We start from the raw sequence: 57,671 nt of genomic DNA on the forward strand, positions 1-57,671 counted from the left end.
AAGACAAACAAGCCCTCGATCAAGTAGACATGGACGAGGTCAGGACCTGGGGAATTACGTGACGCCAGGGCCGGGGAATTACGTGATCGTTCACAGAGACCTATGTGGTGGAGACCGGCCTGTCCTCGGACGGGATCCTCGGCGTTGAGGAAATGAGCCAACTGTCGGGTCGCCCGGTGCACGAGGTGGTCCGGCTGGAGACCGTGTTCGAAGAGCTGCTTCGCCAAACCGGCTCGGCCGAGAAGGCGGTACGCAGTTTTCCCCAGGTCCTGCACGAGCGCACCGCCAACGCCGTTGGCGTCAAGAGCATCGTCGCCTACCGGTTCGGGTTCGACTTCGATCCCTCCTTTCCCTCCGTCGCGGAGGCAGTCCGCGCCGCGGGCGACCTCCTGCGCAGCGGCGAGGACAGCTCGGTACGCGTCGTTGATCCGGTACTGCTGCGATTCCTGCTGTGGTCGGCGGTGGAAAGGGGCCTGCCCATTCAGTTGCACTCCGGGTACGGCGATCCCGACCTCGAACTGCACCGCTGCGATCCACTGTTGCTGACCCGCTTCATCAAGCTGGTCGAACCGCATGCCGTAGACCTGCTGTTGCTGCACTGCTACCCCTACCACCGCAACGCCGGCTACCTCGCCCAGTCTTTCCCTCACGTCTATTTCGATGTGGGCCTTGGTACCAACTACACCGGTCTGCGGTCGCATGCGGTCATTGCTGAATCCCTGGAACTGGCGCCGTTCGCCAAGATCCTCTTCTCCTCGGATGCCGTGGGCCCGGCCGAACTGCACCATCTCGGAGCGGCTTTGTGGCGGCGGGGCATGATCCGGGCCATGAAGCCCTGGGTCGCTGACAGGGAGATGTCGGTCCAGGACGCGCATCGCATCGCAACCATGATCGGTCGGGAAAACGCCGCACGCCTCTACGGCATCGAGGGAACGCAGTGACGACTTCTCGCACACAGCCGGCCACCGGCTACCTCGCCCGGGTCACGGCCGCCATTGAAGCAGAACTTCCCGCAGCGGTACGACTCAGGCAGCGCATCCATGCGGATCCGCGTATTTCCGGCGCGGAAGAGGTCACACGTGACCTTGTTGTCGCCGCGGTCACCGACGACTCCCCTCGCGGCCAGGTGTCTGCCGTGGCGGATACCGGAGCCATCGTGCACCTGCCGATTCCCGGCGCCTCGGGCAGCCCGGTGGCGGTTCGCGCGGAACTGGACGCGCTCGAGGTCACTGAGACAACCGGCGTCGGCTGGGCTTCCACACGCCCTGGGGTGATGCATGCCTGCGGCCACGACGTGCACCTGGCGGCTTTGACCTGCCTGCTGCGCGCGCTGGCTGTGACCGGCGGTCCTGCCCCGGTCACAGCGATCTTGCAGCCCCGGGAGGAGACCGCGCCCTCCGGCGCCAGGGACGTGCTGCTGAGCGGCTCGCTGCCGACCGGCTGCGCCGCGGTCATCGCCGCACACGTGCAACCGCAGCTGTCTGCAGGTGTGACCGCCTGCACTCCCGGGACAGTCAACGCTTCGAGTGACGAGTTCTCTGTCACCGTCACCGGCCAAGGTGGCCATGCCGCCTATCCCCATACGACAAAGGATCCCATCGCAGCGCTGGCCCACATCGTGACAGCAGTGCAGAGCCTGCGCAGTCGCCACATCGATCCCACCGCTACTGCAGTTGTGGCAGTGACACGCCTTGAGGGCGGAACCACAACGAACGTCATTCCGGACCGTGCCACAGCGTATGGAACGATCAGGGCCGACTCAGCTGCCGACCGTGCCACTCTGGCAAAGGAGCTGACCCAGCTATGCGTCGCAATGGCCGGCGCTTACGGATGCGCGACCCAGGTAACGATCACCGAGGGCGAGCCGCCCCTGCACAACGATCCCGCGCTTGCCAACCGCACTGCACGGCAACTGGAGAGCCTGGGCTCTACGGTCGTACGTGACATGCGCTCCGCCGGGTCTGACGACTTCGCCTTCTACAGTGGACAGATGCCCAGCCTGATGATGTTCGTGGGCGTCGACAACGGGAGCGCCTGCCGCAACCCGGAGGACAGCCGCTTGCACTCCGGCGGGTTCTTGCCCACCGACAGAGCGGTTCGTGACGTCACCTATGCACTTCTCGCCGGCTATCTCGCCGCTGCGGCGGGTCGGACCCGCCATGATGCATCGGTGACATCATGGGGCAACGGCCAAGGCGGGGCAGCCTGATGAGACACCCATAAACTCCTGCCCATCACCACAGGCCCGCTGTACGGGGCGAGCAGCAACGGTCAAGGGAGGCTTTGCCGCAGCATGACAGACGATTCCGACCAAGAGCATCGGGTATCCAGCCGGATCCGCAGCCGGATGAGCAAGCTGAGTGCCAGCGAACGCAAGGTTGCCCGGGCGCTGCTCGCCAGTTACCCAGCAGCAGGTCTCGACACGGTCGCTGTACTTGCCGAGAAGGCGGCCGTCAGTCCGCCCACTGTGGTCCGCTTCGCCATAAAACTAGGGTTCAGCGGCTTTCCCGACCTGCAGAAGAGTCTCCTGCGTGAGGTGGATGAGCCGTTGGGCTCGCCTCTGCAACAGTACCCGCATGGGACTGCGGTACCCCACGCGGCTGCCGACGCCGCCCGGCTGGTCACCGAGACGCTGAACGACCTCTCCGTCGAAGATCTTCAGCGAGCCTCAGCGCTGCTGGCCGATCCGCGGAAGTCAGTGCATGTTCTCGGCGGCCGATTCAGCCGCGCCCTGGCCGACTACCTCTACTTTCACCTGCTGCTTCTGCGTCGCGATGTGGTGTGGCTGGGCAGCGATGACTTGACGACCAGAAACCTGGTGGAGTCCAGCGGCAAGTCCGACGTGCTCATCGCGTTCGACTACCGACGCTACGACGACGCGACCGTCCGAGCGGTGAAGGAAATGAGGCGACGAGGCGCGACCATCGTGCTCTTCACCGACCGGTGGCTCTCCCCGGCCAGCGAAGACGCGCAGGTGGTCCTGCTGGCGAGAGTCGAGTGCCAGGGCCGGTTCGACTCGCTGGTCGGCGCCATGGCTGTCGCGGACACCCTCATCTCCGCCGTGGCCGAGGCACTCGGGGAAACGGGCCTCCGCCACATCAAGGCCTTGGACGAGACCCGACTGCCTGGTGGCCACCCAGATCACTGAGGCCCCGGACAGTTCCCCACAGACGACGCACGCACAATAACCTGCATTTCATTCTTGCAGCCAAATACGCATTGCAGTAACGTCCGTTACAAAGCGAGTGCCCTCTTCGTCAGAGTAGAAGGGGATCGCTCGATCAATGATCACCCGAAACAGTTCGCACCGCACGGGCTTCGCAGAACGCGCCCCCCGTCGTTCACCACGCAGCCCTGTCGTCCACGTTCGGTAGATGCAGCGGCAGCGCTGCCGGCCGACAGTTCCACCGAGACACACGAGTTGCCGAGAGGTTCGGCGACAGACGAGGAACCTGAGGTCACGCAGGTGCGGAAGCGGTGCGGCCCGATCGTCGGTGGGAGCGGAGCTTGCAAGCCCTCTGTGCTCGGTGAACCGCAGCGAACCACCAGCGGGCCGAGTCTCGAGATGGAGTTGTCCATGACTGACGTGCCTACCCTGGCCGAACGCGACGCCCGCGTCATTGCGGGCGTCGAAAAGCTGCGCTTCTTCCCCCTCGAAGTCGAAGCAGGAGAAGGGTGCTGGCTCATCGAACCCGGAGGCCGACGTCTGCTCGACCTCAGCGCGACATGGACGGCCTCCGGACTCGGGCATGGCCATCCCGCGCTCACCGATGCCATCGCCCGGGCAGCCCGCCGTCCCGGTGGCGCCGGGATCCTGTCCGCGGTGCACCCCGAATCGGTAGGGCTCGCCGAGGACCTCCTTGCCCTCGTCCCCGGTTCCGGCGATCGCCGCGTCTATCTTGGGCACGCCGGCTCGGACGCCTGCGACGTGGTACTCCGAGCCTGCCGGCACGCCACCGGCCGTTCCCGCATCGTCGCCTTCGAACACGGCTACCACGGCGGTGTAGGCGTAGCGATGGGCGTCTCCGGCGTCCACGTCGACGCCGGTGCCCAGCCGGACGCGGCCGCAGTGTTTGCTTCCTACCCCGACCCCTACCGACCGCACACCGCCGACCCGGCCACCGTGGCCCGCTCATCGCTGGCAGCAGTGGAACAACAACTCGCCGCAGACGATGTCGCCTGCGTGATCGTCGAAGCCATCCAGTCGGACGGCGGTCTGGTCGTCCCTCCAGACGGTTTCCTCTCGGAACTGCAAGCCCTGTGCCGGCGCTACGGTGTGCTGCTGATCTGCGACGAAGTGAAGGTCGGTCTCGGGCGGACGGGTCTGCTGCACGCTTTCGATCACGAAGGCATCACTCCGGACATTGTGACGTTCGGTAAGACCCTCGGCGGCGGGCTGCCTCTGTCGGCAGCGGTGGGACCCGCGGAGATACTCGACGGGCCAAGCGCGTCGGCCCTCCTCACCACAGCCGGCAATCCTGTCTGCGTCGCCGCCGGGCGCGCCATGCTGCGCACACTCGTTGAGGAACGGATTCCCGACACAGCGGCAGACCGGGGAGCGCAACTCGCAGCCTTGATGCGCACATACGCCGACAGTGGTCGCCCGGGCGCCGCCTTTATTGGGCAGGTACGCGGCCGCGGTCTGTCGATCGGCATCGACCTTGTGACCGACCAGACCAAGCGGACACGCGCAGCCGACTTGGCCCGCAAGGTCGTCTACCGCGCCTGGCAGCTCGGAGCGGTGGTCTATTACGTAGGCGAGAACGTGATGGAGGTAACCCCGCCGATGGTGATCTCGCCTAGTGAGGTGGAACTCGCCGCGGATCTGTTGACCAAGGCCATCGACGACGCCGTCGACGGCGTGGTGACTGACGAGATGGTGGCTCCGTACAGCGGGTGGTGACCACGGCTCTTTACGGGTCTTGTTGACCTCGCTCGTCTCGTCTGTGTTTTGCGGACAGGGCTTGCTTCAAGTAGTCCTTCAGCCAGAGGCTTCGGGGTCCAGCAACAACAGCATCCTTGCTGCATTTGTCGTGATGTCCAGCGATGCTGACCTCCCTCGCTCCCTGAGGGAGGCTGCCCCGCATCCAGATCATCGAACGCACCCGCCCCCGCTACGAGAACATCCATCGCCTGCTGGAGAAACGCTGGACGTTCAGCGCCATCGCCCGCCGTCCGAACCTCGGCCGCAAGAGCGTGCGCGGCTTCCGCGACACCGACGTCGACCAGTTGCCGGCCTCCGCCCGCGACCGGCGCCCAGACGGCGTCCTGGAACCGTTCAAGCCATGCCTCAACACCCGCACCGAAACCCAAGGCCAGGTCAGTGGCACCCAGCTGTTCCTGGAGATCCAGGCCCGCGGCTACCGCGGCAGCCGGCAGGTCGTCCGCAAACACCTCGCCGCCCTCCGCGCGGGCACCGCCGGACCGGTCCGGGCCGACATTCCCAGCCCCGGGAAGACCACATCGTGGATCATGCGGCCCCCGCGTCAGGCCAGAAGCATGATCCCCCACGGGGAGGACCACCCCAAGATCAACGGCTCCGCGGAAAGCGCCGAAGAGCCGGCTGAAGAAGACCGTTGACACAGGTGCACCGCCTGGCAACGGGCGACACCCGCACCATGTCACCACGTGACCCACACTCCTGGCACGACCCTGGCCAGGCAGCCTGCCGTCGTGCTGTGGATGTTCGTACCCGCCCTCAACCTGTTGTCTCATTGGTGAACAATGGGCTAGGGTCGGCTCATGTCCGCCCCCATCGCCGAGCGCCCGCGCCGCGACGTCGTCCGGCACACTGTCATCGACTCTGTCGTGGAACTCATCCGCAACGACATCCTCGACGGCGTGCTGGCGCCGGGCACCGAACTCCCGGAGATCCCGCTCGCCGAGCGGTACGGGGTCTCCCGCCGCACGGTCCGCCAGGCGATCGACGTCCTGGACCGCGTCGGACTGGTCCGGCACGAACAGCACAAGCGCACCACCGTCACTGAGCTGACCCCGGGTACGGTCCGCGACCTCTACCAGGTGCGCCGCACACTCGAATCGGCCGGCGCGGATGCCTGTACGAGCTGCTCGGATGTGGCCCTCGCCAATCTGCGTAGGGACTTCCAGGCGCTCGAGCATGCGACCACCCTGGGGGATGCCCGGGCGCTGATCGAGGCCGACCTGCGGTTCCATCAAGGCGTAGTGCGACTGATCGGCAGTCAGCGCATGGACCGGTTCTTCGACGACATCGCCGGGGAGATGCTCTTCGCCATCGCCGTGCTGGAGTCGGTGCACCACGAGGCCGCGGTCAGACCTGCTGACGCGCTGGCCGAACACGAGGCCATCCTCACCGCCCTCCTTGAACGCGACGCCGAACGGGCTCGCTCCCTCGTGGTCGAGCACGCCAACATCAATGAGCGGCTGCTGCTGGATATCGTGCTGCCCTGACCGGCCCGTCCGAGGAGCCCGGGACCCTTCCCACAGCCCCTGCGGAACAGCTACTCCCTCAGCAACTCGATTGTTCACCAATAGACCAATAAACCAACGGAGGCCATTCGTGAATCCCACCGAACTGGCGAACGTCATCGACGGTGAACCGAGGGCATCCCGGGCCGGCCGCACCATCGGGGTGATCGCCCCGGCGACCGAAAGAGCAGGGCGCCGACCTCCGGCCCCGCGGAGTCCTGAACGAGGTTACCCGCGGCCGCGACACCGGACGCTCGCTGATCTCCCACCCACACACCGACCGTGGTCGCCATCGCCGGTTCCATAGACGCCGGAGCGGAGGTGGTCCTGAACGCCGCCGTCGGCATGAAGCGCTTCCCCCTTGAACTCGGCGGCAAAGCACCCGCGATCCTCCACCGCCACGCACGCCTGGAAGCGGTCGTCGCCGGGATCAGCGAGGACGCCTTCTTCAACGTCGGCCAGGACGTCCACGACGACTTCCTCGACCGGCTCACCGGCCAGGTCACCACCGATGTCCTCCAACAGCGACGCCACCTACCTGGAGCGGCAAGCAAAGACCTCTCCCGGTTCGGCAGCGAGGAGTACACCCGCACCAAGTACGTCATGAGCAACATCAGCCGATGAGCTTTCCTGCCACCCGCACCTACCGCCACGGAGCCCGTTCGATGACCACCACCCGGTCTGATTCCGCCCCCGTTCCCCCACGCGTACGTGTCCCCGAGGGCACCGTCATCAAGATTCTGCGCGACCACTACGGCCTCGACGTCGCCAACCTGGAAACCTTGGCAGGCGAGACCGACCATAACCTGCGTGCCCGCCTGGCCGACGACAGCTCCGTCATGGTCAAAGTAGGCCGCAGAGGCACCGACGGGGCCGCACAGGCATGGCACTGGCAACACACGCTGATCGACGCGATCGCCCGCAAGGCACCTGACATCCCCGTCTCCGAGCCGCTCCACACCACCGACGGGCACAAGAGCGTCTCCTTCAGCGCCGACAACACGGGCTACGCCCTTCAGGCAGGCCGCTGGCTCGAAGGCCGCATCCTGGCCGACCTGCCCAGCCACTCCCCGCACCTGCTCCAGGAACTGGGCAGGACCGCCGCCCGGCTGGTCACCGCCATCAGTGAACTGCCTGCCCCAAACCCCCAGGCCACGCACAACTGGGACCTGCTCACCGCGCCGGACACCATCCGCGCCCAGCTCACTTCCGTCACCGACCCCGAACATCGCGCCCTCGCTGAGACTGTCCTCACCTGGTTCGAGAACGAGGTGACTCCTCGGCTCGATGCACTCCCGCGCGCGAACGTCCACCACGACCTCAACGACTTCAATGTCCTTGCCATCGCCCCGGCCTTCGGCGAGCAACGCATCAGCGGCATCGTCGACTTCGGCGACGCCTTGCGCACGGCCAGGATCAGCGAACTCGCTGTCGCCGGCGCCTACGCCATGCTCCGCAAAGAGGACCCGATCAGGTCCCTGGCCGACGTCGTGGCGGGCTGGGCGCAGGCCACCGATTCCGAGCCGGTCGAGATCGACGTGGTCTACCCGCTAGCGGCCATCCGCCTCGTCCTCAACGCGGTCACTTGGACCCATCGCTCACCCGGCCACGCTGACCCCTACGCGCGCTCGCGCTCGCGGCACACCTGGCCCGCCCTGCGCCGACTGGTGCAGATTCCCCCGGCGCGCGCCCGGATCCTGCTGCATGCCGCGGCCAGGCTACCCGCCCCGAAGACAACAGCAGATCTCACGGATAGGCTCGCGCGCACACCGGCCAGCCCGGTGACAGACCGTAAAGCCCTCGCCGTCGACCTCTCCGTCACCTCTACCGTCTTCGACGGAATCCAGATCGGCGACGCGAAGGGCGCCCACCGCGCTATACACGACACAGCGGGCGGCTGTGTGCCCGTCGGGCCGCACCTGAAGTCCCGTTTCACACATGTGGCCAGGCGGCGCACCACCACCGCCCCCGAACCCGCCACCTTGCACCTCGGATGCGACCTGCACCTCGAGAGCGGTGAAGCCGTACAACTGCCGCACGAAGGTACCGCGCAGGACCCGGCCGGACCTGACCTGGTCATCCGTCACGAACTGCCGGATGCCCCCGTGTTCTGGGCGCGCTGGCGCGGACTGGTGCACACACCCGCTCCGGGCACGGCTCTCGCCGCAGGCGACGACATCGGACACGCTGTCGGGCCCGTGACCGTCGCCCTGTTCACCGACCGCGCCATCGCATATGGCGCCGACGACACGTACATCCCGCGCTGGCAGGCGCCCAGCTGGCAGAGGATCAGCCCCGACCCCAGCCCCTATCTCGGTATCGCCGCCGACGACCAGACCGCCGCGTGGGACATCACCCGGGTGCAGACCAGCCGCGAGGCGCACTTCGGCCGTTCCCAGCGCAGCTACTACCGGCGTCCCATGAATCTCGTACGCGGGCGGGACACCTGGCTGTACGACGAGGACGGCCTCGGCTACCTCGACCCCATCAACAACGTCACCCACGTCGGTCACGGCAACCCCCGTGTGGCCCGTGCCGCCACTCGTCAGCTGCACCGTCTGAACACCAACAGCCGCTTCGTCTACGACGGCATCGCCCGCTATGCCGAACGCCTGGCCGCGACCCTGCCCGACCCACTGGAAGTCGTCTTCCTCGTGTGCAGCGGCAGCGAGGCCAACGACCTGGCACTGCGCATCTCCCGCCAGGTCACCGGCCGCCAGGACATCATGGTGATCGACGGCGCTTACCATGGCAACACCAGCGCCGTTACCGCCATCAGCCCCAACCGGTACAAGGGCCCTGGCGGGAGCGGCACCCCGGCTACCACACACGAGGTTCCCCTGCCCGACCGCTACCGCGGCCGGTACGGCTACGACGACCACCAGGCCGGCGCCCGCTACGCGCAGCACGTGGACGACGTCGCCACCTCCCTCACAGTCCAAGGGCGCCCGCCGGCCGCATTCTTCGCGGAATCGCTCATGGGTACAGCCGGCAACATCCCCCACCCCGACGGCTACCTGCGCGAAGCCTTCGCCGCAGTACGCCGCCAAGGCGGATTCGCCGTCTCCGACGAAGTGCAGGTCGGCTTCGGCCGCACCGGCGACACCTTCTGGTGCTTCGAATCACAGAATGTCGTGCCCGACATCGTCACCATGGGCAAGCCCATCGGCAACGGGCACCCCATGGCAGCACTCGTCACCACCCGGGAGATCGCTGACGCCTTCGACACCGGCATGAAGTACTTCAACACCTTCGGCGGCAATCCTGTCTCCTGCGAGATCGGCCTCGCCGTCCTCGACGAGATCGAGGAACGCAGTCTGCAACAGAACGCCGCCGCCGTGGGGGGCCGTTTCCTTCACCGGCTGCGCGAACTCGCCGAACAGCACGAGATCATCGGCGACGTCCGCGGGCGCGGACTCTACCTCGGAATCGAACTCGTCCGCGATCGCACCACCCGCGAACCGGCCGCCGCCGAGGCCATGGAGATCAGCGAACGTCTCAAGGACGAAGGTGTCATCAGCTACCCCACCGGCGTCCACGACAACGTACTCAAACTCAAGCCCCCCATGACCATCACGGACGAGGACGTCGACGTCTTCGTCACCACCTTGGACGGAGTCTTGCACCATGGCTGACACCCCCACCCCGCCGACACCGACCACGGGGTCGGTTACGGGTGTCCCCCGCTCAACACCGGAGGAAAGGTCGGCCAGGTCGACACCTCCCGCATCCCCCGCTTCGCCGGCGGAGCCACTTTCGCCCGCCTGCCCGCACCACCGACGTCGGCGACATCGCCGTGACCGGAGCCCCCTTCGACACCTGCGGCGCGTTCCGCCCCAGCGCCCGCTGGAGAAAGACACGTACCACCCCGCGCCCGTGCAACCCCGCGCAGCCGCAGCGTCACGCGACGGCTCACCCCCGACCGGCAGGGGACATTACGGGCGAACCGCCGGCCCTCTCAGCGATCAGACCCCGCTGACGGATCGAGGCTGAGAAATCGCCGACGTATGCGCGTCGTGATCTACGCGCGAACCGGCGAGCGATCACAATCAGCCCGCTGATCAGCCACATCGGTAAGGATGCCCTTCTCCGACATGTCGGCAGCGAGTTGCGCGGCGGTAGGGCGTCGTCGATCCAGGAGAGCTGGAGCCGTGTCGGCGTTGCGGACGTTCGCCGTCGCGTGCGCCGAGGCCGCCCCCTGGTGGCCTCATCAAAGAAAACTTTGATGACAGTAAGGACTGTTGTTCCAACGTCAAAGTCCTGTTAAGTTCCGTGCATGTCGAACGAGCAAACCGCTGTGGATGCGGGCATCGGCGCCCGGCTGCGCCGCCGCCGGCGCGCCCTGCATCTGACCCTTAGTGACGTGGCCGCGCAAAGTGGTCTTACTGAGGGCTACCTCTCCCAGGTCGAACGTGACCAGGCCAACGCGAGTGTGAGGACTCTCCAGCGGCTGTGTGAGGTCCTCAAACTCACCGTGGGTGACCTCTTCGACCAGAGCGAGAGCGCCGTCAGCCCGGTGCTTCGATTCCGCGACACCCATGGCATGTCGTTCGGCGAGGGTGCCACGAAGATCAAGATCACCCCGGGGTCCTTCGATCACCTCGAGGTGCTCCTTGGTCATTTCATCGCGGGCGGCTCCACCGGGGTGGAGCCCTACACTCACGGCAGCTCGGAAGAACTGCTCCTGGTCCTGTCCGGCGAGGTGGAGGTATGGGTCCAGGAACAGCACCACAGGCTCTCGGCCCTGGATTCGATCCATTACCACAGCAGTGACCCGCACCGGATCGTCGAGGCCACCGGTACGCAAGAGGCACGCGTTCTGTGGGCCATGGCGCCTCCCACCTACTGACACTCTCCCCACCCTTCGCAACCCCGCACGTCCCGCTGGAGAAACTAGTGACCGCGTATCGCAACGGCGAGATATCCCATTGGATGACTGCCCGGCATGAAAAGAATGGGCCGGCCGGACCTCCCCAGAGGCGGACCGGGAACCTTCCTGACGAGCCGCAAGACCTCGTCATCGTCGGTGGCGGCCTGACGGGACTCTGGGCCGCCTATCACGCCATTCTGGACCGCCCCACAGCTAAGATCACGGTCCTGGAGGCCAAGGAAGTCGGTTACGGCGCTTCCGGTCGCAACGGCGGCTGGCTCTCCCCGCTCATTCCCGGCAACCGCGCTGTCTATGCGAAGGCCGCTCGCAAGCGAGGGCAGGACGGTGCCGCAGCAGTCGCCTCGTTCCAGCGAGAGATGGACAAAGCCATCGGCGACACGCTCCGGGTCCTGCGGGAGGAGGGCATCGAAGCGGACCAGCGCCAGGGCGGACATCTGCGCGTGGCCACGACACCGGCCGCGATGAAGCGGCTCGAACTGACCTACGCCGCAGACCTTGCAGGCGGCTATCGCGCCGAAGATCTAGAAATCCTCGACGCCGGAGCCGTCAAGAAGCGGATCGCCATCGGCCCGGCCCTGGGTGGCCTGTTGACCCGTACCACCGCGCGCGTCGACCCTGCCAAACTCGTCCAGGGCCTCGCCGCGGTCGTAGAGGCAAAGGGAGTGCGCATCCTGGAGCGCACACCTGCCACCCGCATCGCAGCCGGAGTGGTTACCACTTCCCGTGGCGCCGTGCACGCCACAACCATTCTCACGTGCCTGGAGGCCTACTCGGGACAGGTCGAAAGCGACACCCGCGGCCTGGGCAAGCGGGACATCATCCCTGTCAACTCCTCCATGATCGTCACCAATCAGCTGTCCGAAGCCGTGTGGGAACGGATCGGCTGGCAGGGCCACGAGTGTCTCGGCGATGCCGCCCACACCTTCGTCTACGCACAGCGCACCGCCGACGACCGTATCGCCATCGGCGGACGAGGCACACCCTACGCTTTCAACTCCGGCACGCCCGGACGCGGTCAGGTGGACGCCCGCACCGTGCGTACCCTGACGGAGCGCCTTGAACTGTTCTTCCCTGAGGTTCGGTTCAGTGTTGAGCACGCCTGGCGCGGCGCCATCGGTGTGACACGTGACTGGTGCGCCGGGATCACCTTCGATTCGCACACCAAGATCGGCGTAGCCCGCGGTTACGCCGGACACGGCGTGACGGCCACATACCTCGCAGCCAGAACTCTCCTGGACCGAGCCGCCGGACAGGACACCGCACTGACCCGGCTTCCGTGGAACGATCATGATTCGGGCCGCTGGGAGCCGGAGCCGCTGCGCTGGCTCGGTGTACACGGCATGTACCGGCTCTTCGGCGTCGCCGACCGGTGGGAAGAGAGCAGGCATTCCCAGAACACTTCCCTCATCGCTCGTTTCGGCTCACGATTGGCAGGACTCAGCGAATGAGCACGACACCGCACAAGACCACGACGGTAGCCGACCGTGGCACCGGCGGGACTGCGGCGGGAACGTCTGAAGGCGTCCTCCGGCGCGGCCTGTGGAGCATGGCCTTCACCGAACTGTGGGAGCGCTACTCCTTCTACGGGCTTCAAGGAATCCTGTCGTTCTATCTGCTTTACAAGGTGGCCGATGGCGGGCTGGCCGTGGATCCGGCTGTCGCGGCGGGCATCGTCGGGGCTTACGGCGGCGCCGTGTATCTGTCTCAGATCCTGGGTGCCTGGCTCGGCGACCGGCTCGTCAGCCCGCAGCGCATGGTGTTGTACGGTGCCCTCGTCATCACATCCGGGCACGTGGTGCTCGCCTTTGCGCCCGGTATCGGCGGCCTGGGTGCGGGATTGCTGTGCATCATCCTCGGCACAGGTGCTCTGAAGACGAACATCACCTCGATCGTCGGTTTCGTCCTGGACCAGAACCCGGATGAGCGCTACAGGGATGCCGGTTTCTCCTACTTCTACATGGCCATCAACATTGGTGCCGTGGTCGGCCCGCTCACCACGGGGCTTGCGCAGAACGAACTCGGATTCCACTACGGATTCGGTCTGGCGGCGATCGGTATGGGCGCCGCACTTGTCCAGTACATCACCTCGATGAAACACCTGCCCGGACGGGCCCAGATCATCAACAACCCTTTGCCCCCACGGCGCCGCCCCCTCGTTGTGGTCGTGGCTCTCCTCTTTCCGGCGGCTGTGGGAGCAGCCGTCGCCGCCGGCCTGCTGCGGGCGCAAAACTTGTCCACGGTGGTGACCGTCGCTGCTCTGCTGACCGCGGCCGCCTACTTCCTCACGATGACCACCTCATCGGTCGTCAGCAGTCACGAGCGCCGCCGAATTCTGGGCTACCTTCCTCTCTTCCTGGCCTCCGGCGTGTATTTCGGCTTCCTGTTCCAGAAATTCACCGCGATATCGATCCTCATCACCGAACGCATCGACCTTCACATTGGTGGATGGACCTTCCCTGTCGCCTGGATCACTACCGTCAGCCCCCTGGCAGCCGTTCTCATCACTCCACTCATCGCCCGGCTATGGAACAGGCTGGGCCACCGCCAAGCGGGGCCGGTCACCAAGATCGCCATCGGGCTGACCCAGATCGGCTGCGCGTATCTGTTCCTGCTCATCATCTCCGAAGCGACCGGACACGCCGAGATCCCGCTGCTGCTTATCCTGGTGTTCATGATGGCAGCCGGTTCCTCCGAAGTCTTTGTCGGGCCGATAGGCCTGTCCCTGGCGACCAGGATCGGTCCGGAGAAATTCCGGTCCCAGATGGTCGGTCTGAACTTCCTCACCCTTGCTCTGGGCTCCTCTCTTGCAGGCCAGCTCGGACAGCTGTTCACCGTGATCGACAATGCCTCCTACCTCGCCCTCACTGCCGTGTGCGGCATCGGGATGGGCATGGCGCTATTCGCCGCTCGTGGGCCGGTGGGACGTCTCCTCAAGGCAGGCCTCGAGGACTGACAGCGATGATTGCTGTGGCTCCGACGAGTGTCTAATCAACGGCCCTGTCTCACATTCGGTGGTGACGAAGCGTGCTGTTATCCGCGGAGGATGCGGTGGCGAAGAAGGGCGAAGCCTGCTCGTCCGTGTATCTGGCGCGCGATCCGCTTGGTCTTGGTGTTGACGCCCTCGGCGGGGCCGTTGCTGTACGGAAGTGTGAGTGCGTGAATTCCCGATGAGGGTGGCCAGTTGGGTCATCTCGGGGCAGGCAGCGGTGATGTTGGCCAGGAGCTCGTGATGCTCGGCCTTGAGGTTGTCGGGCCTGGTCAGCAATATCCGGGCCAGCCTACGCGGGAAAATGTGGCTGCGGTCGGCGTCCGCGCGGCCCTGGTTGATGTACTTGTGCGGGAGATTCAGGCAGCCGGTGAACCCGAGGGCCTTGATCTCTGCGAAGATGCGCTTGACGGGGACCGCGGGATGCTCCGCCCGTCGTTTGCGCAGGTGCTCACGGGCGGTCGACGAGGCCGGCCCTGTATGTGGGGACGCGGAGCATCCGCTCGGGCCGGTCGGCTCGCGCATAGCGTTTGACGGTGTTCAGGGCCAGTTGCAGTCGGCGGGCGCATTCGAGCAGACCCACGCCCTGGTCGAGTAGGCCGTGGACCTGGCGCCGGCGTTCCAGGGTGGTCTGTGCGCGGGGCCCGTCGCACAGGGGCGCGTCCAGCACGGCGGCCCAGCAGGTTCCTGGTGCGCCGATTCACCCGAAGCCTCGTAAAACCCCGTAGCCAGTCGTGCAGCAGGACTTCGGCACCGTCGTGCAACGTGGCCCGCCTCAGCCGTGTCCGCGCGGTACGAGGCTGAGGTGGGCCGGTGGGCTGGGTGGGCGAGCGCTCACTCGCCTGGATCATGCACGCCCGCCGTCACGCCCGGGACTGCGAACGGCTCATCCAGCACTCGGAATCGCTGCCCAGCTGGGCGGCGGTCACCATCATGACCAGGCGCATCACCCGCCGGACCTCTCGCCCGATCGGCCAGAAGCCGCACGGGACCGATCGTCGGAGGTCGCACGGCGTCTGCGGGTGAGCCTGAAGTCGGCCTATCGCTGGCATCAGTTGTGGCGGGATGGTGGCGTTGAGGCATTGGCCTCCTGCGGCCCGAGCGGATCGCTCTGTCGTCTGTCCCCACGCAGTCTGGAGAAACTGGCCGCGTATCTGGAGCAGGGTCCGGCCGCGCACGGCTGGGTTGAGGACCAGGTGTGGACCGCCGCTCGGGTGGCCACGCTGATCCGCAGGAAGTTCCATGTCTCCTACAGCGTCTGGGGTGCGACGCGGCTGATGCACCGGCTGGGCTTCAGCCCGCTGGTCCCCACGCGGCGGGTTGCCGAGCGCGACGAGCAGGCCGTCACCGCGTGGAAGGAGGCGACCTGGGCCGAGGCAAAAGAGCCCGGGCGGCCTGCGGGGGTTACATCTGCTTCGAGGACGAAGCCGGATTCACCCGGAAGCCGCCCCGAGGACGAACCTGGGGCCGGCGCGGGCGCACGCCGGTCGTGACTGTCAGCGGGCGACGCTCGGGACGCCTGTCGGTGGCCGGGTTGATCGCGATGCGGCCACGCTCACGGACCCGGCTGTGTCACCGACTGCGCGCCCACCGAACGGGCAAAGCCGCGCGCCGTAGCATGGGCGAGCGGGACTTCATCGCGCTCGTCGACGGCGACCACCAGCGCCTCAAGGCACCGATCGTGCTGGTATGGGACCGCCTGAACACTCACGTCTCGCACGCCATGCGTGAGTTGATCGCCGAACGGGAGTGGCTGACGGTGTTCCTGCTGCCTGCCTACTCACCCGACCTCAACCCGGTCGAGTGGGTATGGGCCCATGTCAAGCGCAGCCTGGCCAACCTCGCCGTGGTCAGTCTCGACCGGCTCGAAGCCCTCGTACGCAATCGGCTCAAGCGCCTTCAGTACCGGCCCGACGCCCTTGACGGCTTCGTAGCGGGCACCGGCCTGAAACTCGACAAACCCACTTCACCTTGACGAGCCGAAGTCAGTAAGGACTCCTCGTCCGGGGATTCCCGTTCAGCTGACGAGATTTCCCGGGGCGTTTGATGGGCGCGCAGGTCCGCGCGAATGCGCTGAGCGAGCCTTTGGGTGTCGTAGCGGTTCAGTGAGGCGCCGATGGCCGCGCCGACCATGAAGGGCGTCAGCATGGGGATCCGGCGGATGGTGAGGCTCAAGAGCCGTCGGCGCAGTTCCCTTCGCACCCGGATGCTGAGCATGAGACCGACGGCGGAGGCCGGTTTTGTGATGTTCAGGCCGCGTCCCTCGGTCCATTCCGCGAGATACAGCGCGGCACGCTGTCGTGCGGTGCCGGGGGCCCGCAGGCCGTACACCTCGTGCAGTTCGGCGATGAGCTTGATTTCGATGGCCGCCGTTCCGAGGATGCCCGCGGCCAGTTCGGCGGGCATGGCCGGAGGTGTGGGCAACGCCGCGGCAGACCCGACGCCCGCTCCGACGGCCTCGGTGGCCCACATCGCACCGGTGACCAGGTGGTCGGCGATCTCCTCGGGGCCGAGACCGGGGAAGTGCCGATGCAACGTGCTCAGATCGCGGACCGGGATCCGCGGGACCGCCTCGATCAGCCGCTCAGCGAGAGAGAAGGGGGCCGGCGACCATTCGTGGACCTTCACCTCGGGTGACATGCCACCCTCCCGTTCCGGCGGCGTCATCGCTTCTGGACACCCGCGTACCCGCTGGTACCGCATCGATTCACGCCGCGCGGCAGACGGGCAGGTCAGGCGGCCGTGCGGTGCAGCAAGGAGGTGCTGGCCCCTCGATGCGATCGCAGGCCTCGTTACGCCTCGTCGCTGTTCGAGCAGACACCCCCGCGCCCGCCGGGCTCGACATTCCGAGCCCGCGGGACCACCTCCCGGATCACGGGCCGTCCGTCGGTGGGTTCAGGAGGGAAACCGGGCAAGACATCGAGGTGGGACCCGGTCAGGGCGGTGTCGGTCTGTGGGATGCCCAGGTCGCAGGCGATGGCCGCAGCGGTGGCGGGTTGATCACCAGTGAACACTCCTCCGGGGGCCGATAGACGTGAGCAGGCCCCGGGACTATGTCCCGGGCCATGGTGGAGTGACTCGCTGTTGTCGTCCGGCTCGGGCTCGCCCGGCGTATGACGGCGGCAGCGATCAGGGTGAGGACGCCTGCGGCGACGAGGAGGCCGGCGCCGCTGGCGATCCAGGGGATCGCGTCGGCGCCTGTCTGGGGGGAGGTCATGGCCTCGGTGAAGGCGGTGCATGCGGCGCGGCCGGACGGCTCGGCGACCACCCTGCTGATCACGATGAACCGGGAGTGGTCGTCGATGCCGGTGACCGGCTTGCACATACGTCCGTCGGCCAGGAACACCTCGGCTACTTCGGCTCTGCCTGCGACGCAATCACACTTTACAATGACAATTTAATATAAAAATATACTTGCAATAGAACATGCATGAATGGCAGTTTTACGCCCTTGTGGGGAGTTCCGACTCGACGCGACCATGTCCGGGTTATGGACTCCTCACGCAAAGGAGCAACTGCGTGGCGCACCGTAAGGTCTATCTCGCCGTCGGCAGGAAGAGCACCCGGATCTACCGCTTCGACCCGGTCGACGGGGACACCCGCGTGGCCCACAATGTGCCGGCCTACGAGCCGGGCTACACCGCCATGGGCGCGCAGTACCGCGGGGACGACAAGGAGCCGCTGCTGTACGCGGTCAGCGGCAACAAACTGATCACCATCGACGTGGAGGCGGGCACGTTACGGGAGGACGCGGTCAAAGGGCTTCCGGCCGACATGAAGTGGTACGACGGCGACACGGACCCCGGCGAAAAGACCCTCTTCGTCGTGGGTGGGCCCGACGAACCGAGCTACTCGATCGATGTGGTGGCCAAGGAGGCCGCACCGGGGCACAAGCCCGGTTCCGGGCGGTGGGACGACTTCGCCCACCACCCGAAGGACGGCCGCCTGATCTCCGTCGAGGGCGACAACGGCGACCTGCTCTTCATCGACCCGACCAGGCAGCCGATGAAGACCGTGCTCAAGCATCATGTCTTCCCGCCGGCCGAGGCCAGCTCGTCGGCGGGCTCCCGCGCGTCGTACTCGGCCACGTTCTTCGATGCCGACGGCCACTTCTACGCGGTCGACTCCGCCGGCAACGTCAACCACCTCGACCTCACCGACAGGACCGTTCCCGACCACGCGGCGCGGATCGGCGGGGCAAAGATCCCGATCGGCAGCCTGGAGGTCATGAACGGCGCCGGTCGCATCACTCCCCTGCCCGTACGGCCCAGTTACGACGAGATCGTCGTGACGAAGGCGTTCAGGAGCGCATGGGACAGCTATGACCCGAAGGGCAAGATCTACAGCTTCCGGCTCACCCTCAAGACGGTCTCGAAGGACGGCGACAAGACCGGGGACGTACGAAAGTTCAGGATCTCCTTCGACCTGCCGACGGCCGCAGGCACCAAGGTGGAGGCGTCCGGTGTCGACGTCATCTACCAGGACGGCAAGGCGTACGTCGACGCCAAGGCCGACCAACTGCTGCCCGCCGGACAGGAACGGCCGATCGACATGCAGGTCACTGTTCCGGGCGATCCGCGCAAGCTCCCGGACGAGTACCCGCTGGCCGGTCTGAAAGCCACCCGCCTGCCCTGACCATTTGCTGGGCCACCCCTACCGCGCCGACACGCGGTAGGGGTGGCCCGGCGTGCGTTCGCCCAGCCAAGTCACCTCCGTGGCCGGTTGCTTTCCTGGGGCCGGGACTTCGAGGACGGCGGAGGTCCGCCGTGCTGAGCGCCGCAGCGTTCCACTGGTCCGTTTCCACTCAAACGGCCGCGGTGGTCCGGCCCCGGCAGCCCGGGGCGACAGGGGCTGCCCGGGCATCGGCGGTGTGGGGGCGGGTCAAGTCGTTGCCCTCCACGCCGGGTGACGGCCGGCACACTGTGCTGTGGGAGTCATCTCGGCGCAGTGGGCGCCGCGTTCATCTGACGAGAGCCTTGTCCGGGGCACGGAGAGCGAACTCCAGCACTTCAGCCTGCTCGATGGTGTGAGGCAGCTTCTGCGGGTCCCGGACGAAGACACGCTGCAACCACCGGTCGGTCCCGTCGAAGCGCGGCTTGTACGCGGTGCGCGAGTGGGACGTACGGGTGTTGTCGACGAGGAGCACGTCGCCGGGCTCCAGGTGGACGGATACGGCCGTGGCGTTTGCCGCGTCGGTATACGCGCGCAGTGCTCTGGCGACCCGGGGGTCCTCAGGGGTGTCGATCATCACCCCGTCGTAGCGCACAGTGTCGTCGTTGTTGCTGAGCAGGAGGATCTCGGTCGTGGGGTCCGGGTTTTCCTGTGTGCGGTACGCCATGTCGGTGTGCCAGTGCAGCGGAATGGTCCGCAGTATCTCGCGGTCGGCCTCATCCAGCAGCGGCAGCGCCCGCCGCACCGAAGCGATCGTGGTTCGTGCCTCGTTGTTGTGGTCGGCTCGGGCGCAGCCGATGACGATGTAGTGCTGCTGATCTGCGCAGTACGCCATCTCGGTGTGATACCGGAGAGGAACCTTGAAGTTGTTCGCGGTGGTCCAGTGCGCTTCTTTCACGGCGAAGATGTCCTGGAAGGCGCCACCACCTCGGTTCAGCCTGTAGCCCGTGGCCTTCCCCAGGAGCATGCCGAAGAGAGCAACCCACGGCTCCATTCCCAGCAGGGGCCGGTCGTCCGGCGCCGGGAACGTGTCGGGCGTGGGCGGCAGCGAGTCAGCGTCGAGGGGAAGATTGCGCAGGTGCACAAACCCGGCCTCGTTGCCGTTCGCCCGGAAGCCGGCGATCACATCGCGCAGTTCGCTGGGCAGTCCGGCGGCGAGGTCGGCCGCCTTGTCGAAGAAGGCGGCCGGGGCGAGACGGGGAATGGTGGGCAGACCGGTCTTGATCCGGTCCAGCGCTGAAGCATACGGGGCGCAGTCGATCGTATCGCTTGAGATGGGCATCGAAATGCTGCTCCTCATCTGGAAGAAGGGGCTGTCTGAGACCGGTCAGGACACAAGCTGCCTGTGCATGAGATGAACGCCGACAAGGCCGTGTACGGGGTGCCGGAAGGCATCGGGAACGGTCGCAAGGGTGCGAAATCCAAGAGCATTCCAGAGCTTGAGTGCTTGCTCGTTGGTGTCCACCACGGAATAGGCCTCCATGGCCAGGTAACCAGCCCGCTGGGTGGCATCGATGACATAAGTCGCCAACGCTCTTCCGATACCCTGGCCCCACCACTCCGGAGCGACCATGAGGTCGAAATTGGCGATGTGATCACCGTTCCCGGACCGCATGGGCTTGGTCATCATTGCCGCGACCAGCGCGCCCTCACGCTCGGCGATGTATACAGCGGACCGCGACGGTGCCAGCCAGATGGTCCTGGCTTCTGCTTCCGTGGCATCCACCGGATAGGGGTGCGTCTCCCCCCGGGACACGACAGCCCGCCACAGCGGCCAGATGCGCGGCCAGTCCTTTTCCGTGTCCGCGGCACGCATCGTTATTTCCACATCAGGTGCCAGGGGCGCTGTATATGAATTCATATGGGCACTTCTTTCTTCCGTGACCGAATTCTCCGCTTCGACACCCGCCGGCGTGCATGCAAGCCACCGAGTGCCGGCCCGCCGGGATCCGCCACCGGAAGGCAACGCATCCATGAAATAGGAAACTGGCACAGCGCAGTCCGGCGCAATGTTTCTCAGCCGAGAAAGCGTGAACATGATGAACGATTGTGAATTAGTGAAACCTGTTTGTGGCCCGTTCTCGCGGCAAGTCCGGGCGCACGCACGGTTGCCCACACAGCCGGCCGGACAGTCCTGCCCAGCAGGGTCATGTCCCTTACCGACACTGACAAAGTTCTGAGGCAACGGGGCCTCCGGGACTCTCGTATCGGCTTCGACATCATGCGAACCACCAGAGGCCCGGCCGGACCTGAAAAAGCGAGCCGGCCATGTGCCGGCCCATTTCGACCGTCCCGGTACAGAGTCCCTTCGAGGACCGGTCAGTCCACGAGTAGCACGAGTTTGCCGCGCACGGTCCCGGCTTCGCCGACGCGGTGCGCGTGGGCCGCCTCGGTCAAGGGAAAGGTCTGGCCGACCTGGATGGAGAACCGTCCCGTTTCGGCCATTTGAGCGACCTGGGCCAGCGCGTAGGTGGCGCGGCCGGTGTCGCCGCGGCTGAAGCGGACGCCCGTCTGCTGCGCGCCGCGGAAGTCGGCGACCGTGATCACGTGCTCGGCCGCGCCTGCCAGCTCCACGAGTTCGGGAAGGACGCCGCTGCCGGCGACGTCCAGTGCGAAATCGACACCCGACGGCATGATGGCCCGGACTCGTTCTGGCATCCCGTCGCCGTATGCCACCGGCTCAGCGCCGAGCGAGCGGAGGGCATCGTGTGTGCCTGGACTACCCGTGCCGATGACGCGTGCGCCGCGCTCCACGGCGAGTTGGACAGCGGCACTCCCGACGCTGCCGGATGCCCCGTTGATGAGCACGGTGCTGCCCGCCGTGACGCCAAGCTGGTCGAGCGAGCGCGCTGCGGTCTCGGCTGCCGCGGGGATCGCTGCAGACCTCGCATAGTCGAGCGAGTTCGGGATCGGGGCCCAATAGGACAGCACGGCCAACTCCGCTTGGGCGGCTCCGTAGGGTGAGGCTCCGAAGACCCGGTCGCCAACCGTGACACCCGGGACATCGTCGCCGATCTCGTCAACGATGCCCGCAGCCTCGTAGCCCAGGGTCTGTGGCAGTTCCTGGTCCATCAGGCCCTGACGCTTTTTCCAGTCACTGGCGTTGATCCCCGCGGCCCGGACCCTGATCCGTATCTCCCCGGCGCCGGGGTGGGGATCGGGGAGGTCGACGATCTCAAGAACCTCCGGGCCACCGAACCGGCTGAACTGTGCTGCCCTCATGACGCACTCCTTCCGCGGAAGGAGTGGCGGATCGTCCGATACCGCGTGTGCGCGTACTCCCTGTCCGGCTGTCCGCTCGGTCTCAGAGAGCACGTTTCTACTCCGCTACATCGACTCTACGTCATGACCGCCCACATCAGCCCAGTCGGCTCCCCTGCCTGCGGACAGGAGCAGGCGTGGTTGTAGTGAACCCATGCCCTGTATCGCGGTCTTCCTGCTCGCGTCTGCGGAGTCCGCGGGGTCCGACACACCGTCACCGGTACCGGGCCTGGGGCCGCCGCGGGTATGGGTCCAGCCGGTAAGCCGTGTGCAGGTGTTCAGCCGGTGGGAACCGGTGGCACAGCGGGCCGGGGTTCAGTCGGTGAGGCGCCGTAGGCATGCGTTCAGCCGGTGGTGTCCGTCGCCTCGGCCGGTCGGGGCTGGGCGGACCAGTAGGCGGCGGCGTGTGCCAGGGCACGGCCCTCCAGGGCGGTGACCATACGCTCGAACAGGTGCACGGCGGCCGGACCGTTCCAGCCCTCGGTGAGCACCTGGGGCGGCAGGCCGGGGTCACGGAACGGCAGCTTGCGCCAGTGGTCGACGACCGACAGATAGGTGACGAAGGCATGCTGCCCGTCCACGAAGGCAGCCGTGGCCAGGCGGTCCGCCTCGGCCCCGTACTCCGCGAGGAAGGCGCGGTAGCGCCGGTCGATGCCGTCGAGGTCCCAGCCGCCGCGGACCATCGCCGCGAGGTCCTGCCCCGCGACGTAGTCCCCGACGAAGACGGCGCACTGCTGCGTAAGGTCCAGTTCCGCGATGGCGCGCTGGGCGGAGGGCAGCATCCGGGCAGGGGCGACCCACACCGCCGAGCCTATGTTGCCGAAGCCGAGCGAGGTCAGATGCGCGGTCAGCTGGTGGCGCTTGGCGCGGGCGGATTCGGGCACGGAGAAGTTGACGAGGCACCAGCCGTCGCCCAGATCGGCCGGCTGCCGGGCGTGCCAGATCACCTCGTCGCCGGCGGCGAGCGCCTCCAGCGCGGCCGGAGTCAGGGCGTAGCCCCGCACGCCGGAACGGGTCTCCGACTCCAGCCATCCGCGCTTCTTGAGACGGAAGACCGCGGTCCGGACGCTGGAGGCGTCCAGGCCGGCCTGGGTCAGCAACTCGACCGTGCCCGCGATGGGCATCCAGTTTCCCATCTTGCGGACCACGGCGCCGAGGAAGCTCACCAGCACCGTCCGGGACCGGCGGGTGGCAACGGCGGGGCTGGTGTCCTTGGTCTCGCTGGTCTGGGTGGTCTTGCTCATCTGCCTGAGTATGGCGCATGCTCCGCCGCAGGTCGTACGGCCCCGTTAAGGGCGGCGACCCATTCCTCGGGCCATGGGCTGCTGACCGCGCCGTCGGCGTGCCTGCGGTCGATGTGGACGGTGACGAAACGGCCGCGGGCAGCCCGTCGGTCCGGCCGCCCGCGGAACTCCTCGCCCCAGACCTCGAAGGCGAAGGTCATCGAGGCGGTGCCGATACGGACCAGCTCCACGACGGTGCGCACAGCCTGGCCGAAGAAGAGGGGCGCCTCGAAGTCCACCTCGTAGCGGACGCGGGGCGCTGCCGGGAAGTAGTCGTGGAGGCCCAGCTCGTGCATGAGCGTGGCCTCCGCGGCCTCCACGAATCGCACGACGGTGCTGTTGTGGTAGATCCCTGCCGCGTCCGTGTCGATCCACTCGATGCGCGACCAGTGCACACCGACCGGGTACGGGCCCCCCGGCGATGCGCCCACGACGGGCGCCGAGCCCGGCCGATGCGCACCGACCGAGTGCCGATCCCCCGGCGACGCGTCCACCGCGGGCGCAGCGACCTGCCGGCACCCACCGACCGGAAACCCGTCCCCCGGCAACGCATCCACCGCGGGCACCGAGCCCGGACCATGCGCACCAACCAAGTGTCGGTCCCCCGGCGATGCACCCACCACAGGCGCGGTGGCCTGCCCGTACCCACCGACCGGGTACCCGTTCCTGGGCGAGCCGGTCATGCGGTTGCCCGCTTCGCCGCCGCGTCCGCGGCCCGCGGTTTCCACCGCAGGTGCACGGACGCGCCGGTGCCCTCGCGCAGCAGGGACAGCCGTGGCGGGATCTTGTCGGTGCGCGCGGCCGGCGGCTTGCGTCGGCCGGCCGCCCACTGCACCGGCCACCGCGCTCCCGCGCCCCGGTACTCCTGCTCGGCCGCGGCCTGCAGCGTCCACTGCGGGTTGTACAGATGGGTGCGGCCCAGGGCGCACAGGTCGGCGCGTCCGGCGAGCAGGATCGAGTTCACGTCGTCGTACGACGAGATGGCGCCCACCGCGATCACCTTCACCCCGGCCGGGCCCGCCGCCTTGTGGCGGATCTTGTCGGCGAAGGGGGTCTGGTAGGAGCGTCCGAAGGCCGGCTTCTCGTCCTTGGTGACCTGCCCGGAGGAGACGTCGATGGCGGCGGCGCCGTGCTCGATGAACGCGCGGGCGACGTCCACGGCGTCGTCGTCGGTGTTGCCGTCGGGGACCCAGTCGGTCGCCGAGATACGGACGGTCACCGGGGTCTCGGCCGGGACGGCGCGGCGTACCGCGTCGAACACCTCAAGCGGGAACCGCAGCCGGTTCTCCGGGCTGCCGCCGTACTCGTCGGTGCGCCGGTTGGCGACGGGTGAGAGGAAGGACGACAGCAGGTAGCCGTGCGCGGCGTGCACCTCGATGAGGTCGAAGCCCGCTCGCACGGCGCGTTCGGCGGCGCCGGCGAAGTCGGCGACGACCTGGTCCAGGTCCTCGCGTGTGGCCTCGCGCGGGATGTGGCAGCCGGGACCGTAGGGCAGCGCGGAGGGACCGATCACCTCCCAGTTGTCCGCGTCGAGCGGCTCGTCCATGCCGTCCCACATGAGCCGGGTGGAGCCCTTGCGCCCCGAGTGGCCGAGTTGCAGGCCGATCTTCGCAGAGCTGCTGCGGTGCACGAAGTCGGTGACGCGCTCCCAGGCCTGGCGCTGTTCCTCGTTCCACAGCCCCGGGCAGCCCGGGGTGATCCGGCCCTCGGGCGAGACGCAGACCATCTCGCTCATCACCAGGCCGGCTCCGCCGAGCGCCTTGGACCCCAGGTGCACCAGATGGAAGTCGCCGGGGACGCCGTCCACCGAGGAGTACATGTCCATCGGGGAGACGATGACGCGGTTGCTCAGTTCCAGCTCGCCGATGCGGACCGGCTGGAACATCGCCGGGGCGATGCCGGGGGCCTGCTGGTTCCTGGCGAACTCGTTCTCCATCAGGATGGCGAACTCGGCGTCGCGTTCCTTGAGGTTCTCGAAGGTGATCCGGCGGGACCGGGTGAGCAGGTTGAAGACGAACTGGGCCGGGTCCTGGCCGGCGTACATGCCGATGTTCTCGAACCACTCCAGTGACGCCTGTGCGGCCCGTTGGGTCGACTCGACAACGGGTTTGCGCTCGCTCTGGTAGGCCTCCAGCGCCTCGGCCACGGTCGGTCGCTCGTGCAGGCAGGCCGCCAGTGCGAGGGCGTCCTCCATGGCGAGTTTGGTGCCGGAGCCGATCGAGAAGTGGGCGGTGTGCGCGGCGTCCCCGAGCAGGACGACGTTGCCGTCGAACCAGCGCTCGTTCCGCACGGTGGTGAAGTTGAGCCACTTGGAGTTGTTGGTGAGGATCTGGTGGCCCTTCAGCTCCTCGGCGAAGATCTCGGCGATCCTGTCGACCGCGTACTCGTCCGACACACCCGGAGCGAACACATGCGCCTCGGTCCGGTCGAAGCCGGCGCGGCGCCAGACGTCCTCGTGCATCTCGACGATGAACGTGGAACCGGAGTCCGAGTAGGGGTAGCCGTGGATCTGCATGGTGCCCCACTCCGTCTGCTTGACGAAGAACTGGAACGCCTCGAAGACCAGGTCCGTGCCGAGCCAGATGTACTTGTTGCGCCGCCGGTCGAGCGTCGGCCGGAACACGTCGGCGTACTTGGCGCGGACGGCGGAGTTGAGCCCGTCCGCGGCCAGGACCAGGTCGTACGACTCCCGCAGTCGGGCCACGTCCGGCGCCTCGGTACGGTAATGGACGGTGACGCCGAGTTCGGCGGCCCGCTGCTGCAGGATCTGCAGCAGTTCCTTGCGGCTCATCGCCGCGAAACCCTGCCCGCCGACGGTGAACCCGTGGCCGTCGAACTCGACGTCGATGTCGGTCCAGCGGGCGAACCGGCTCTCCATCGAGGCGTGGACGACGTCGTCGGCGTTGTCGATGCCGCTCAGGGTCTCGTCGGAGAAGACGACGCCGAAGCCGAAGGTGTCGTCCGGCGCGTTGCGCTCCCAGACGGTGACCTCGTGGGCCGGGTCGAGCTGCTTCATCAGGGCGGCGAAGTACAGGCCGCCGGGGCCGCCGCCGGCGATAGCGATCCTCATGCCGAATCCTCCACGGTCGGACGGGGTTTGACGGGCTGGAGCCTGAAGGCGTGGGACGTGAAAGGGGGGAGCTGGACGGGGTGGTGCGGAAGAGAGGGGAGCGTGAGGAGGCGGTGCGGGAGAAGGGGGAACGTGAGGGGGTGGTGCGGGCCACCGCGACTGCGCGGCGACGCGCCGACGACGTGCACATCACGCGGATGCCCGGCGAAGGGGGTGTCGAGCGTGGTGGCCGGGGCCGCCTGACAGGTCATCGGTGTCCTTCCTGGGAGGCGCGGATCATTCCTTCCTGGACCACGGTGGCCAGATGGGTGCCGTCCGGGGTGAAGAAGCGTCCGGCGGCGAGGCCACGACCGGCCTCGGCCGCCACGGCCCTTTGGGCGTAGAGCAGCCAGCCGTCCGCCGCGCCCGGCTGCTGCGGACGGTGGAACCACATCGCGTGGTCGAGGCTGGCCGTGACCAGTCCCTCGCGCGCCCATGGCAGGCCGAGGACCCGGAGCACGGGCTCCAGGATCGTGTAGTCGCAGACATAGGCCAGGGCCGCGGTGTCCCGTTGTGCGTCGGTGAGACCGTCGACGGGACGCAGCGCGTCGAACGGCTTGACCCAGACCGCCTGGTGGGCCACCGGTTCCCCGTCGACGGTGAGGTAGACCGGGCCCGGCATGTGCCGCATGTCGAAGCTGCGCCCGAAGGACCAGTAGGCCTTGGAACTCTCGGTCATGGACTCGCCGCTCCGGTCCGCGAGGTACTCGGCGGAGCTGGGCAGTTCCTCCGGGCCCGGCAGGCCGGCGGCGGTGAGCCAGTCGGGCGGTCCGGCGGCGTAGCCAGCGCCGGGCTCCCCGGCCGTGAAGTTGGCCAGGCAGACATAGAGCGGCTTGCCGTTCTGGTAGCCGCGGACCTGGCGGGTCGCGTAGCCGCGGCCGTCGCGCAGCAACTCCACCTCGTAGCGCACCTTTTCCCCGATCTCGGCGGGGCGCATGAAGTAGGAGTGCGTGGAGTGCAGCGCCTTGCCGTCGTCGACGGACCGCATGGCGGCGGCGGCCGCCTGGGCGACCAGGTCGCCGCCGTAGGCCTTGGGCCACGGGCAGGGCTGGGTGACCGCCGTGAACGCGAGGTCGAAGTGCTCGGGCTCGGCCGGGGTGAGGTCGACCGCGGCGCTGAAGAACTCTGATGTGGCGGCGGTCATCAGGGCCGGTCCAGCCAGTGGCGCAGTTCCGCGTCCGGCACCTCGGGGAGATTGACCACGATGTTCTCAGGGGTGCGGGTGGTCATCCAGGTCAGCGGGTGGTTGCGGTCGAGGTTGCACTCGACGTGGGGCATGAACGGCGGGACGAAGACCCAGTCGCCCTCGGACATGTCGATGTAGTCCTCGAACTTCTCGCCGAAGTAGATCCGGGCGCGGCCGGAGAGGACGTAGCCGCCGGTCTCGGCCTGGCCGTGGTGGTGGGGCACGGAGCGGTAGCCGGCGTCGTTGCTGACCTTGCCGTACCAGAGCCGGGTGGCCGGGGTGTGCTGGATGCTGACGCCGGAGATTCGGGTGGCGCCGGCGGACTGCCCGGTGTCGCCAGGTTCGTCACCGGCCCGGGTGACGACCGGGACGACCAGGCCGCTCTGCGTGGCGTACATCGAGTTGTCGCCCTCAAGGAGGTACGAGCTGTGGTCGGCCGCGTTGCCGGGAGTGGGGTCCATGGGAACTCCTCGTCGTGGGTGGGGCCGGTCGGCGTCAACCGGCGAAGCGGACGGTGTTGCGCAGAGTGCCGATGCCGGGGATCTCGGTCTCGACGAGGTCGCCGTCGGCGAGGAAGCGCTGGGGCTGCCGGGCCGCTCCGACGCCGCCGGGTGTACCGGTCAGCACCAGGTCGCCGGGGCGCAGCACGGTGAAGGCCGAGACGTACGCGAGCAGTTCGGCCGCGTCGAAGACCAGGGTCTTCGTGCTGTCGCGCTGCGTCTCCTCGCCGTTGACCCGGCAGATCACGGCCGCGCCGGCGGCCGGGTCGAACTCGTCCGCGGTGACGACCACGGGACCGACGGGACAGGACGCGTCCCAGGCCTTGCCCTGGAACCACTGCAACGTCCGGTACTGCCAGTCGCGCACCGAGATGTCGTTCGCCACCGTGTAGCCGGCGATCCCGGCGAGCGCGGTGGCCCGGTCGGCGCCACGCAGCGTCGCGCCCACCACGACGGCGAGTTCCGCCTCCCAGTCGAGCTGGAGACCGCTCGGCAGGACCACGTCGTCGTGCGGGCCGGTGAGTGTGTCGGCGTACTTGGCGAAGAGCGTGGGGAACTCCGGGAGTTCGCGACCGGTCTCCCGGATGTGGTCGGCGTAGTTCAGGCCGCAGCAGATCACCTTGCCGGGGGCGGGCAGGGGCAGCACGGGGACGGCGTCGTGCAGCACCTGTCCGTCCGGATCGGCCGCCCGGTCCGGCGGGGCCGTCGCCAAGAACGCCGACAGGTCGGGGGCCGGCAGCGCCCGCCAGACGTCCCCTTGGAACACCGCGGCGGTCGTTCCGGCCGCATGTCTGACGGTCCCGAGGCGCATGGACGTTCCTCTCCTGGGTTGCTGACATCCACGATCTGCGTTTCATTATTTCTACGACCGTCATGATGATGTCAATAGATGGATGTTACGGTGGCGACCAGACAGCACCCCGTACCGCAGGAGTTCTCCATGGCGACCTTCTCTCCCCCTGTGCCGGTCAACCCCGCGTCCCTGGCCAAGCCCAGCGGCTACTCGCACGGGACGCTCAGCGGCAACACCCTTCACCTGGGCGGCCAGACGGCCCTCGACCAGGAGATGAAGATCGTTCCAGGCGGGATCGTCGAGCAGTTCCGCCAGGCGTTCGGCAATGTGCTCGCGACGCTGGCGGAGGCGGGCGGGATCCCGCAGGACCTGGTCAGCGTCACCCTCTACCTGACCGACATCCCCGACTACCAGGCGCACGGCAGGGAGATCGGACAGGTCTGGCGCGAACTCGCGGGGCCGGTCTACCCCGCCATGGCCGGCATCGGCACCACGGCGCTCTGGCAGCCCGAGGCCCTGATCGAGATCGTCGGCGTCGCGGTCGTTCCCGACGACCGCCTGATCCGGCCCACCGCGTCCTGAACGCGGCCGGACCCGGGCCGCGGTCCGCCCTTTGTCGCGGCCGGGCTACGGCCCGTGCCCGCCTCCTGGCTACCGGCGCGACGGCGTCCCGCCAGGAGAGCGCCGGGTGACCGCCGGGTGGGGCAACGGATCAACCAGCCGGAATCCGCGACTCCCAAGGCGCCGGAATCCACAAGCCCGCAGACGGCGATTTGGCCGCGTCGGGCGTTCGGCCGGTGTGCGGTGCGTCCCGGGTCCCGGACGCCAGCCGTGACCCGGCCGGGCCGCACGGCGTCCGTTTCGGCCAGGACCTGCACGGGTGGCCGGCTGCGCGGAGTTCGCCGTACACCCCGGACCGGAACGCGGAGCACCTGATCCCCCGCACCACGACGAAGGGCACGCCCCCGCCACCGGCCGCCACGGACCGCAGGCCGCAATCGGCGCGGAACATCAAGGACCGAAAGACCGCCACCGGCACGGGGGTGTGACGGCACCTGCCCCACCCGCGCGGAACACCGTCGCCGAAGGACCGCCACCGGCACAGAGGTGCGCTACCACCGCCACCACCGAACACCCCCACCGCAAAGACCGCCACCAGCACAGAAGCGCGCCACCACCCCCACCACCAGCACCGAACACCCCCACCGCAAAGACCGCCACCGGCGCAGGGGTGTGACAGCACCTGCGCCGGTGGTGGGGAACGGTGTCAGACGCTGACGACGGCGGCGAGTTCGCTGCTCAGGGTCGCCCCGTCCTCGTCGGCCAGCGCGGCCGCGCGGAGTGCGGAGAGCCGGGCGGCTGCGTCGCTCCGGCCGGTCAGCGCGCGGGCTGCGGTCATGATCTGGTCGAAGCTGCCGGTTCCGTGTTCGTAGGTCGTGCCGTACCCCTTGAGCAGTCCTTGGCACTCGACGATCTCACAGGCGAGGTCCGGCTCGCTGCCGGCCACGTCCAGGGCCGTCCGCATCCACTGCTCGATGGCTGCCTGCTCACGGACATACCGCAGGGAACGGGGCCGCAGGGGCCGCATACGGGCCATGACGGCGAGCATGGTGTAACCGGTGATCGAACTGGTGTTGACGGTCATTCCCTTGTGCGTCACGGCGCGGACGAGACGCTGGAACGCCTTCGAGCGGCGCAGCGTCGCTCCGAGCCGGGCCGGCAGCGTGTCGGTGATCTCGTCGATCTGCGGGTGGAGGTATTCGCGGACGTGCATGAGCTGATCGGGTTCGGCGCGGGCCTCGTCCCGGATCCGGATCATGCGATGCCGCCGGATCTTCTGCAGGGCCACCTGGATGGTGTCCTGGTAGCACATCCACAGCGCCAGATGCCGGGCCGCCTCAAGGGTCAGCCGTGCGCCGCCCTCGGGGTCCGGGTCGACGGCGGCGAAGGCCCGGACCCGGTCCAGGTACAGCCGCGCATAGGCCGGGTTCTGGTACATCGCCGTCTTGACCAGGCCGTGCAGCACCATCGACCGGGCCGCCGACGGAAGGCCTGTCACCTCCTCGGCCAGGGGTCGCAGGGCGGGGCCGACCAGGGATCCCGGCTCGGTGGCGGCGATCCGGTTCCGGCGGGCTTCCTCCTTCTCCTTGCGTTCCTCGGGGGAGACCGGCCGGGGCCCGATGGTGATGTCCACCGGCTGGGACGTGCCGGGTGTGCTCGGTCGGGCGGCGGCGTCGAAGCCTCCGGCGAAGGCCCGCAGCGACTGGTCCACGGCCTTGCCGAAGTCCCGGATCGGCTGTTCGAACTGCGCGCGTGTGAACGGCAGAGCCCCGGAGCCGGCGAGCGCGCCGAACAGGGAGGCGCTGATGACGCTGCGCGCCTGCTCGGCGATCGCCATGAAGTCGGCCGAGACCAGCTGCTTCGAGCCTTGTTGCACGGCGGTCAGCAGCGCGGTGCTGTCGACCCTGCCATCGCCCATGGCGATCCGTTCGTCGATCGAGTACACCCGGTTCGTCGACGTGATCAGGGTGGTCCGGTCCGGGGTGGAGAACCCGCGCTGGACCGCGCGGCCGGCCTCCATGAGTTCGGAGGCGATGACGATGTCCACCTCGCCGGGTGTCGGGAAGACACTGAGCACCGGCTCGTCGCGTCCGGACCGGTCGGCGGCGGCCGGAAGCGGCGGGTAGATCTCGACGTAGTACACGGTCGCCCCGGTGCGCTGGGCGACACCGGCCACCGAGGTGGTCTGGGCGACGTAGTCGGCCTGCTCCGCCACCGCCACGATCCAGTCGGCGAGGACACCGCCGCCCTCACCGCCCATGGCGAGGATCGCCAGCGTGATGGGGCGCCGGCCGCTGTACCAGCTTGACATCAGGCCGCCTCCAAAGTGGCCGCGCGGCGCTCGACGCCGCGTCCGAGTACGGAGATCCACCAGGTGCGCAGCCGTGCCAGCGCACGGTCCACGCGGGTGGGGTTGTAGACGACGTCGGTGCGGTAGAACGAGGGGCACAGCACGGCGGCGTGCGCGTTCTCCCCGCACACCCCGCAGCCGACGCAGCTGTCCAGCACGGTGGCGATGGGGTCCGTCCGCATCGGGTCGGGGTTGGCGGTGATGGTCAGCGAGGGGCAGCCGGAGATCCTGATGCAGGCGTGGTCGCCGGTGCAGGTCTCCGGGTCCACCCCGAAGCGTTCCCGGACCACCCGTTTGCCTTCCTTGATCGCCTTGGCGCGCTGGGGTTTGACCCGTCGTTGCCGGTTGAGCTGGCACTCGCTCTGCATCACGAGGACCTTCGGGCCCGGCTCGTCCGTGGTGAGCGCCTCGACGAAGGTGTCGCGGACCGTGCCGACGTCGTAGGTGTTGTCGATCGTCTTGGCCCAGGTGACGCCGACGCCCCGGACGGCCTTCTCGATCGGATGCCTGGTGGATCTGGTCGGGACGTCGGCGTGTGAGGAGGGCACGTCCTGGCCGCCGGTGGCCGCGGCGTAGTCGTTGTCGACGACGACCAGCAACTGGTCGTTCTTGTTGAACACCGCGTTGCTGACACCGCTGGTGAGCCCGTTGTGCCAGAAGCCGCCGTCGCCCATCACCGCGATCGTACGGCGGTCGGCGTCCCTGGAGTTCAGCGCCGCCGCCCCGGCCGACCCCAGGCCGTAGCCCATGGTGGTGGCGCCCAGGTCGAACGGCGCGTTGACCGCGAACAGGTGGCAGCCAATGTCCGCGCTGATGTGATGCTTGCCGGTCTCCCTCTCGGCGAGCTTGAGTCCGCTGAAGATCGGCCGCTCAGGGCAGCCGGTGCACAGGCCGGGCGGGCGGGGCCGGACCGTCTGAGGGTCGACCGGGGTGCCGAACGGGCCGGCGGCGGCGTCGGCCGGACGCAGCAGCGCGGGCTCGTGGGTGATGACCTGCGGCAGATAGGTGCGGAGGAATGCACGCACACCGCGGGTGACGACCAGGGAGGTGTACTCGCCGCCGGCGGCGAGCATGTCCTTGCCGTGCAGCTTGGTGGGCATCTCCGCCCGGCGCAGGATGGCGTTGAGGTTCTGCTCGATGTAGTCGGGCTGGCCCTCCTCGATCATCAGCACGGCGCGTTTGCCGGCGCAGAAGTCGATGATCTCCTGGTCGACGACCGGGTAGGTCACGTTCATCACGTAGAGCGGGACCTGGGTGTGACCGAACGCGTCGGAGCAGCCGAGCAGTTCCATCGAGCGGTTCAGCGTGTTGTACAGCCCGCCCTGGACGATGATTCCTACGTCGGCCAGGTCGTTGCCGAACACTTCGTTGAGTCCGCGTTCGGTGATGAACCTGACCGCGGCGGGCCAGCGGTCCTCCAGCTTCTCCTTCTCGTGCGCGAAGCTGGCCGGCGGCAGCACGATCCGGCTGGTGTCCCGGACCGGCTGCTGCATCGCCTCGGTCACCGTCAGCGGGGGCCGCTTGTTGTCCTTGGCCTCGAACGCGCCGTGCAGATGGCAGGAGCGCAGCCGCAGCTCCAGGAAGACCGGGGTGTTGCTCGCCTCCGAGAGCTCGAAGCCGGCCTCGACGGCGTCGACGATCGCCGAGATGTTCGGCCGCGGATCGAGCAGCCACATCTGTGACTTCATCGCGAACGCGTGCGACCGCTCCTGCATGATGCTGGAACCCTCGCCGTAGTCCTCACCGAGGATGATCAGCGCGCCGCCGGTGACCCCGCCGCTGGCCAGGTTCGCCAGCGCGTCCGAGGCGACGTTCGTGCCCACCGTGGACTTCCAGGTCACCGCTCCGCGCAGGGGGTAGTGCACCGACGCGGCCAGCATGGCGGCCGCCGTGGCCTCCGAGGCGCTGTTCTCGAAGTAGACCCCGAGTTCGTCGAGGACCTCCTTCGAGTCGCCGAGCACGTCCATCAGGTGGGAGATCGGCGCTCCCTGGTAGCCGCCGACGTAGGCGACGCCGGACTGGAGCAGCGCTTTGGTGACCGCCAGGATGCCCTCGACGTGCAGGGTGCTGCCGGCCCCCTCCCGGAGCTTGCCGACCTCTTTGGCGAAGGACCGTTCAGCCAATGTTCCTCTCCTCGCTGCTCCGTGGGCTCACCGTGCGTGCCCGGGCGGGCGCGGCGGTGGGCGCTGTCGCGTGCGCTGTCGTATGTGCTGGCGTATGTGCTGGCGTATGCGGTGTCGTATGCGCGGTGTTCGTGCCGGGCGGTAGCGCCTCCGGGCGCGTCCGCTCATACGGGGCCCGGGACGTCGCGTCATCGGCGGAGCCGGCGCCGTGGCGGGCGGACGCCGCGGCGGCGGTGCCCTGCCAGCGAGGCACCGTCGGCAGGACGACGCCGACCTGGTCGAGCATGCGGCCGACCGACTGGTCGATCACCTCGTCCAGGGTGGTGGGGCGGTGGTAGAAGGCCGGGACCGGGGGAAAGACGACGGCTCCGAGTTCGGCCGCCTGGGTCAGCAGGCGCAGGTGCCCGAGGTGGAACGGAGTCTCCCGGACGGCGAGCACCAGGGTCCGGCGTTCCTTGAGCATGACGTCGGCCGCGCGGATCAGCAGGTTGTCGGCGTAGGAGTGCACGATTCCGGACAGCGTCTTCATCGAACACGGCACCACAAGCATCGCGTCGGCCCGGAACGAGCCGCTGGCGATGGAGGCGCCGATGTCGGAGAAGTTGTGGGCGACATCGGCCAGCGCACGGACGTCCTGCGCGGTGTGGTCGCTCTCCAACCGCAGGTTGAGCGCGGCACTGCGGGAGAGCACCAGGTGCGTCTCCACGTCCGGCACCGTGCGCAGCAGTTGCAGGGCGCGCACTCCGAGGATGACGCCGGTGCTGCCCGACATGCCGATGACGATTTTCTTCATCGCCGCTCTCCTCCCGGCTGGTGGTGGTGCCTGCCGGGCATCCGGGACGGCGGAGCCGGGGCCGGGGGCACCTGGGGTGGGGTGGCGGCCGGTGCCCCGGCAGGACTGGTCGCGGACGCCACCGGATCAGGGGAGCGGCGCCGGGTACGCAGTTCGTGCCGGAGCGCTGCGGACGAGCGCACCGCCCGCCCCCGCCATCCGGTCCACGCCGCGCTCAGCCTCGCGGCGACGATGATCCCGGAACCGGCGCCGAGTCCAGGGCCGGGATGGGTGCTCGCTCCGACCAGGTAGAGGTCCCGCACCGGGGTGGTGTGCCCGGTCAGGTCCGGTCGCGGCCGCCACAGCAGGCTCTGGTCGAGGGAGCACGCCCCGGCCGAGCCGTCTCCGTCGACGAAGTTCTCGTTGGCGCGAGCGAGGTCCGCGGGGGACGCGGCCACCCGTCGGAGGATCGCGCTCTCCAGATTCGGCAGGTGGCGGGCCAGGATCGTCTGGGCCCGGTCCGCGACCCGCTCGCGCAGGGCTTCGGACCACTCCCCGTCACCCACGTCGATGTCGCCCGCCGCGTCCCCCCGCACCCGGGCCGGCATTTCATGCAGCTGGACCGAGAGGATCCAGCCTCCCTCGGGAGCCCTGGACGGGTCGACCGCGACCGGCTGCCCCACGGTCAGCGTCGGGACGGCCGGCAGCAGGCCACGCTCGGCCTCGTTCACCGCCCGGGAGATCGCGTCGACCCCGGAGGTGAGGTGGACGGTGGCGGCCTTGAGCAGCCCGGGATCCGGCCACTGCGGGCGCTCGCGCAACGCGAAGTGGAGCTGCATACGAGCGCGGCCGTACCGGAACCGGCGGGCCGCTGCCGCGGCGTTCTGGGCCTCGGGGACCGCGGCGAGCAGGCTGCCGTAGAGCTGGGTCGGGGTCACTCCGGCGACGACGGCCCGCCCGCAGGTGACCACTGTGGCGTCGTCCAGACGCACACCGGCTGCCCGGCCGCGTTCGGTGAGGACCGCGCCGACCCCCCGGCCGGCGGTACACACGCCGCCTGCGTCCTGGATGATTCCGACGAGCGCCTCGACCAGCCGCCGTCCGCCTCCCTCGGGCACCGGGGTGCCGCGGGTCTCCAGCGACATGGTCATGGTGCGGGTCATGAAGCCGGACGAGGCCTGCTCCGGACCGGTGCCCGCGTGCAGTGTCCACGGCGCCAGCAGCGCCTGGGTGGTGGGCGCGCGGAACCGGGCAGTCCAGTCCCGGCAGGTTTCCAGGAGTTCGCCGCTGAACCTCAGCAGGCCGGTGTGGCCCAGCTGACGGTAGGCCCGCAGCGCGAGCGCGACCCCGTGCCGGGAGAGCAGGTCACCGGACATGAGCCCGCCGACCAGCGGGGCGACCTTCTGGTGCTCGGCGCGCATCCGGCGCCAGGTCTCGCCGTCACCGTGCGCCGCCGCCTCGAACGCGGCGATGTTGCGGTCCGGGTCGGTCGTCAGCAGCGCCGACTCGCCTTCGGCCGTCAGGCCGCCGGCCGGGACCCCGCCGCGCAGATAGCGCAGGCCGCGCGCGGTGAGGTCGTCGGCCAGGCGGGCGTAGGCGGCCGAGCCGACGAACATCGCATGACTGATCGCGTAGAGGTCGTGGGTGTAGCCCGGGACCAGTTCCGTGGTGTGGATCGCGCCACCGAGATGGTCCTGCCGTTCGAAGACGGCACATCGCCAGCCCTCCTGGGCCAGCAGCGCGGCAGCGGTGAGGGTGTTGATCCCGCTGCCGACGAAGACGGCGTCGTAGTCGGCCATGGGCTTACTTGGTCCAGCCGAGCCGGGCGCCCCAGCGGTCGCGGACCCGGCGGGCGAGGTCGTCGCTGACCTCGACGACGGGAGCGAAGTCGCTCAGGCGGTGGTACGGGCGGCAGGCGTTGATGATGGCGCGCGAGGAGACCCAGGGGCCGCTGGGGTCGGCCAGCATCGGGTCCAGCGGGTTGGTGGGTGTGTCGCGGATGATCTGGATGCTGTGCGCGGGGTCGGTCCGCGTGGAGATCGCCCAGATCACCTCGTCGATGTTGGTGACGTCGATGTCGTCGTCGACGACGACCACGTAGCGGCCCATGGAGACACCGCCTGCGATGAGTGCGGCCGCGGCGCCCACCTGCTGCGCGTGCCCGGCGTAACGCTGCTTGATCGACACGACGTTGAAGAAGTTCGCCGACCCGGTCTCGTACTTCCAGGCCGCGCTGACGTCCGGGACCAGGGCGCGCAACTCGTCCAGCAGCAGCGAGGATTCGAGGGCCGCGCGCCAGAAGGAGTGGTCGAAGGGGGGCTTGCCGGGCAGGGAGCCGTAGATGATCGGGTTGCCCCGGGAGTAGACGCGTTCGACGCGGATGACGGGCCGGCGCTCGCGGCCGCCCGCGAAGTAGCCGGTGAACTCCCCGAACGGGCCTTCCCAGTCCTCGTCGCCGGGCTCCACCCAGCCCTCGATCGCCAGTTCCGATGCCGCCGGGATGGGCAGTCCGGTGACCTCGCCCTCGATCACATCGACGGGCGTGCCGGCGATCGCCCCGGCGACCGAGAGCTCGTCGACGCCGTAGGGAAGGGGCATCGACGAGGCGAGGTGGACCAGCGGACCGTGGCCGAAACTGGCGGCGATGGGGGCACGTTCCCCCCGCTCGTGGTACTTGCCCAGATGGATCCCACCGTGGTTGATGGGCTCGATGAACACGCCGAGGGATCGCTCGTCCCGGACCGAGACGCGGTAGGTGCCGTAGTTGACGTCCTGGGTCTCGGGGTCGCGGGTGATCACGGTGCCGCCGGTGCCCAGGTAGCGGGCGCCGTCGTTCTCGTGCCACAGCGGGGCGGGGTAGGCGCGGAGATCGATCTGGCTTCCGCTGAGGACCTGGTTGCGGACCGGTCCGGTCTCCACGACCCGCGGCCGGAACCCCGGTGCCGCGGCCTGCCAGCGGCTGGGCAGCCCCCGCAGCCGCTCGACCAGCTCGTGAACGTCGAGTCCCTCGGGCAGTCCGAGCGCGGAGGCGACACGGGCGGGGCGGCTGAGGGAACAGGACAGCACGCTGCCGCCGTGTTCGTAGCCGGGGATCCGGTCGAACAGGAGCGCGCGTCCGCGGTTCTTGGCATTGAGGTCGGTGATGGCGCCGATCTCGTACTCCAGGTCGGCTCCGGAAACCTCTTCCAGCTCACCAAGGCGGCGGAGTTCTGCCAGCCACAGGCGGAGATCGAACCCGGGGTGCCCCATGGTCCCGTCCGCAGTCGAATCGACCCCATGGCTTTTTTGCGCACTTGTTGTCGTCATGAGAAAACGCTATGAGCAGATCGGCCGGAAAAGAAGACGTTCTTTTCGATAGCGGCTATCGGCTCTGGCTATGTGCCGGTGCGCCGCCGTCGACGGGCCGGGTCTCCTCCCGGGCAATAGCCGTGAAAGGCGTCCGCTCTACTTGGCACCGAACTGATTCAGCGGACGGGAACCCCGTCCGCGCGCACCGGAAGGCCGTCGGCCATGACGTACTGGCGGGCCAGGGCGAGGAAGTGGCCGGCCGGGCCGGCCGGAATGCCGCCGGACCGCTTGCGCAACAGCATGATGTGGCGCGCCTGGGCGGCGAGGTCCTGGGCCTGGATGGTGACGAGCCGCCCGTCGGCCAGCGCGTCGGCCACGGCCCGGCGGGGCAGCAGTGCGAGGCCGAGGGCGTTCTCCACCATCTTCTGTGCCGTGTCGATGGCGTCGAGCTCCAGCACGTTGCCGCTGGGCAGGATCAGATGCCGAAGCTGTTCGAGCGGGCTGTCGCCGCTGGGGGTGGCGAAGACGACGACGGTGTGCATCCTCGCGAGGTCGGCGAGGCGCAGCGGATCCGTCTGCTGCGGTGGCGGGGCGAGACCCGGAGGGGCGACGAGGACGAGTTCGTCATGGAGGAGTTCGGCGGAGGTGAGGTCGGGATGGTGCAGCTCGCAGGCCAGGCCCAGGTCCGCCTCGTTGTGCAGCAGCATGTCGGTGATTTCCTCGGCATGCCCGGTGCGCAGCACGACCCGGATCCCTGGACATTCCTCGCGGAAGCGCTTGAGCAGCGTCGGCAGGAGGCAGGTCGACAGGGTGGGCGCGGAGGCGATGGTCAGTGTGTCCATGGCGCCTTCGAACATCCGCCGTACCGCTGCCCGGCCCTCGTCGAGGTCCCGCAGGGCGCGGCGGACATGAGGGAGGAACGCCTCGCCGGCCTCGGTGAGCTGCACGCCCCGGCTGTGCCGTGCCAGCAGCGGGACACCCAGCTCGTTCTCCAGGGCCTGGATGCGGGAGGTCAGCGTGGGCTGTGACAGGAACAGGCGAGCCGCGGCGCGCGAGATGCTGCGCTCCTCGACGGCGGCGATCAAACCCTCCAGCTGGCCCAGCTGCATTGAGGCAGGCTATGCCAGCACCCAGGGCGAATCAATGGCAAAGTCCGGCGAAGACAGGCGAAGACCCGGCGAAGACGGGGCCCGGCCGGCCGTCGTGAGTGGAGTCCGCCCGCGGGCCGGCGTCCGGGGCCTGCCCGTGCAGCGCGGGCCCACGGCCGGGGCCGGTGTCATCGGCTTCCTCTATACCGCAGATAAAAAAGAACTATTTGACGAGAATCGCTTGTCAGGCGGACCGTTTTCTTATAGGTCGCAGCGTCTCCCGGACGCGCATTCCAAGAGTCGGCGAAAAACGCCTTTGGGGGGTCCGCTGGGCTTGAAGGGAAAGCCAGTCATGTCCGCCCCCGAAGCATCCGCACCGCGCCTGACGGCATCCGCGCACGCGACGCGCTACCACGGTCCGTTGCTCACCCGTGCTCCGCACTGCCTGGAGATGGCCCTGGCCGCCGAACGTGCGCGGGTCTCCACCGCGCGCCGCGCGGTGGGGATGCACCTGCGCCGCTGGAGTCTGGACCACCTGGTGGAGGACGCCGCCGTCATCACCTCGGAACTGGTGACGAATGCGCTGCTGCACGGCTCCACCCCCACACTCACCCTGCATCTGGCCGTGTGCGGGGACGCGCCGGATCATGTGGTCCTGATCGCCGTCACGGACCACGCCGCCACGCTGCCCCCTCCCGAGGCAGGTGTCCCCGACTCCGACGCCTCGCGGGAAGGCGGGCGCGGCCTCCTGATCACGCGGTACATGGCGAGTTGCTGGGGCACCATGGCCCGGCCCTGCGGCGGAAAGCTCGTCTGGGCCACGCTCGCGGCCGACCCGGCGGCCACGGGCCATGGCGACGACGCCGACGGAGCATCCGGCTGCGTGTGCCGGCAACTGGTCCGCGCCACCGCGGCGTAGCCGCGGCGAGAGCATCCCCGGCGAACGTCCCTCGCCGCCGGCGGTCGCCGAGTGACCGCTGTCATACACCCCAGTCGCCGTTGATCACCGAAGACAACGGAAGACGATCGGCTGGGCGCTGTGTCGACGAACTCAGCCGTCGCAGCTCGGCGCCCCCCGAGGGTGAGGGCTCCCGCCTGCGCCGCCGTGCCCCGGCAGGACCGGCCGCGTCACCCGATCCAGTCGTGGCAGGTCACGGGCTTCGCAGCCGGTAAACCCCACCGACAACGGACATCGAGCGCGGCTCGGATGGACATGCGCGCCGCGGCCGGGACGGACATGCGCGCCGGCGGCCAGGACGGACATGTGCGCCGGCGGCCGGGGTCGATCACCAGACCGGCCGGCACCGCCCCGCTCCGCCCGTCCCGGGCGCCCTGCCCCTGGACGGCACCCCGGCGACGGCCTCCCCCACCGTTACCGCGCGGCAAGGACGTTTCCCGCGACGAACGAGGCATGGTGGCTGGTCCGTCGATCCTCCAGCCAGGGGTACCCGTCCAGCTCGTCCCAGGAGGAGAGCACCAGGGCGTCGACGCGCTGCGGGTTCTGCAGCGCGAAGGACACGGCGATGGGGGTGTTCATGGCGACCGCGACGATCGTGGCCCGGTCGATGTCGAGCGCGTCGGAGATCCCTTTCATGTCGACGGTCTGGTTCGAGACCGATTAGCCGTACAGGGGCACCTCGCTGCGTGCGTGCCCGCGCCGGTCGTAGGCGATGCGGCGGTGGGACCGGCCGAAGTACCGCAGTTGGTCGTCGAACAGACGGGTGCTGTGCGTCTCGCCGTGCAGGAAGACGATCGCTTCCCCGGAGCCGACGGTCTCGTAGGGGAAGTCGCACGCATTGGCCCGGACAACTGGCATGTGCACCTCCGGCCGGCTAGGGCGTGTTTCGAAAGTAGCGTCGTCCGCCCGGAGGGCGGGGCCCGCGGCGTCTGGTGCGGTGCATCGCAAGGCGGAGGGTCGTCCGCGTACTGGGTCTACGCGGACGATCCCGACAACGCGGCGTGGGGGCACCTCCCGGCCGAAGGCTGGGGGAGTGCCGTGCCAGGCGTCGCGCGCCAGACGGGACTTTCGAAACACGCCCCAGGGCCTGTCTGAAGTCGTGATCAAGGCGTGAGATTCCTCTCACGACCGGCGTTGCGACCGGATGCTCAGGATTCCGTGAACCTTTCCGCCCGGAATGCCGACTGTCTGTGTGACGGACGGTGCAGAGCAGGGAGGTGTGGTGGGCAACGATGGGTTGCTGGTGGTGCGCTGCCAGCTTGGGGAGCGGGAGGCGTTCCGCGAACTGGTGGCCATGTGGCACCCCCCGCTGTGCCGCTATGTCCGGGGCATGGTCGGCTCTCCGCACCTCGCGGACGATCTTGCTCAGGAGGCGTGGGTCGCTGTGGTGCGGGGCCTGCCGCGGCTGCGGCAGCCAGAGCGGTTCGCCCCCTGGCTGTTCACCATCGCCCGGCGCACGGTCACCGACCATCTGCGGCAGACGTACAAGGCTCCGGAGACGGCCATGGAGGAAGCCACGACTGTCGTCGCCGACGACGAGCTCAGCGGCGTGCTCACCACGATGCAGATCGAGGCAGGTCTTGCTGCTCTGCCGCCCTTGGATCGCGAGGTGCTGATTCTCTTCCACCTGGAGGACCTGCCACTGGCTTCCTGCGCGGAGGTGCTCGGCGTACCGGCCGGCACGGTCAAGAGCAGGCTGCACCGCGCCCGGCGCATGCTGCGCAACCACCTTGCCGAGGAAGGATACGAGGCATGAGCGAGCAGAACCGCGCAGCGCAGCGGGCCGTGCCCGAGCAACTGGAGGGCGCGCTGGCCACGGAGGTGTCACTGCGGTCCCGGCTGCGCCACGTGGCAGTGGGCCTGGCCGGGGGATGCGGCGCGGCCATGATCGCGGTGCTGTGGGCCACCGAGCCGAATGCTCTGCCGACGCGTACCCAGGCCGTCTTCGCCGGACTGATCGCCATCGGGCTGGCCTGGGCCGCCTTCGCCGGCTGGGTGCTGAGCTGGCGTCGGCCGCTGTTCGCCCGGGACCGGGTGCTGTCCGCCCGGATCGCACTGGCGGCGACCGCGGTGACCGCCCTGGCCGGGGTGGCGCTGGCTGCAGTCCGCGGCAGCACCGCCGACCTGATGGCCACCACCGCGGGCGGGGTCGTCTTCACCGCCGCCGCGATGCTCACCCTGGTACGGGCGCGGCGCCGCCGACGCGAACTACTGCGACTGCGGGATGCCTTGCGACAAGACACCCCCTGAACAGCCGAATTCGCCCAAGCCAAAATCACCCAGATCATCGGGGAGACAGACATGGACAACAAGACTTCTCCAATCGGCCCGCTGGCCCTCGCGCTCCGCCTCCGCGGTGCAAGTAAGCACACCGTCCTGGTCGTCGCGGCCCTGGCCTGTACCGCCCTGCTGATCGGCGTCGGCCTGCTCCTGACCTGAGCTTGCGACCCGAAGCCGAGGTTCCACCGCTGAGACCTCGGTGACACACGCCCAAGAGTTCAGTGCCACAGAACAGCCAGCAGAGGTCGGGGACGGCTCGCAGGGAACTCACAGACGATGAGTGGGAGTTGATCGAGCCGTTCCTGCCGATAGGCACGTCCGGACCGTATCCGGAGCATCTGCGGGAGCAGTTCGAGGGCGTGATCTGGAAGTTCCGCTCGGGTGCCCAGTGGCGGGAGATGCCGCCGGAGTTCGGGGTCTGGCAGACCGTCTACGACCGCTTCGTCCGGTGGCGTGACGCAGGCGTCTTCCTGGCGCTGATGGACGGGGTGATCGCCGAGGCGGCCCAGCGGGGTCAGACGGACTTGTCCCTGGTCAGCGTGGATTCCACGGTCGCCCGGGCTCATCACGACGCCGCGGGCATACGAGTCGAGGAGGAGGTCTTGTCGTCCCTGGAGAAGGACGCCGAGGCGTCAAAGGGGGCCGTGGGAGGGAACGAAAGCCGCAGGCCGAAGGTGAACAGGACACGTCCGACCCGGACCGGGAGGAACGGCGGCGCCTCCGGCGACGACACCTGGCCCGTCTCAAGGCGGCCCTGTTGGGCCGGCCGCGTGACGGCCTGACCGCCAAGGTCCACCTCACTTCCGATCCGCGCTGCCGCCCGCTCTCCTTCGTCCTGACCGAGGGACAGGCCGCCGACAGCCCCCGGTTCATCCCGGTCCTGGACAAGGTCAAGGTCCGAGGCCCGGTTGGCCGCCCACGCACCCGGCCCGACGCGGTCGCCTGCGACAAGGCGTACTCCTCCCGCGCCAACAGCGCTTACCTGCGCAGACGGAACATCAAGGCGGTGATCCCGGAGAAGGCCGACCAGGCCGCCAACCGCAAGAAGAGGGGAAGTGTCGGAGGCCGCCCGGTCAGCCACGACGCCGCGCTCTACAAAGATCGCAACGCTGTCGAGCGCCTGATCAACAAGCTGAAGGCGTGGCGCGGCATCGCGACCCGCTACGACAAGACACCCCAGAGCTAACTCGCCGGCACGGGACCTTCGAAACACGCCCTAGCGGGCGACGAGCGCCAGGACGCGGCAGGGGCTTCCCGAGCCGTTCACGATCGGCAACGGCGCGGCGATGAGGAGGGCGCCGGTGCGGGGCAGTCTGTCCACATTGCGCAGTTGTGTGAGTCCGTACTTGTTGGCACCGAGAACCATGGTGTGGCAGGGGAACGGCGGTTCCAGACCGAACGCGGCGCCCGCGTCGGTGCCGACCGTCTCGACCCCGAGGCCGAGGATGTTCGTGCTCTCGGCCAGGTATCTGGCCGCCGCGGGGGTGAGACCCGGGGTGTGCGGACCGCTCTCGTCCGCGTTGGCGAAGGCGACCGGATCGTCCCCTCTGCTGGACCAGCCCGTCCGGTAGACGAGCCACCCTCCGTCCTGGAGGGCGCCGTTCTCCCGCTCCCACTGCAGAATGTCCTCGACGTCGAGGAGGTAGTCCGGGTTCTTGTCCGCCTCCGCGGTCTTGTCGATCACCATGGCCGGCCCGATCAGGTTCCGCACCGGAACCCGGGAGACGTCATCGAGGTCCCGGCCGGTGATCCAGTGCACGGGGGCGTCGAAGTGGGTGCCGGTGTGTTCGCCGGTCCGGATGTTGTTCCAGTACCACGCGGGCCCGCGATCGTCGTACTTGCTGATCTCCTCCAGCTCGAAGTGCCATGTCTGACCGAACTCGGGCGGGAGCTCAAGGATCGGAGTACTGGATTCGAGCGGCGAGGTCAGGTCGATGACCTCCACCGCGCCGCTCGCGAGGTCAGCCGCCAGTGCGTTCAGATCCGCCATGTCCGTATCCTCTTCTGTCGGTGGTGCTGCGATGTGCGACGGTCGCACTGCCGGAGCGGGCGGGACCCATGACTGCGGGCGGCACGGTCCGCCGGGTCAGGGGGATGCCTTGGCGGTGGGCACTGCCGCATCCGACCTGCCGCCCGACCGCCGCACCCGGCGAGGGAACGCATCCATGATGTTTTCCATCTCTCTCGGTCGTCACATTCGCGCAATATTCTGCGGCGCGCAAGGGGCTTGCCGAAGAAGGCACCGGCAAAGTGTCGGACCCTTGGGACGGCACCGGACGAGGCCCCCTCGGGGCTACGGGCCCGAGACGGCCGGCCCGAGCCCGCCGTCGTGTCCGGACGGCGGCCGGTGCTCGAAACCGGCGCCGCCCTCCCGCGAGCCGACGGCCTCCGCGGCGGGCGCGCCGCACTCGACGTCGGTCATGTCGGCCGCATCGGCCACGCCGGCGCCTGGGCCGGTCGCCGTCGCCCATCACCCATCACCCATGGCCTGCCCGTTCCGGCCCCGGGCGGCCGGAACGACGGCACCGGGCATCGCGGACACCCCCCGGGAGCAGAAGGGCCGGATCGGCGCACGGGCTCCCAACTCCCGCCCGCACAGCGGTCCCTGGCACTCCCGCTCCGGATCCCGGCGCTCCGGCGGCCTTCGCTCCGCCGCCCGCGGGGCCGTACGGGAACGAGGGGCCGACGGTCCGCAACGGAAGGCATCCGGTGACATCTCACACCGCGCCCGTCCCGAGCACACGGCCCGCCGCCGAGCCCTTCACACTCCACATATTACGTAGCTATTGACTGTCGTCACGAACAGAGAATACTTGGCTGATATTCGGTGTCCGGATGACTCCGGACAAAGAGTGCCACACGTACGGCCGACACCATCCGCCCGCGTGGACTCCGCCCCGCGATGACAATGTGCCACTCGCACCAGGCCCCGGCCCGGACAACCCGCATCCGGAACCGCCGGACACCCTGAGACCCACCCTGTTCCCCGCGCCCCGGAGCACCGACACCACCGCCCCGGGGCACCTTCCGGCCCCAGCGGCCGTCGCCGACGCCGTCGCCGACCTCGCAGGGTCGAGCGCCCACGAGACGGCGCCCTCGGCCGGGGGCAGCGGGCCGCAACCGCCCGTGCTGCCGCCGTCCGGCCTTTGCCCCGGCCTGAAAACACACACCTTCCCGCGCGTCCCCCGAGGAGCGGTTCATGGATGAAACTCCCGGCACGTCAACGCCACAGACGACGACTCCTGTGCCCGCGGACCCGTCCGCGCGGATCCGCTCCCGCGGCTGGGTGATCGCCTGCTGTTGGTTCGCCATCATCGTCGACGGTTACGACCTGATCGTGTACGGCACCACGGTGCCGGCGCTGCTCAGCGGATCGTGGGCGCTGACCACGGGCCAAGCCGGACAGATCGGTTCGGCAGCGCTGGTCGGCATGATGATCGGCGCCCTGCTCGCCGGGGTGTTCACCGAGCGGGTCGGCCGACGCCGTCTGATGCTCGGTTGCATCGCGTGGTTCTCCGTGGCGACCGCGCTGTCCGCGCTGGCACCGTCGGTGGAACTCTTCGCCCTCACACGGTTGGTCGCCGGGGTCGGTCTCGGCGGCGTCATGCCCACCGCGATCGCGCTGACCCTTGAGTACGCCCGTCCCGAACGGCGCAGCACGGCCAACGCGGTGATGTTCTCCGGCTACTCCATCGGCGGGGTCCTGGCGTCGCTGAACGCGATCTGGTTCCTGCAGACGGCCGGATGGCGGGCCATGTTCTGGATCGGTGCCCTGCTCGGCGCGGTCCTGCTGGTCGTCCTCTGGGCCGCGCTGCCGGAGTCGGTCACCTTCCTCCTCGGACGGGGACGCCGCGCCGAGGCCGAGGCGCTGGCCGCCCGGTACGGGATGCCACTGCCGGAGCCGGTCCAGGACGAGCGGGAGCGCGCAGGCGTACGGGCCCTGTTCGAGCGCGGCTACGCGATGAGCACGGTCCTGTTCTGGTTGGTCACCGCCCTCGGGCTGCTGCTGGTCTACGGGTTGAACACCTGGCTCGCTCAGATCATGCGCGAGGCGGGCTACCCGCTCGGTTCCTCGCTCGCCTTCCTCCTCGCGCTCAACGCGGGTCCGATCCTCTGCACCCCCCTGCTCGGCGTGCTTGCCGACCGCATCGGCTCCCGCACTGTCATCACCGGCATGTTCACCACGGCCGCCGCCGCGATCGCGCTCCTGATGATCCGCCTTCCCACCCCCGCGCTCCTCGGCCTGGTCACGATCGCGGGAGCATGCACCATCGGCACCCAGACCCTGCTCACGGCCTATATCGGTGGTTTCTACCCGAAACAGCTGTCCGCGACCGGACTCGGCTGGGCCCTGGGTATCGGCCGGGTCGGCGGAATCGTCGGACCCGTCTACGGTGGCGCGATCCTGTCCACCGGCTGGGGACTCCACGCCGACTTCCTCTCGTTCGCGCTGCCCGCGCTCCTCGCGGCCGTCCTGATCACCCTGGTGCGCAGCCGAGGTCCCGCCGCGAGCCGCGCCGCGGACGGACACACCCGCCCGCACGGCCGCTACGCGGCGCCGACAACGGGCGGTCACTAGCTGGTACTCCAGCGGTACTTCGATGCCTGACCTGGGGAAACGTCGAGCGGTGGGAGTATAGCGGGCGGGCTGTTGTCACGAGTGGCTGCTGCCCGCCCGTGACAACGGCCGCCCCTCGGTCAGCTTGTGCCACCAGGGTCAGGTGGTGGCGATCCGCAGGTGTAGGTGCCGTCCGCCGCGGGTGAGGCGGGCGGTGGTGTGCAGGAGCCGGTAGCGGAAGCTCTTCGGCTCTGCGGCGGCCCGTTCGCCTTCCACCGGCAGGGTGAGCGAGTCCAGGCGAGCAAGTCGCTGGCGGCAAGGGCGAGTTCGAGCCCGACGGCATGGATGTGGAAGTGGCCGGGCGGGAAAGCGGCCGCAGCCGGTCGTCTTGCCGCTGCGGATGCGGTCTTCGACGCGGGCATGCGCGCGGTGGCGGGCTTCGAGGTGCTGTGCGGATCCGCTGACTGCCACGTGTGTGTCGGTGAGGAGCACCTGGTGGCGCATGCCCTCGTCCAGGCCGAACACTCCATGGCCGTCGGCCGAGACGACGAGCTTGGGGCATGAGGCGGCAGGTGCACGTGGAAAGTGCCTTGCTGCTGGAACGGCAGAAGCCTTCGGCCAGCCCTATCGGCCCAGTTCAGATGGCGCTTTCGTGTTCCTGCCCAAGATCCGGACGCCGCCCGGGCGAAACACCGAGGTTGGTCTAGTCGGCCAGGGCAGCGCAGTCGAGAGCGGCCGCGAGCCAGGCGCGGGTGATCGCGGCCGCGCGCGGCCAGTCGGCACCGGGACGGCCCAGTGCGATCTGCACGCCGAGGCCGTCCGCGATGGCACAGGCCCCCTGGGCGACCTGGTCGATGTCGGCCGGCTCACGCACCGCGCCCGCTTCCACCGCGAACCGGATCGCGTCGCGGACCAGTTCCAGCCACTGCTCGTAGGCGTCGGCCGTCTCCTGGGCCAGCTCCCCGTCCCGCAGCGCGGTGCGCCAGTACTCCACCCACAGCATCCACTCGGCCTGCGCGGCGTCCGCGTTCGTCTCCTGGGCGACGAGATGGTGGGCGACGATCCGCAACCGCTCCAGCGGGTCTTCGGCCTCCGCGCTGCGGCGTCTGGCCTCGTTCAGGTACTGCGCGGTGCGGCATCGCAGGGCTTGGACGACGAGATCCTCCCGGCTGCCGAACAGGTACTGCAGTGTGCTGATCGACGCGCCCGTGCGCGTGGCCACATCGGAGAAGCGGGTGCGCTCAAAGCCGCGCTCGGCGACCACGTCACCGGCCTTGGCCAGGATCTCCTCCTTCCCGCGGGACGCCCGGCGGGGGGTGTGTGCGCGCTGCGATGCTGCCATGTTGACACCCTAGCCGCTGGTATCCATCACTGGTAGCTTCATACCAGTTCTCAATACGGAGGGGTAAATGGACGCCATCGTGATCGGGGCCGGTCTCGCAGGACTGGTCGCGGCAAGAGAGTTGGAAGCCTTTGGGCGCGAGGTGACGGTGCTGGAGGCGCGGGACCGGGTCGGCGGTCGCACATGGACGGCTCCCTTCCCTCAGGTAGGAGCGCATGTGGATCTGGGAGCCGAGTGGTTCTCGCCGCATGTGCACACGGCCGTGGCCCGTGAGCTCGACCGTTACGGGCACGGGAGCTTCGTCCCGGACAGGGGTGAGCACCGCTGGCGGCTGCTCGGCGAACTCACTTTCGGTGAGGACCCGTTGTCCTGCGAGGAGCGGGAACAGTTCCGCGCGGTGCTGGCCGCAATGGACGCGGACGCAGCCGCGATCGACTTCGAGCGACCCGACTGGCACACGGACCTGGAGCACCTCGACATACGGTTCGCGGACTACCTCCAGGGACTGGGATGCGGCCCGCGGGTCGGCGCCCGCGTGCTGGCGCGGGCCTTCGAGTTGATGGGCGCTCACGAGAGCGAATACAGCGCGCTGCATCTGCTGCACGAGTTCACCGGCTTCGGGTCCACTGCCGGCGCCTTCGACTCCGAGTCGCGCCGGGTGGCACCCGGAACGGACGCCCTGGCCCGCTCGGTCGCGGCCGAACTCACCGACGCGGTGCGGTTGGAGACCGCAGTGATCTCGGTGGATTCCGGGCCGCAGCGATGCGTGGTGACCACCGCGGCCGGAGACCGGCTGACCGCCCCGACAGTGATCGTGGCAGTCCCGGTCAACTGCCTGAACGGCATCGCTTTCACCCCGGCGATGCAATGGGTGAGGCCGCACGCGGGACGAGCGGCCAAGACATGGGTGCGCGTCGAGGGTGTCGACGCGGACGCAACGTCCGGCGGCTGGCCCGGCGTGGTGGAGACCTACGCGGTGGCGGGAACCCATGGCACCGCGTTGGCGGCGTTCCAGCTCAACGGAACCACGCCATCGGACGCCGACCTGGCCGCGGACCTGGTCGTGCGCTACCCGGATGCAGTCCTGCACGAACACCTCGCCCACGACTGGTCGGCCGACCCCCACGCCCGCGGCACCTGGTGCACCGCACGCCCCGGCCAACTCGCCGAACTCCAGAAGCTGGCCGACCAGAAGCCACCCGTCCTCTTCGCCGGCGGCGATCTCTCCCGCCGCTGGATCGGCTGGATGGACGGCGCCATCACCTCCGGCGCCGACGCGGCCGCACGCGCCGACGCCTATCTCTCCGGCCGCCCGGTCCCCGCCGCACAGGGCTGAGGCCGCGCGACGCCCCGGCTCGGTGCAAGGCCCCCGGTCCCGGCGGTCGGTCCGTTCCCCTGATCGTGTCCGGGAACGGCTGTGTGGCATCACCCCGTTCGCCACCTTGGTCCGACGTGGGAAGACGTCAACCCACCTTGGCCGCAGACGCGTTGGCGTGCCTGCGAACTGGGCCGCGCCGGGCGGCTTGCGCGATGCCCGGCCGCAGGGGACGCCGTAGAACGCTGCCCGCCCCCGCACGTGGGCGCCGGCTCCGCCAGGAGGAATGAGGGGCAGTCGCCCTTGAGACAGCTCAGGTCGGAGTTGCAGGACGGCTGGTGGATGCGTGTCTTGCGGCCGAACTCGGTGTCGACGGGCTGCACCGACAGGCATGTGGACTGCTCGGCGCAGTCTCCGCAGCCTTCACACACGCGCTCGTTGACGACGACCTTCGCGGTGGGTGCCGGCAGCGTGCCGCGCTTGCGCAGCCGGCGTTCCTCGGCCGCGCACCGGTCGTCGTGGATCAGCACGGTGACGCCCTCGACCACAGCCAGCTCGCGCTCGACTTCTGCCAGGTCGTCCCGGTGGCGCACCGAGGCACGCGGGTCGAGACGCACACCGCGGTAGGCCCCCGGCTCGGGCGTGGTCACCACGGTGCGCCGCACGCCTTCCAGCGCCAGCAACCGGGTGATCGCGGCGACATCGAGACGGCCCTCGACGCTCTGCCCTCCGGTCATGGCGACGGCCTCGTTGTAGAGAAGCTTGTACGTCATGGTCACTCCGGCGGCGACGGCCGCGCGGACGGCCAGCGAGGTCAGATGTTCACGGACGCAAGTACTTGACGTGACTTGGCCGCACAGACGCAAGGAATCCATAGACTGAGCGCGAATTGCTCGATTCAATTGCGTCCATCTGCCGGGCGGGAGAGGCATCCGACGATGTCGTACGAGTTGGATGAGATCGATCACAAGCTGCTCGGCCTGCTACAGGCGGACGGCCGCCGCTCATTCTCCGAGATGGCCCCAGAGGTCGGGCTTTCCTTGGCCGCGGTCAAACGGCGGGTGGACCGCATGCGCCAGGCCGGGGTCATCACGGGTTTCACCGTCAAGGTCGATCACGCCAAGCTGGGCTGGGGCATCGAAGCCTTCACTGAGCTTCGCTACGCCGGTACCACCAGCGTCAGGGACATCCTCAGCAGTACGACCCGTACACCTGAGGTACAGGCGGTGTTCACCATCGCGGGAGACCTCGACGCCTTGGTGCACATGCGGGTACGCGACATCAACCACCTTCAGGAGGTCATTGACCGCCTGCGCGGCTCGGGCAAGATCATCGGGACCAGAACCCTGATGGTTCTCGGGTCGTGGACGAGGGAGGAGTGAGACACCCAGGCGACCAGGCGGGCATCGGGAGCGGCCAGCGCCAAGAGCTCGCAGCTCGCGCCCGCCCGGGCCCGCGCGAACCGCTCGCCGAGCGCGGGCGCGAAGTCCGCGAGGACCGCCGACGAGGTCCCGGCGGGTTCGTCCGTGAAGTGGGGTGAGTGCTAGGGCGTGTTTCGAAAGTAGCGTCGTCCGCCCGAAGGGCGGGGCCCGCGGCGTCTGGTGCGGTGCATCGCAAGGCGGAGGGCCGTCCGCGTACTGGGCGTACGCGGACGATCCCGACAACGCGGCGTGGGGGCACCTCCCGGCCGAAGGCTGGGGGAGTGCCGTGCCAGGCGCCGCGGGCCAGACGGGACTTTCGAAACACGCCCTACACCGGTGACCAGCGGCTGCGCGTCCTCGGCAGGCCCGGTCTTCGCCGCGGCAGCAGTAATGGACGCGCGCCTCCTCGGCCGGCCCCCTCTGTGTGGCCCGTCCGCGCCACGTCGCCCCGCCGGGTAGTCCCAGCTCGCCTGGTCATCTCGGCGCGGGTGTCCAGCGCCTGCTCACGAGACATCGTTTGAGGCGGCGGACATCTACGGCTCACTGACCTTCGCCCAGCCGCCGCCAGAGGAACTCGAAGATCAGCGACCAGGTGTGGGCCAGTTGGCGGTTGTCTGCGGCGCCGCCATGGCCGCCCTCTATGTTCTCGTAGTAGCTGACGTCCAGGCCGAGGTCGCGCATCGCTGCGGCCATCTTGCGGGCGTGGCCGGGGTGCACTCGGTCGTCGCGGGTCGACGTTGTGATCAGAACCGGTGGGTACTGTCGGTCTGCCTTGAGGTTGTGGTACGGCGAATAGCGCCGCAGGTACTCCCGTTCCTCGGGTACGTCCGGATCGCCGTACTCAGCCGTCCACGAAGGCCCGGCGAGCAACAGGTGGTACCGCAGCATGTCGAGCAGCGGCATCTGGCAGACGACCGCGCCGAACTTCTCCGGACAGCGGGTGAGCATCACCCCGGCCAGTAGCCCACCGTTGCTTGCGCCGCGTATCCCGAGCCGAGCGGGCTCGGTGATCCCTCGCCGCACCAGGTCGTCGGCAACTGCCGCAAGGTCTTCGAAGGCGCGATGACGGTTGGCCTTCAGCGCCGACTGGTGCCACCGAGGGCCGTACTCGCCACCGCCTCGAATACCGGCCTGGACGAACGTGCCGCCCCGAGCCAGCCAGCCGCGGCCGATCAGTCCGCTGTAGCCGGCGGACAGTGAGACCTCGAACCCCCCGTACCCGGTGAGCAGCGTCGGTCCCCGCCGGGTGCCCGGGCGGCGGACCACGAAGTACGGTACCCGGGTCCCGTCGTCGGAGGTGGCGAAGAACTGCTCGGCCACCAGGCCGGTGGCGTCGAAGAAGGCCGGTTGTCGCTTGAGCGGCTCCGCCCCGGGCTCCGGGTGCGCCAGGTCGCCTCGCCAGTAGGTCGGCGGTTCCGTGAAGCCGGAGGTCATCAAGAAGTACTCATCGCTGCCGTCCGGATCGGTGGCCATCACCCGGGCTTCTCCGTGCTGCGGCACGGGGACCGGCCGGCGTTGCCATCCCTTGTCGGTCGCGGTGAGGACCGTCAACTGCGGGCGGACGTCGACCAAGGTGTCGAGGATCAGATGCCGCCGGGTCCAGGCGTGTGACCGCAGCGAGCCGTTCCTGCCCGGCTCGAAGAGCACGCTGAGGTCGCGGCCGCCGGCCAGGAAGGATTCGAGCTTCGCGGCGAGCAGCGCGCCCGCCGGGTACTCCGCGTCGCCGAGCCTCCAGGGAGAACGGGTCCGGATCAGCAGCCACTCGCGATGCAGGTCGACTTCGGCGTCGTCTGGGACGTCAATCCTGATCAGGTTGTCGCCGACCAGCAGGAAGTCCTCAGTGGTGTCGACGAACCCGCTCTTTCTGGTCACCCCGCTGCGTATGAACCCGTTCGAGGGGTCGTGCCGGGCGGTGACCACCATGTCGTCCGGTTTCCCTTCGAACACCTCCGTCGAGCTCGCCAAAGGTGTTCCGCGACGCCACCGTCTGACGCTTCGCGGATAGCCCGACGAGGTCAGCGACCCCGGACCGAGGTCGGTGCCGACGAAGATCTCGTCGATGTCGATCCAGGACACCCAGGTCTTGGCTTCCGGTAGCTCGAAGCCACCCTGGACGAACCACCGCTCCCGCAGGTCGAACTCCCGCACGACGACCGCGTCCGCGCCGCCGCGCGACAGCATGACCAACGCCCGCTCCAGGCTCGGCCGCAGCACTTCGGTGCCGGACCAGACCCAGTTCTCGTCCTCGTCCACAGCCAGCTGGTCGACATCGAGCAGGACCTCCCAACTCGGCTCGGGCTTGCGGTACTGCTCCAGGGTGGCGCGCCGCCAGATTCCGCGCGGGTGGTCGGTGTCCTGCCAGAAGTTGTACAGCAGCTCACCACGTCGCTGCACCACTGGAATCCGCTCATCGGAGTCGAGTACCTGGAGCAGTTCGTCGTACAGCCGGTCGAACCGCTCCCCCGCCTCCAGGTCGTTTGCCGTGTCGGCGTTGCGCTCCCGTACCCAGGACAGCGACCTCTCAGCGGTGATGTCTTCAAGCCATCTGTGGCGATCCGGTTCCGTCAGGTCCCTCGTCCGTCGGACCTTCTCGTCCGCGCTCACCTGTCGTCCTCCCTCCACACCTCACACCCGTGACGCTCAGCCACGAGACACCGGATGCGGGCCACTCGCGACCTTCAGACAGCCACAGGCGTCGTCGCCCTTGAGGTCCCACACCTGGGAGGCGCCGGCCCGGCCATGGCTGAAGTCCAGTGGGATCCCGAACGCCGAATCGAACTTGGTGAGCTTCGACAGGCCGTCGAAGAAGGCTGCCGTTGACGGCTGCTTGGCACCGCTGGCCTTGAGCGCCTCGACGGTCAGTCCCAGCGTGTCGCAGCCGGTGAGCAGGGAGTAGGTTGTCGTCGGGTCAATCTTTTGCCCGGTCCCCGCAGCGGCTTCTGTGCAACGTTTCGACGCCGGTGTCTTGGGCAGGCCCGGGAGTGGGTCACCGCTCCCAGTGGGGGCGTAGTTGCCGAGGGTGGACACCACGTGGACCTGGTGGGCTGGGTACTTCAAGTTGATCAGGTACTCGGGATAGACATTGTTCAACGTCCCGAACGGTGGTGTGTACTTTTGGCCGACCATCGCCTGCGCCAGCCGGAGCAGACTGCCGCCCTGGCTGTCGTTGAGGAAGACGACGCGGTCCACCTTGGCCGCCTTCAACTTCAGCACATCCGAACTAGCTTCGGCCTGAGTCCCCTCATCGCCCTTGCCGATCAGCACGAACGGGTTCTTGATGCCCAGCCTGGCCAGCTCCTTGACCAGGACGTTGTTGATTGTCGCGGCGTAGTCGCCCCCGGGGTTGACCACCCCGACCCTGGTCGCGCCCTTGAAGAAGCCCTGCGCGGCAAGCCGTCGGACCAGGGTCCGGGAGGCGGTCACATCGTCGAGCGCGTACGGTGCGACGAGATCGGGGGACTCCGCCAGCTCGTCCTTTTTGATCAGAGCGGTACGCAACACGTTCACCGTGCGGGTGCTGCCGACACACCCAGCCTGCTCCAGCTCCTTGGTCGAGCTGAACGACGCCTGACCCTGCGTCACAAAGCTGTGCCGTTGACGGACGGCCAGATCACAGATCGACCGGGTGGCCTCGAAGATTGACTTCTCGTTGCCCTTGGCGCCGTCATACATCGGGACCGTCGCCAGCTTCCGGCCGGCAACTCCCCCGTCGGCGTTGTACTGCTCGAGGTCCTTCTGCAGCGCCGCGTAGACCGGGCTGTAGGAAGTCCACAGGGTGGACTGTCGGTTCGTGACCCCGATCACCGCGACGGTGATCTTACTGTCAGTGATGCCGGGTGATCCGGACAGCGGCGGGTACTTTGCCGATTCGGTCGAAGCTCCCTGGTGGGTTGTCGCCTGACAGCCGCACAGGACCGCCATCATCGCGAGCGCGAGCGCTGTCCGCCGTCTGCGTATACGCATCAAGAACACCTCCTGTTGGGGTCGCCGGTGATCCACCGGGGACCTGCCGTCGTGAAGAGCAATGCGGCCCAGCCGAGCGGCATGTGCTGGACCGTGGTCTTCGCTCCCACCGCGGAACCGAGCCACTCGTACGGGTCCGTCCGCACGGGTTGGGATCGGGTTTCGTCGCTGTCCACCGTGATCAGAGCGGCCGGTGCCCTGTGGTCCGGCATTGCGCCGAACCACAGGTGTGTGGTCGTCGACCACTGGGCGCCGGCGGGGCGTTCGGCCGCGGTTTCGGCGACGCTGAGCGACCCGTGCACCGGGTTGGTGACCAGGTCCAGGTAGTCGTAGGACGCCGGCCCGTCCGGCGCCTCGAAGGCGTCCACCACCACAACCCAGCGTCCGGGGGCCGGATCCCGCGCGAACAGCGTCCCGCCGGTCCGATGGCCGGTCTGCTTCTTGACCAGCCGCGGCCTGTCGGCGGTGCAGTCGAAGAGGTACACATCGAGGTCGAGTTCGTCCGTGTCGGCGCGGACGTCGGCCAGCAGCAGGTCCGAGCCCGGGGCGACGTCGATCCGGTGCAGCCGTGGGTGTCGGCCGGCGACCTGGTAGCGGTCGGCGTGGGCCGTCCCCAGCGGCCGGCTGCGGACGCCACCGGTGAAGGCGGCGAAGCGGTTGATCAGGCTCCAGACGATGTCCTGGTGTTGCCCGGCCTCTGGTCGCACCGGCTCGGTCACCGGTGCCGCTGGGGACAGTTCCACGCCGTACAGGTCGGCGCGGAGCCGGCCTGTGCGGATCTTCCCCTCGATGAGCCGATACCGCTCGTTCTTCCCGAGTGTGCTCTGGCCGCGGAGGCACGCCTCCCAGACTCCCGGTACCGGGTAGCTCCAGGTCTTCTCGCACCGGCCGTACTCGGCCTGGTCTTCCGGGTGTTCGCCGGGCAGGAGGTGTCCGCCGTGCGGCGGCGTCGCCACCAGGTCGGGGCCCTCGAACCGGATCGCCGCCGCCCCGGGTGGGACGTGGATGAACCGTGAGCCCGGCCGGCCGACCCGGTACTCGACCTCCGTGTCGAAGGAGAAAGTCGCGGCGAGGTCGTCCACGTCGGCGGCCACCACGGTGGCCGGCACCCGCTGTTCGGCCAGCGGGTTGCTGGGGTCCCTGAACACCAGCACCGCGCTGTGCACCCCGGGTGTCGACGGCGCGACCTCGATGGCGATCTCGACCCGCTCGTCCCGGGGCAGGATCGCCGTTTCGGCGCAGCTGAAGGTGCCGTCGTTTCCCAGCCAGGACAGCTCCACGGGCAGCGGCGGCGGTCCTCCGGAGGTCCGGGTCACCGCGATCATCGAGGTGCGCCGGTCACCGACCCTCCAGCCCTCCCGCTCGAACAGCCCACGACCGCGATGCGGCCTCTGCAGGTGGGAACTCACCGCGGTGCGCACCGGAGCGTCGATGTCCAGGCGCAATGCGGCTGCCCGCGCAGGTTCCGCGTCCGCCAGCTCCGCCAACAGCCGCCAGGCGGCCTCCACCTGGATCAGCCCGTGTCCCTGGGCGTGTGCCGGCACGTCGGCCAGATAGCGGGCCGATCCGCACAGTGCCCGCCGTAGACGGTCCGCGTCGTACCGGATTCCCTCCTGTCTGGCCGCACTGATCAGCAGCGCAGTGGCAGCCGCCGCCGACGGGGCCGCGGTCGAGGTGCCGCCGGCGATCCCGTACCCGCTCGGCAGTCGATGCGGGCCCGTCCGGTGGGTCTCGTAGCCGAGTTGGCTGGACAGCAGGTTGCTCGGCGCCAGGAGCAGCGGAGCCATTCCGCCGTCGCCGGCCGGCCCGTGCGACGAGGCCTCGTGCAGGTTGTCCTCATCCGGTACCAGCAGGCCGTCATTGATCCGGTAGCAGTCCTGTGACTGGTAGCCGCCGACGGCGATCACTTCGTGCGCGGCGGCTTCCTCACCGACCTGGTTGAGCCACGCCCAGTTGGACGCCGGCACGAACAGCGGCTTGCCGTACACCTGGACCAGTCGCTGCGCCACTACGGCGGTGATCGACGTGCCGTCCTTGGGCAGGTAGCCGACCGCGGTGGAGAGGGACCACTCGTGGACCACCAGGTCGATTCGCGGGTCGCTCATCGCGGCGATCAAGGCCTCGATGTATGTGGCCGGCGTGGAGCTCGCGTCGGCCGGGTGGGGGTTCACCGAGATGATCCGCGTGCCAGGGGCGATGCCGTCGTATCTGCCGTGCTCGCCCCGGCTGCCGAACGTGGCCCCGGCGATTCCGGTGCCGTGCGAGCCGCCCCCGATGTTGATCGCCACCGCACCCCGGTCGGTACGGATCTTGACGCTGAACATCGTCGACTCGCGCACCGGGGCGGTCGAGTCCGGGTCCCCGAAGATCCCGATGTCACCGTGCTCGGCATAATCGGCCAGCTCGCGCTCGTCGGTGAAGTCGTTGTCCTGGTCGGTGTCCACCCACACCCGTCCGGCGCGCCGGTCCCACAACACCGCGAACAGCGGACTCGACCCCTCTGGATTGCCGTCGCGGCGCAGGTC

46 protein-coding genes and 6 pseudogenes (1 of these 52 running past the window's edge) are annotated in these 57,671 nt (G+C 68.7%); 25 read left to right on the top strand and 27 right to left on the bottom strand.

Annotated elements, in window-relative coordinates; translation table 11 throughout:
• Positions 1-104 precede the first annotated feature (104 nt).
• The 11 genes from ABT245_RS31690 to ABT245_RS31745 all read left to right on the top strand — a co-directional run bounded on the left by ABT245_RS31690 (position 105) and on the right by ABT245_RS31745 (position 14,291).
• Positions 105-941, top strand: coding sequence for an amidohydrolase family protein (locus ABT245_RS31690; RefSeq protein ID WP_351740192.1), 837 nt, complete (start codon positions 105-107; stop codon positions 939-941).
• A complete protein-coding gene (locus ABT245_RS31695) occupies positions 938-2,209 on the top strand; it encodes a M20 metallopeptidase family protein (RefSeq protein ID WP_351740195.1) in 1,272 nt (423 codons plus the stop codon). Before ABT245_RS31690 ends, ABT245_RS31695 begins: the two co-directional genes overlap by 4 nt.
• Positions 2,210-2,293: 84 nt before the next feature.
• A complete protein-coding gene (locus ABT245_RS31700; protein WP_351740198.1) occupies positions 2,294-3,148 on the top strand; it encodes a MurR/RpiR family transcriptional regulator in 855 nt (284 codons plus the stop codon).
• Positions 3,149-3,577: 429 nt separating this feature from the next.
• Positions 3,578-4,903 (top strand): aspartate aminotransferase family protein, encoded by a 1,326-nt coding sequence (locus ABT245_RS31705; RefSeq protein WP_351740200.1) that lies wholly within the window; start codon positions 3,578-3,580, stop codon positions 4,901-4,903.
• A gap of 293 nt (positions 4,904-5,196) precedes the next feature.
• Positions 5,197-5,580 carry a hypothetical protein gene (locus ABT245_RS31710; protein WP_351740203.1) on the top strand — a complete coding sequence of 128 codons (384 nt, stop codon included), beginning with the start codon at positions 5,197-5,199 and terminating at the stop codon, positions 5,578-5,580.
• A gap of 162 nt (positions 5,581-5,742) precedes the next feature.
• The gene (locus tag ABT245_RS31715; protein ID WP_351740206.1) at positions 5,743-6,429 is read left to right on the top strand and encodes a GntR family transcriptional regulator; all 687 of its coding nucleotides are present in this window, start codon (positions 5,743-5,745) and stop codon (positions 6,427-6,429) included.
• Positions 6,430-6,729: 300 nt separating this feature from the next.
• A complete protein-coding gene (locus ABT245_RS31720) occupies positions 6,730-7,071 on the top strand; it encodes an aldehyde dehydrogenase family protein (protein WP_351740208.1) in 342 nt (113 codons plus the stop codon).
• Positions 7,068-10,082, top strand: coding sequence for an aminotransferase class III-fold pyridoxal phosphate-dependent enzyme (locus ABT245_RS31725; RefSeq protein WP_351740210.1), 3,015 nt, complete (start codon positions 7,068-7,070; stop codon positions 10,080-10,082). The genes ABT245_RS31720 and ABT245_RS31725 overlap by 4 nt, the downstream gene beginning before the upstream one ends.
• A 641-nt stretch (positions 10,083-10,723) precedes the next feature.
• Positions 10,724-11,296, top strand: coding sequence for a helix-turn-helix domain-containing protein (locus ABT245_RS31735; RefSeq protein WP_351740213.1), 573 nt, complete (start codon positions 10,724-10,726; stop codon positions 11,294-11,296).
• A 47-nt stretch (positions 11,297-11,343) separates the two neighbouring features.
• Positions 11,344-12,786: an NAD(P)/FAD-dependent oxidoreductase gene (locus ABT245_RS31740; protein WP_351740216.1), complete on the top strand. Its 1,443-nt coding sequence runs from the start codon at positions 11,344-11,346 to the stop codon at positions 12,784-12,786.
• On the top strand, positions 12,783-14,291 hold the full coding sequence (locus tag ABT245_RS31745; RefSeq protein WP_351740219.1) for a peptide MFS transporter: 1,509 nt from the start codon (positions 12,783-12,785) through the stop codon (positions 14,289-14,291). The genes ABT245_RS31740 and ABT245_RS31745 overlap by 4 nt, the downstream gene beginning before the upstream one ends.
• 77 nt (positions 14,292-14,368) lie before the next feature.
• On the opposite strand, the pseudogene ABT245_RS31750 reads toward ABT245_RS31745, so the two are convergent.
• Positions 14,369-15,024: pseudogene (locus ABT245_RS31750) on the bottom strand (ISL3 family transposase); the annotation flags it as partial.
• A gap of 110 nt (positions 15,025-15,134) precedes the next feature.
• Between ABT245_RS31750 and ABT245_RS31755 the strand changes: the two are divergent.
• Together ABT245_RS31755 and ABT245_RS46235 are read left to right on the top strand one after the other, a co-directional pair.
• Positions 15,135-15,317, top strand: a pseudogene (locus tag ABT245_RS31755) (IS5-like element IS4811 family transposase); the annotation flags it as partial.
• Between the two features lie 8 nt (positions 15,318-15,325).
• Positions 15,326-16,299: pseudogene (locus ABT245_RS46235) on the top strand (IS630 family transposase); the annotation flags it as partial.
• Here the strand turns inward: ABT245_RS46235 and ABT245_RS31770 are convergent.
• Both ABT245_RS31770 and ABT245_RS46240 read right to left on the bottom strand, forming a co-directional pair.
• On the bottom strand, positions 16,224-16,964 hold the full coding sequence (locus ABT245_RS31770) for a hypothetical protein (protein ID WP_351740221.1): 741 nt from the start codon (positions 16,962-16,964) through the stop codon (positions 16,224-16,226). The pseudogene ABT245_RS46235 and the gene ABT245_RS31770 sit on opposite strands and share 76 nt — an antisense overlap.
• Positions 16,965-17,538: 574 nt before the next feature.
• Positions 17,539-17,670: pseudogene (locus ABT245_RS46240) on the bottom strand (IS481 family transposase); the annotation flags it as partial.
• A 173-nt stretch (positions 17,671-17,843) separates the two neighbouring features.
• On the opposite strand from ABT245_RS46240, the gene ABT245_RS31780 reads away from it, so the two are divergent.
• A complete protein-coding gene (locus ABT245_RS31780) occupies positions 17,844-18,959 on the top strand; it encodes a DUF6923 family protein (RefSeq protein ID WP_351740224.1) in 1,116 nt (371 codons plus the stop codon).
• Positions 18,960-19,284: 325 nt separating this feature from the next.
• Here ABT245_RS31780 and ABT245_RS31785 read toward each other — a convergent pair whose 3' ends face one another.
• The 9 genes from ABT245_RS31785 to ABT245_RS31825 all read right to left on the bottom strand — a co-directional run bounded on the left by ABT245_RS31785 (position 19,285) and on the right by ABT245_RS31825 (position 29,145).
• Positions 19,285-20,277 (bottom strand): TauD/TfdA family dioxygenase, encoded by a 993-nt coding sequence (locus ABT245_RS31785; RefSeq protein ID WP_351740226.1) that lies wholly within the window; start codon positions 20,275-20,277, stop codon positions 19,285-19,287.
• 45 nt (positions 20,278-20,322) lie between these two features.
• Positions 20,323-21,033 carry a GNAT family N-acetyltransferase gene (locus ABT245_RS31790; protein WP_351740229.1) on the bottom strand — a complete coding sequence of 237 codons (711 nt, stop codon included), beginning with the start codon at positions 21,031-21,033 and terminating at the stop codon, positions 20,323-20,325.
• 281 nt (positions 21,034-21,314) lie between these two features.
• The gene (locus ABT245_RS31795) at positions 21,315-22,217 is read right to left on the bottom strand and encodes an NADP-dependent oxidoreductase (RefSeq protein ID WP_351740232.1); all 903 of its coding nucleotides are present in this window, start codon (positions 22,215-22,217) and stop codon (positions 21,315-21,317) included.
• A 383-nt stretch (positions 22,218-22,600) separates the two neighbouring features.
• On the bottom strand, positions 22,601-23,500 hold the full coding sequence (locus tag ABT245_RS31800) for a PaaX family transcriptional regulator (RefSeq protein ID WP_351740235.1): 900 nt from the start codon (positions 23,498-23,500) through the stop codon (positions 22,601-22,603).
• A complete protein-coding gene (locus ABT245_RS31805; protein WP_351740237.1) occupies positions 23,497-23,934 on the bottom strand; it encodes an acyl-CoA thioesterase in 438 nt (145 codons plus the stop codon). Before ABT245_RS31805 ends, ABT245_RS31800 begins: the two co-directional genes overlap by 4 nt.
• Positions 23,935-24,218: 284 nt before the next feature.
• Entirely contained in the window at positions 24,219-26,609 is a 2,391-nt protein-coding gene (locus ABT245_RS31810; protein WP_351740239.1) for a bifunctional salicylyl-CoA 5-hydroxylase/oxidoreductase, read from the bottom strand.
• Positions 26,610-26,856: 247 nt separating this feature from the next.
• On the bottom strand, positions 26,857-27,792 hold the full coding sequence (locus ABT245_RS31815; RefSeq protein WP_351740241.1) for an acyl-CoA thioesterase: 936 nt from the start codon (positions 27,790-27,792) through the stop codon (positions 26,857-26,859).
• Positions 27,792-28,295, bottom strand: a complete 504-nt coding sequence (locus tag ABT245_RS31820; RefSeq protein WP_351740244.1) for a cupin domain-containing protein — start codon at positions 28,293-28,295, stop codon at positions 27,792-27,794. The genes ABT245_RS31815 and ABT245_RS31820 overlap by 1 nt, the downstream gene beginning before the upstream one ends.
• Positions 28,296-28,329: 34 nt before the next feature.
• Positions 28,330-29,145 carry a fumarylacetoacetate hydrolase family protein gene (locus ABT245_RS31825; RefSeq protein ID WP_351740247.1) on the bottom strand — a complete coding sequence of 272 codons (816 nt, stop codon included), beginning with the start codon at positions 29,143-29,145 and terminating at the stop codon, positions 28,330-28,332.
• 129 nt (positions 29,146-29,274) lie between these two features.
• Here ABT245_RS31825 and ABT245_RS31830 point away from each other — a divergent pair, with 129 nt between their 5' ends.
• Positions 29,275-29,709 (top strand): RidA family protein, encoded by a 435-nt coding sequence (locus tag ABT245_RS31830; RefSeq protein WP_351740338.1) that lies wholly within the window; start codon positions 29,275-29,277, stop codon positions 29,707-29,709.
• A 685-nt stretch (positions 29,710-30,394) separates the two neighbouring features.
• Here the strand turns inward: ABT245_RS31830 and ABT245_RS31835 are convergent.
• The 6 genes from ABT245_RS31835 to ABT245_RS31860 all read right to left on the bottom strand — a co-directional run bounded on the left by ABT245_RS31835 (position 30,395) and on the right by ABT245_RS31860 (position 39,330).
• Positions 30,395-31,999, bottom strand: a complete 1,605-nt coding sequence (locus tag ABT245_RS31835; RefSeq protein WP_351740250.1) for an indolepyruvate oxidoreductase subunit beta family protein — start codon at positions 31,997-31,999, stop codon at positions 30,395-30,397.
• Positions 31,999-34,161, bottom strand: a complete 2,163-nt coding sequence (locus ABT245_RS31840) for a thiamine pyrophosphate-dependent enzyme (protein WP_351740253.1) — start codon at positions 34,159-34,161, stop codon at positions 31,999-32,001. The genes ABT245_RS31835 and ABT245_RS31840 overlap by 1 nt, the downstream gene beginning before the upstream one ends.
• Positions 34,154-34,954, bottom strand: coding sequence for a UbiX family flavin prenyltransferase (locus ABT245_RS31845; RefSeq protein ID WP_351740255.1), 801 nt, complete (start codon positions 34,952-34,954; stop codon positions 34,154-34,156). The genes ABT245_RS31840 and ABT245_RS31845 overlap by 8 nt, the downstream gene beginning before the upstream one ends.
• Positions 34,951-36,732, bottom strand: a complete 1,782-nt coding sequence (locus ABT245_RS31850) for a phytoene desaturase family protein (protein ID WP_351740258.1) — start codon at positions 36,730-36,732, stop codon at positions 34,951-34,953. The genes ABT245_RS31845 and ABT245_RS31850 overlap by 4 nt, the downstream gene beginning before the upstream one ends.
• Positions 36,733-36,736: 4 nt before the next feature.
• Entirely contained in the window at positions 36,737-38,182 is a 1,446-nt protein-coding gene (locus tag ABT245_RS31855) for a UbiD family decarboxylase (protein WP_351740260.1), read from the bottom strand.
• Positions 38,183-38,397: 215 nt separating this feature from the next.
• Positions 38,398-39,330 (bottom strand): LysR family transcriptional regulator, encoded by a 933-nt coding sequence (locus ABT245_RS31860; protein WP_351740263.1) that lies wholly within the window; start codon positions 39,328-39,330, stop codon positions 38,398-38,400.
• A gap of 331 nt (positions 39,331-39,661) precedes the next feature.
• Between ABT245_RS31860 and ABT245_RS31865 the strand changes: the two genes are divergently transcribed.
• The gene (locus tag ABT245_RS31865; protein ID WP_351740265.1) at positions 39,662-40,228 is read left to right on the top strand and encodes an ATP-binding protein; all 567 of its coding nucleotides are present in this window, start codon (positions 39,662-39,664) and stop codon (positions 40,226-40,228) included.
• Between the two features lie 453 nt (positions 40,229-40,681).
• On the opposite strand, the gene ABT245_RS31870 is transcribed toward ABT245_RS31865, so the two are convergent.
• Both ABT245_RS31870 and ABT245_RS31875 read right to left on the bottom strand, forming a co-directional pair.
• On the bottom strand, positions 40,682-40,903 hold the full coding sequence (locus ABT245_RS31870; RefSeq protein WP_351740268.1) for an alpha/beta hydrolase family protein: 222 nt from the start codon (positions 40,901-40,903) through the stop codon (positions 40,682-40,684).
• 24 nt (positions 40,904-40,927) lie between these two features.
• Positions 40,928-41,125, bottom strand: coding sequence for an alpha/beta fold hydrolase (locus ABT245_RS31875; protein ID WP_351740270.1), 198 nt, complete (start codon positions 41,123-41,125; stop codon positions 40,928-40,930).
• A gap of 364 nt (positions 41,126-41,489) precedes the next feature.
• On the opposite strand from ABT245_RS31875, the gene ABT245_RS31880 reads away from it, so the two are divergent.
• The 5 genes and pseudogenes from ABT245_RS31880 to ABT245_RS46250 all read left to right on the top strand — a co-directional run.
• The gene (locus ABT245_RS31880) at positions 41,490-42,023 is read left to right on the top strand and encodes an RNA polymerase sigma factor (RefSeq protein WP_351740273.1); all 534 of its coding nucleotides are present in this window, start codon (positions 41,490-41,492) and stop codon (positions 42,021-42,023) included.
• Positions 42,020-42,517 (top strand): transmembrane transport protein, encoded by a 498-nt coding sequence (locus tag ABT245_RS31885; RefSeq protein ID WP_351740275.1) that lies wholly within the window; start codon positions 42,020-42,022, stop codon positions 42,515-42,517. The genes ABT245_RS31880 and ABT245_RS31885 overlap by 4 nt, the downstream gene beginning before the upstream one ends.
• Positions 42,518-42,568: 51 nt before the next feature.
• Positions 42,569-42,706: a hypothetical protein gene (locus tag ABT245_RS31890; protein ID WP_351740278.1), complete on the top strand. Its 138-nt coding sequence runs from the start codon at positions 42,569-42,571 to the stop codon at positions 42,704-42,706.
• A gap of 62 nt (positions 42,707-42,768) precedes the next feature.
• A pseudogene (locus ABT245_RS46245) lies at positions 42,769-43,138 on the top strand (transposase); the annotation flags it as partial.
• 112 nt (positions 43,139-43,250) lie between these two features.
• Positions 43,251-43,730 (top strand): annotated as a pseudogene (locus tag ABT245_RS46250) (IS5 family transposase); the annotation flags it as partial.
• 33 nt (positions 43,731-43,763) lie between these two features.
• On the opposite strand, the gene ABT245_RS31900 reads toward ABT245_RS46250, so the two are convergent.
• Both ABT245_RS31900 and ABT245_RS31905 read right to left on the bottom strand, forming a co-directional pair.
• Complete coding sequence (locus ABT245_RS31900; protein WP_351740280.1) at positions 43,764-44,537, bottom strand: cyclase family protein; 774 nt, start codon at positions 44,535-44,537, stop codon at positions 43,764-43,766.
• Positions 44,538-44,840: 303 nt separating this feature from the next.
• Entirely contained in the window at positions 44,841-44,987 is a 147-nt protein-coding gene (locus ABT245_RS31905; RefSeq protein WP_351740282.1) for a hypothetical protein, read from the bottom strand.
• Between the two features lie 759 nt (positions 44,988-45,746).
• Between ABT245_RS31905 and ABT245_RS31910 the strand changes: the two genes are divergently transcribed.
• Both ABT245_RS31910 and ABT245_RS46255 read left to right on the top strand, forming a co-directional pair.
• Positions 45,747-47,126: an MFS transporter gene (locus ABT245_RS31910; protein ID WP_351740285.1), complete on the top strand. Its 1,380-nt coding sequence runs from the start codon at positions 45,747-45,749 to the stop codon at positions 47,124-47,126.
• Positions 47,127-47,291: 165 nt separating this feature from the next.
• Positions 47,292-47,669: a hypothetical protein gene (locus ABT245_RS46255; RefSeq protein WP_502982238.1), complete on the top strand. Its 378-nt coding sequence runs from the start codon at positions 47,292-47,294 to the stop codon at positions 47,667-47,669.
• Between the two features lie 139 nt (positions 47,670-47,808).
• On the opposite strand, the gene ABT245_RS31920 is transcribed toward ABT245_RS46255, so the two are convergent.
• The gene (locus tag ABT245_RS31920; RefSeq protein ID WP_351740288.1) at positions 47,809-48,447 is read right to left on the bottom strand and encodes a TetR/AcrR family transcriptional regulator; all 639 of its coding nucleotides are present in this window, start codon (positions 48,445-48,447) and stop codon (positions 47,809-47,811) included.
• Positions 48,448-48,514: 67 nt separating this feature from the next.
• Here ABT245_RS31920 and ABT245_RS31925 point away from each other — a divergent pair, with 67 nt between their 5' ends.
• Positions 48,515-49,783, top strand: coding sequence for a flavin monoamine oxidase family protein (locus ABT245_RS31925; RefSeq protein WP_351740291.1), 1,269 nt, complete (start codon positions 48,515-48,517; stop codon positions 49,781-49,783).
• An 89-nt stretch (positions 49,784-49,872) separates the two neighbouring features.
• Here ABT245_RS31925 and ABT245_RS31930 read toward each other — a convergent pair whose 3' ends face one another.
• Positions 49,873-50,535 carry a hypothetical protein gene (locus tag ABT245_RS31930; protein WP_351740293.1) on the bottom strand — a complete coding sequence of 221 codons (663 nt, stop codon included), beginning with the start codon at positions 50,533-50,535 and terminating at the stop codon, positions 49,873-49,875.
• Between the two features lie 165 nt (positions 50,536-50,700).
• Between ABT245_RS31930 and ABT245_RS31935 the strand changes: the two genes are divergently transcribed.
• Entirely contained in the window at positions 50,701-51,144 is a 444-nt protein-coding gene (locus tag ABT245_RS31935; RefSeq protein ID WP_351740296.1) for an Lrp/AsnC family transcriptional regulator, read from the top strand.
• 579 nt (positions 51,145-51,723) lie between these two features.
• Here the strand turns inward: ABT245_RS31935 and ABT245_RS31940 are convergent.
• The 3 genes in view from ABT245_RS31940 to ABT245_RS31950 are tightly spaced (at most 36 nt apart) and all read right to left on the bottom strand, a layout consistent with a single transcriptional unit that may run on beyond the window.
• Entirely contained in the window at positions 51,724-53,787 is a 2,064-nt protein-coding gene (locus tag ABT245_RS31940; protein ID WP_351740299.1) for a prolyl oligopeptidase family serine peptidase, read from the bottom strand.
• A gap of 36 nt (positions 53,788-53,823) precedes the next feature.
• Positions 53,824-55,146 (bottom strand): ABC transporter substrate-binding protein, encoded by a 1,323-nt coding sequence (locus tag ABT245_RS31945; protein WP_351740341.1) that lies wholly within the window; start codon positions 55,144-55,146, stop codon positions 53,824-53,826.
• A protein-coding gene (locus tag ABT245_RS31950) for a S8 family serine peptidase (RefSeq protein WP_351740301.1) crosses the window boundary here: on the bottom strand, positions 55,146-57,671 show its 3' portion. Its footprint extends 729 nt past the window's final position; only the last 2,526 of its 3,255 coding nucleotides appear in the window; the start codon falls outside the window, past its right edge; it ends in the stop codon at positions 55,146-55,148. The genes ABT245_RS31945 and ABT245_RS31950 overlap by 1 nt, the downstream gene beginning before the upstream one ends.

Origin of the sequence: Streptomyces sp. NPDC001508, assembly GCF_040298665.1 — a bacterium.
Taxonomy (GTDB): domain Bacteria; phylum Actinomycetota; class Actinomycetes; order Streptomycetales; family Streptomycetaceae; genus Streptomyces.

Excerpts from the sequence above, each read along its gene's own strand:
- ABT245_RS31700 (WP_351740198.1), top strand. The coding sequence starts at position 2,294 with ATGACAGACGATTCCGACCAAGAGCATCGGGTATCCAGCCGGATCCGC.
- ABT245_RS31705 (WP_351740200.1), top strand. The coding sequence starts at position 3,578 with ATGACTGACGTGCCTACCCTGGCCGAACGCGACGCCCGCGTCATTGCG.
- ABT245_RS31715 (WP_351740206.1), top strand. The coding sequence starts at position 5,743 with ATGTCCGCCCCCATCGCCGAGCGCCCGCGCCGCGACGTCGTCCGGCAC.
- ABT245_RS31725 (WP_351740210.1), top strand. The coding sequence starts at position 7,068 with ATGAGCTTTCCTGCCACCCGCACCTACCGCCACGGAGCCCGTTCGATG.
- ABT245_RS31735 (WP_351740213.1), top strand. The coding sequence starts at position 10,724 with ATGTCGAACGAGCAAACCGCTGTGGATGCGGGCATCGGCGCCCGGCTG.
- ABT245_RS31745 (WP_351740219.1), top strand. The coding sequence starts at position 12,783 with ATGAGCACGACACCGCACAAGACCACGACGGTAGCCGACCGTGGCACC.
- ABT245_RS31770 (WP_351740221.1), bottom strand. The coding sequence starts at position 16,964 with ATGTCACCCGAGGTGAAGGTCCACGAATGGTCGCCGGCCCCCTTCTCT.
- ABT245_RS31785 (WP_351740226.1), bottom strand. The coding sequence starts at position 20,277 with ATGCCCATCTCAAGCGATACGATCGACTGCGCCCCGTATGCTTCAGCG.
- ABT245_RS31790 (WP_351740229.1), bottom strand. The coding sequence starts at position 21,033 with ATGTTCACGCTTTCTCGGCTGAGAAACATTGCGCCGGACTGCGCTGTG.
- ABT245_RS31795 (WP_351740232.1), bottom strand. The coding sequence starts at position 22,217 with ATGAGGGCAGCACAGTTCAGCCGGTTCGGTGGCCCGGAGGTTCTTGAG.
- ABT245_RS31800 (WP_351740235.1), bottom strand. The coding sequence starts at position 23,500 with ATGAGCAAGACCACCCAGACCAGCGAGACCAAGGACACCAGCCCCGCC.
- ABT245_RS31810 (WP_351740239.1), bottom strand. The coding sequence starts at position 26,609 with ATGAGGATCGCTATCGCCGGCGGCGGCCCCGGCGGCCTGTACTTCGCC.
- ABT245_RS31815 (WP_351740241.1), bottom strand. The coding sequence starts at position 27,792 with ATGACCGCCGCCACATCAGAGTTCTTCAGCGCCGCGGTCGACCTCACC.
- ABT245_RS31820 (WP_351740244.1), bottom strand. The coding sequence starts at position 28,295 with ATGGACCCCACTCCCGGCAACGCGGCCGACCACAGCTCGTACCTCCTT.
- ABT245_RS31825 (WP_351740247.1), bottom strand. The coding sequence starts at position 29,145 with ATGCGCCTCGGGACCGTCAGACATGCGGCCGGAACGACCGCCGCGGTG.
- ABT245_RS31830 (WP_351740338.1), top strand. The coding sequence starts at position 29,275 with ATGGCGACCTTCTCTCCCCCTGTGCCGGTCAACCCCGCGTCCCTGGCC.
- ABT245_RS31835 (WP_351740250.1), bottom strand. The coding sequence starts at position 31,999 with ATGTCAAGCTGGTACAGCGGCCGGCGCCCCATCACGCTGGCGATCCTC.
- ABT245_RS31845 (WP_351740255.1), bottom strand. The coding sequence starts at position 34,954 with ATGAAGAAAATCGTCATCGGCATGTCGGGCAGCACCGGCGTCATCCTC.
- ABT245_RS31850 (WP_351740258.1), bottom strand. The coding sequence starts at position 36,732 with ATGGCCGACTACGACGCCGTCTTCGTCGGCAGCGGGATCAACACCCTC.
- ABT245_RS31855 (WP_351740260.1), bottom strand. The coding sequence starts at position 38,182 with ATGGGGCACCCCGGGTTCGATCTCCGCCTGTGGCTGGCAGAACTCCGC.
- ABT245_RS31860 (WP_351740263.1), bottom strand. The coding sequence starts at position 39,330 with ATGCAGCTGGGCCAGCTGGAGGGTTTGATCGCCGCCGTCGAGGAGCGC.
- ABT245_RS31865 (WP_351740265.1), top strand. The coding sequence starts at position 39,662 with ATGTCCGCCCCCGAAGCATCCGCACCGCGCCTGACGGCATCCGCGCAC.
- ABT245_RS31870 (WP_351740268.1), bottom strand. The coding sequence starts at position 40,903 with ATGAAAGGGATCTCCGACGCGCTCGACATCGACCGGGCCACGATCGTC.
- ABT245_RS31875 (WP_351740270.1), bottom strand. The coding sequence starts at position 41,125 with ATGCCAGTTGTCCGGGCCAATGCGTGCGACTTCCCCTACGAGACCGTC.
- ABT245_RS31885 (WP_351740275.1), top strand. The coding sequence starts at position 42,020 with ATGAGCGAGCAGAACCGCGCAGCGCAGCGGGCCGTGCCCGAGCAACTG.
- ABT245_RS31890 (WP_351740278.1), top strand. The coding sequence starts at position 42,569 with ATGGACAACAAGACTTCTCCAATCGGCCCGCTGGCCCTCGCGCTCCGC.
- ABT245_RS31900 (WP_351740280.1), bottom strand. The coding sequence starts at position 44,537 with ATGGCGGATCTGAACGCACTGGCGGCTGACCTCGCGAGCGGCGCGGTG.
- ABT245_RS31910 (WP_351740285.1), top strand. The coding sequence starts at position 45,747 with ATGGATGAAACTCCCGGCACGTCAACGCCACAGACGACGACTCCTGTG.
- ABT245_RS31920 (WP_351740288.1), bottom strand. The coding sequence starts at position 48,447 with ATGGCAGCATCGCAGCGCGCACACACCCCCCGCCGGGCGTCCCGCGGG.
- ABT245_RS31925 (WP_351740291.1), top strand. The coding sequence starts at position 48,515 with ATGGACGCCATCGTGATCGGGGCCGGTCTCGCAGGACTGGTCGCGGCA.
- ABT245_RS31930 (WP_351740293.1), bottom strand. The coding sequence starts at position 50,535 with ATGACGTACAAGCTTCTCTACAACGAGGCCGTCGCCATGACCGGAGGG.
- ABT245_RS31935 (WP_351740296.1), top strand. The coding sequence starts at position 50,701 with ATGTCGTACGAGTTGGATGAGATCGATCACAAGCTGCTCGGCCTGCTA.
- ABT245_RS31945 (WP_351740341.1), bottom strand. The coding sequence starts at position 55,146 with ATGCGTATACGCAGACGGCGGACAGCGCTCGCGCTCGCGATGATGGCG.